Source organism: Ruminococcus sp. NK3A76 (assembly GCF_000686125.1).
Taxonomy (GTDB): domain Bacteria; phylum Bacillota; class Clostridia; order Oscillospirales; family Ruminococcaceae; genus NK3A76.
Map to the genome: position 1 here is coordinate 2710560 of NZ_JMMA01000002.1, position 57671 is coordinate 2768230.

The window sequence follows — 57671 nt, forward strand, 5'->3', positions numbered from 1 at the left end:
TGTCTCCTGACCCTGGATCTGACCACGTCTGGAGTTAAGGTCGCCGATAACTGTACCCATATAGTCATCAGGAGCGATAACTGTGACCTTCATGATAGGCTCGAGGATAACAGGGTCTGCCTTAGCCATAGCCTCCTTGAACGCCATAGAACCAGCGATCTTGAATGCCATTTCAGACGAGTCAACTTCATGGTAAGAACCGTCGTAGAGTGTTACCTTTACGTCAACAACAGGATATGCTGCGAGCACGCCTGCTTCCATAGCGCCCCTGATACCTGCATCAACAGCAGGGATATATTCCTTCGGGATAGCGCCGCCGACGATGTTATTAACAAACTCGTAGCCCTTGCCGCTCTCGTTAGGCTCAACAGTGATCTTAACGTGACCGTACTGACCCTTACCACCGGACTGCTTAGCATACTTGTGGTCAACGTCAGCCGACTTTCTGATAGTTTCCTTATAAGAAACCTGAGGAGCACCAACGTTTGCCTCGACCTTGAACTCACGCATGAGTCTGTCAACTATGATCTCGAGGTGGAGCTCGCCCATACCTGCGATGATCGTCTGACCGGTCTCTTCATCTGTCCATGTCTTGAAAGTAGGATCCTCCTCAGCGAGCTTGCTGAGTGCGATACCCATCTTTTCCTGACCTGCCTTTGTCTTAGGCTCGATAGCGAGCTGGATAACAGGCTCCGGGAATTCCATGGACTCGAGTATTACAGGGTGATCCTCGTCGCAGAGTGTATCACCTGTAGTTGTATTCTTAAGACCAACTGCAGCAGCGATATCGCCGGCATAAACCTCCTCGATATCCTTTCTGTGGTTGGAGTGCATCTGAAGGATACGTCCTATTCTCTCAGACTTGTCCTTAGAAGCGTTATAGACATTGCTGCCTGCCTTGAGCACGCCCGAATAAACTCTGAAGAAGCAGAGCTTACCAACGAACGGGTCAGTAGCGATCTTGAATGCAAGTGCTGCAAACGGCTCGCTGTCAGAGGAAGGTCTCTCGCACTCCTCGCCGGTCTCAGGGTTAACGCCCTTGATATGGTCGATATCTGTAGGAGCGGGCATATAGTCTATGATAGCGTCAAGGAGCTTCTGAACGCCCTTGTTTCTGTAGGAAGTACCGCAGCATACAGGTACGAAGGTATTAGCTATAGTACCCTTTCTGATGCACTTCTTCATTTCCTCGATAGTGAGCTCCTCACCCTCGAGATACTTCTCCATGATCTCCTCGTCCTGTTCTGCGACAGCATCAAGAAGAATGGATCTGTATTCCTCAGCCTTATCCTTCATATCATCAGGGATATCTGTGATCTGGATATCTGTGCCGAGGTCGTTAGTGTAGATATAAGCCTTCATCTCGAGAAGGTCGATAAGGCCCTTGAAGTCGTCCTCAGCGCCGATAGGGAGCTGTATAGCGACTGCATTACACTTAAGTCTCTCATGGAGCATATTCATAACGTTGTAGAAATCTGCGCCCATGATGTCCATTTTATTTACATATACCATTCTCGGTACTTTGTAATTATCAGCCTGTCTCCAGACTGTCTCAGTCTGGGGCTCAACACCGCCCTTAGCACAAAGAACTGTTACCGAGCCGTCGAGTACACGCAGAGATCTTTCAACCTCAACTGTAAAGTCAACGTGTCCGGGAGTATCTATTATGTTAAGTCTGTGCTTGTTCCAATAACAGGTCGTAGCAGCGGAGGTGATTGTGATACCTCTCTCCTTCTCCTGCTCCATCCAGTCCATCGTGGAAGCACCGTCGTGTGTCTCACCGATCTTGTGGTTGATACCGGTATAGAAAAGGATACGCTCGGTAGTAGTTGTCTTACCGGCATCGATATGTGCCATGATACCAATATTTCTGGTATCCTGTAAAGAGCATTCTCTTGCCATAAATCAAAATCCTTTCCTTTATTACCATCTGTAGTGAGCGAAAGCCTTGTTAGCCTCAGCCATTCTGTGTGTTTCGTCACGCTTCTTGCATGAACCGCCCACACCGTTGAGTGCGTCAAGTATTTCTGCTGCAAGTCTTTCCTTCATTGTTCTTTCGTTTCTCTCTCTGGAGAACTTGGTTATCCAGCGAAGACCGAGTGTCTGTCTTCTGTCAGGTCTAACCTCCATAGGCACCTGATAAGTAGCACCGCCGACACGGCGAGCCTTTACCTCGAGCTCAGGCATGATATTGTTCATAGCCTCCTCGAAAACCTCAAGTGCAGGGCGGCCTGTCTTCTCCTCTACGATCTCGAATGCGCCGTAGACGATCTTCTGTGCAACACCCTTCTTACCGTCGAGCATGATGTTATTTACAAGTCTTGTAACGAGCTTTGAATTGTATACAGGATCCTGCAAAACGTCTCTCTTTGCAACTCTGCCTCTTCTTGGCACTTTGATTCCCTCCTTCACAAATAAATGAATTCACAGGTACTCGCTCTGTAGCCTTATTCTACAGCCCCGTCAGTTCCAATGCAGAGTTTATATAGCATATATATAAATCACTCCACATATAAACTGTGGTCTCCGCACACCTTTATGTATGCGGCAATGAGTTTGTGTCTTTTGAGTTTTGAGCTAATTACTTGGCAGCTCCAGCCTTAGGTCTCTTTGCGCCGTACTTGGAACGAGCCTGCATTCTCTTTGCAACGCCCTGTGCATCGAGTGTACCTCTGATGATGTGGTAACGCACACCAGGGAGATCCTTAACTCTTCCGCCTCTGATAAGAACAACGCTGTGCTCCTGAAGATTATGGCCTATACCGGGGATGTAAGCAGTTACCTCGTTGCCGTTTGTCAGACGTACTCTGGCGATCTTTCTCATAGCTGAGTTAGGCTTCTTAGGTGTAGCTGTTCTTACAGCGGTGCAAACGCCTCTCTTCTGGGGGCAGCTCTGGTCAATAGCTATCTTCTTCTTAGAGTTATAACCCTTCTGAAGAGCAGGTGCTGTTGACTTTGTTTCGAGATCCTTTCTACCCTTTCTTACTAACTGGTTAAAGGTCGGCATATCAACACTCCTTTCTAAAAAACTACATATACCGATAATTATTCAGCATACTCAAATATTATACACTCATTTCCCTCATTTGTCAAGCATTTTCGGCGCATTACGCCCTTGTGGAATTAAACAAACTTTTCCCCTGCCCGATATCCATTATTGACCGATAGCTCAAAAATCGGCAGCTTTAACAGAAAGTTTACAACTTGGCCGGTAACGCTGCGCTCAGTGAATAGTGAATAGCCCCGGAGCGGCGCTTGGTCAGTTAACAGTTAACAGGTAACAGGTAACAGTTGTGGTGTCGGCTTACGCCGACGAGATGCCCATTCGGGCAATATGTGACCGAGGAAAGGTCAGTCCGAAGGGGGTGGCGCAGGCGCAGCCGAAGCAGGGGTGGCGCATGAGCTATCTGCGACAGCTCGAAAGCCCCCCTACCGTAGCGTAGGGATAGGGAAAGAGTTCCCTTGAAGCTATTCTGTGGGAGTTGCTTACCTTCAAGGCGGCTTTCTCGCTTCCAAGGGGTACACGAGGGGCTTTCCGGTCGCCCCTCGACCCTTCGGATGTGCGGCTTCGCCGCACCTTAACTATTCACTATTCACTATTCACTCTTCACTATTCACTGAAAAAGCCCCCAAAGGGGGGCTTTTTATTATCCTTGCTCGCAGAGCCGGTCGTAAGTCTCGCCGCCGTCGTCGGAGAAGACTATCACACTCGGGGAATAGCCGTAAGAACGGCCGTAGTTGATGTAATAACCCAGATATTTGCCGCTTGCGTCCTTAATGTGGAATATCCGCCCTGAGGCGGTGGTGTCGCCCTTTTCATCGTACATAACACAGAAGATATTCTCATTTAAGCCGAGATGGATAGCGAGCAGAGGCTGATCCTTGTCGCCTGTTTCGGCTACGGCCTTCTGGTGCTTTGCTATCTCCTCGTCCGCACCGGCAACGAATATGCCAAGAGTGCTGTAGCCGGTCTTCTTGTCTTTCTTCAGAAACTTATCATATTCATGGTCGTATTCGTCTTCAAACTTCCACAGCTTAATGTCCTCCGGTATATCGTACTCAAACACATAATGCAGCGAGCTTTCATCATGCTCCTCACCGTCAGCGTATATCACAGTCTTTACCGTGTGGCCGCCGAGAGCATATTCGGGCATGACGCCAATGCAAAACGGATAGCCCTCATATTTTGAAGGCTCTACGCTTTCCTCGCTGAGCAGTATGCCCTCGGGCATGAGGTATTGCCTGTATTTGAGGTGCCCGGCCTTGCCGTTTGCGTAAAACATCATATATGCAGAATATCCGTCGGTCAGATATCCCGGGCTTGTTATCTGTAAGCCGTCGGTATAGCCCTTGTCAGTACCCTCGGGGATATCATCGCCTGCGGAGTATACGCTCTGCTCCTCGCCGGGGGTGCCGGCTGCAAGCTGCGTTTTCACGTTGTCGTGGTAGTATTTGAGCGTGTAATACTGACCAGCTACATCGTTATCAGTGGCTTTCAGTATCGTGTCGAACGCATCGTCCTCGGAGGACACGTTTATCTCCTCCTCCGACGGCTCGACCTTTATATCCATATGATAAAGCCCGTAGCGCTCGTCGTTGGTGTTCTTTATATCGTCATCGTCCATAACGCCTAAGAACTCGTCGTCATAGAACTCGCCGACAGAGTATACATTGTAGAGGTGGATATCCGTTATCAGGTCATCAAATCCGCCCTCGGGCAGCCTGCCTGTAAGGCTTATATCTATCCTGACATACCATGCATCGCCGCCGTTTACAGCACTCATTTTTGAGCTTTTCGGCTTTATCTCGGTGCCGGTGTTCTTGTCGTATATGCAGGCGTGTACAGCGAAGTCCTCGTTTATATCCCATTTCGTACCGTACGCCAGGATATCAGAATCTTCCTCCATTCTCAGAAACGCCGTCAGCGTGCTGCCGGTAATTATATACCCCTCGCAGCTGCTTTTGTATCTGGAATATTCCTCCATGTAGTAAGGAATATCCTCTGTATGGGCGGCCAGTTCCTGCGAGCAGCTCTGTGCTATGCCGTTGTCTCTTGTGTATATAAGGCCGCAGCCGTTTTTCCTAAGCTCAGCTGCAAGCTCTTTGCACCTTTCCTCGGTCGCTCTCGGGTAGTAACAGGACATCTGCTTCACGAGCAGGCTGTTTTCCGTCTCATGAGCTTCCCTGCTGTCTGTCATGGTGGGAACAGTTATCTTCTCTTTATCTGCCTTGTCGCCCTTGTCTTCTCTGAGCAGCAGAAAGCCCTCGGCACCTATCACCAGCGCAAGTGCCGCAGCTATTGCCGCCTTCCACCAGCCGCCGGTCTTGACCTTGGCGTATATCCCCTTGCCCTGTGCTATCTTTTTAGCACGGTCTTTCCAATCGTCGGGGGTCTGTATCTTGTCTATCAGCTTCATGCTATCCTTCATAAGCCGGCTCTCCTTTCCCCTCGTATCCCTCATACGCTCCACGCAGTTTGTCTCTTGCTCTTTTGAGTGTCGAGCGAACGGTGTTCTCACGTTTGCCTGTTATCCTTGCTATCTCGGCGACCGTATAGCCCTCGTTGTAGTAAAGATACAGCATATTCCTGTAATTCTCCGGCAAAGTGAACAACAGCTCTACAAGCTCCAGCTCCTCCTGCTTTTTAAACGGCTCGGTCACGTCCGGCATACTCACCTGCCGGTGTCTGAGCATAGATCTGAGCACCGACTTACACTCATTATACGCCACCTTTGCGAGCCATTTCTTTATATCATCAGGCCGCCTGCCCTTTTTGAGCGTGATGAACAGCTTTTCAAATGCCGAGAGATAAGCGTCCTGCGCATCTATCATATTCCCGAGCATGAGCACGCATATCCTTGTCACCATATCGGAATATTCATCGACAGCACTGTCAAAAAGCTCATAGATATCATTTTCATTTTCGTCCACTTACACCACCACACTTTCCACACACAGTTTGAGAGGCAGCACACCGCAAAAGCTCTATTTTCAGACACGGCAAATTAATTTTGGATGGGCGGTGTCCTGCCTCTCTATAAATAAAGACGCCGCACCCCGGCGTTTTATTGCACCGGGGTTTGTAAACTTTATATGAACAGCCTTTTCAGGTAACAGGTTACAGGTAACAGGTAACAGTTGAGGTGCGCCTGACGGCGCTAATGGCCATTCGGCCGTTCCTTTCCGACAGCATAGCGTAGCGTAGGGCTTGCCATTCCGAAGGGTCGAGGGGCGACCGGAAAGCCCCTCGGTGTACCCCCTGAGGACGAGAGAGCCGCCTTGAAGGAAAGCTGACCCCACAATTTAGCTAAAGGGGTAGTCTCTCGCTATCCTTACGCTACAGGTAGGGGGGCTTTCCGGTCGCCCCCCTGCGTCAGCAAAGCTGCCGCCCACCCCCTTCGGGTGCATATCCTACGATTTAGCTGAAATCGTCCGACTAATAGGCCGAATGGCCATACGTCGGCGCAAGCCGACACCTCAACTCACTATTCACTATTCACTATTCACTCTTCACTATTCACTATTCACTGAGCGCAGCGTTACCGCCCGAATGGGCATTCGTCGGCGTAAGCCGACACCATACCTGTTACCTGTTACCTGTTACCTGTTACCTGACAAAAAGCAGCTCCCTCACATTCCGTGAGAGAGCTGCCTGATAATCAGATCATGTGATAAGGATTGAGCGGCTCGGAGCTGAGCGTGCTGCTGCTTGTCTCGTTCTTGATGACAGTTACATTGTTGTAAACGTCAAGACCTGTGCCGGCAGGTATCAGCTTACCAATGATAACATTTTCCTTAAGACCAACGAGCTTATCCGTCTTGCCCTTGATCGCGGCATCGGTAAGAGCCTTTGTTGTCTCCTGGAACGAAGCTGCCGACATGAACGAGTCGGAGTTCGAGGAAGCCTTTGTGATACCCTGTAATACAGGTACTGTCGAGATGAGCCTTGCGTCTTCAACGCCTGCATCTATCTCCTTCTGTATCTCTGCGTTTATTGCGGCTACTTCGCCCTTGTCGATAAGAGTGCCGGGCAGCTGGTAGCTGGAGCCTGCGTCGTCTATCTTGACCTTTCTCATCATCTGGCGAACGATGACCTCGATGTGCTTGTCGTTGATATCAACACCCTGTAAACGGTAAACCTTCTGAACTTCGGTGATGATGTAGTTCTCGACTACCTCGATACCGCTTACTTCAAGAATGTCAGCCGGGTAGATAGAGCCCTCTGTCAGAGGCTGGCCAGCTGTTACCTGGTCGCCCTCGTGTACCTTTATCTTGTAGCCGTAAGGAACTGTGTAGCGCTCCTCAGCAGGCTCTGATGTGTCCTCGGAGGTAACGACTATCTGCTTGTTCTTCTTTACTTCTTCTATCCTTACCCTGCCGGCAACTCTCGTAATGATAGCTGCACCCTTGGGCTTTCTGGACTCGAAGAGCTCTTCAACTCTCGGAAGACCCTGTGTGATATCACCTTCACCCTTTGTAACACCGCCGGTGTGGAAGGTTCTCATGGTAAGCTGTGTACCGGGCTCGCCGATAGACTGAGCAGCGATGATACCAACAGCCTCGCCTATTCTTACAGGGTTGGAGTTTGCAAGGTTTGCGCCGTAGCACTTAGCGCATACGCCGTGCTTAGCTTCGCAGGCAAGTACCGAGCGTATCTTTATCCTGTCCTTGCCCTCTGCTTCGAGCGCTGCGATTATACGCTCTGCATCGTGGCCTGTTATGAGCTTATTGTGAGAAACTATCATCTCGCCTGTCTTGGGATCCTTAAGATCTGCTGCGAGATATCTGCCTGTAAGTCTCTCCTTGAACGGCTCGATCATCTCGTTGCCGTTCTTTATCTCGAATACGTCGATACCGTTTGTTGTGCCGCAGTCTTCCTCTCTGATGATGACTTCCTGAGAAACATCAACGAGACGACGGGTCAGATAACCCGAGTCAGCGGTACGCAGAGCGGTATCAGCAAGACCCTTTCTCGCACCTCTCGAGGAGATGAAGTATTCCAGTACGTTAAGGCCTTCACGGTAGTTTGCCCTGATAGGCATTTCTATTGTCGAACCCGAGGTGTTGGCGATAAGGCCACGCATACCTGCGAGCTGTCTGATCTGCGAGTTAGAACCACGGGCACCGGAGTCTGCCATCATGTTGATGGGGTTGTAGGGGTCGATGTTTGCCAGAAGTGCATCGGAAACCTCATCAGTAGCCTTGTTCCAGATGTCGATGAAGCGTGAAGAACGCTCTTCTCTCGAGATATAGCCCCTCTTGTACTGGAGGTCTATCTTATCTACCTTCTTGTCGGCATTTGCAAGGATATCCTTCTTAGCCTCAGGAATGGTAGCATCACATACGGCAACTGTGATAGCTGCTTTTGTTGAATACTTATAGCCGAGCGCCTTGATATTGTCGAGCACCTCAGATGTAGCTGTTGTGCCGTGGCGCTGTATGCAGCGGTCGATTATATCGCCGAGCTGCTTCTTCTTGACAAGGAAGGATATCTCAAGGTCAAACTGTCTCTCGGAGTTTGTTCTGTCAACATAGCCGAGATCCTGCGGTATTTTCTCATTGAAGATAAGTCTGCCGACTGTTGCATCTATTATCTTGGATATCTTCTTGTCGCCTATTTCCTTGGTAATTCTTACTCTTATAGCTGCCTGGAGAGATACTATGCCTGCGTTGTAAGCCATTATAGCCTCGTCCACGTTCGAGAACACCTTGCCCTCGCCCTTTTCGCCGGGCTTCTGGAGGGTCAGGTAGTAAGAACCTAACAGCATATCCTGTGACGGAATAGCAACAGGGCGGCCGTCAGAGGGCTTTAAGAGGTTGTTAGCTGCGAGCATGAGGAATCTTGCCTCAGCCTGTGCCTCTACCGAGAGAGGGAGGTGAACTGCCATCTGGTCGCCGTCGAAGTCAGCGTTGAAGGCTGTACATACCAGCGGATGGAGCTTGATAGCTCTGCCCTCTACGAGTATCGGCTCGAATGCCTGGATACCGAGTCTGTGAAGTGTAGGCGCACGGTTGAGCATTACAGGATGACCCTGGATAACATTTTCGAGTGCGTCCCATACTCTCGGGTCTGTTCCACGCTCTACCATTTTTCTTGCGCTCTTGATGTTTACAGAGGGCGAATTTGTGTCAACGAGCCTCTTCATAACGAAGGGCTTGAAGAGCTCGAGTGCCATTTCCTTAGGAAGACCGCACTGATACATCTTAAGCTCAGGGCCTACGACGATAACCGAACGGCCGGAGTAGTCAACACGCTTACCGAGAAGGTTCTGACGGAAGCGTCCCTGCTTACCCTTAAGCATATCGGAGAGCGACTTGAAGGCTCTGTTGTTCGGGCCTGTAACAGGTCTGCCGTGACGGCCGTTGTCGATAAGTGCGTCAACTGCCTCCTGGAGCATTCTCTTTTCGTTTCTGACGATGATGTCGGGAGCTTCGAGCTCTAACATCTTCTTAAGTCTGTTGTTACGGTTTATAACACGTCTGTAGAGGTCGTTAAGGTCAGAAGTTGCATATCTGCCGCCGTCGAGAACGACCATAGGTCTCAGATCGGGCGGGATAACGGGGAGTGCTTCGAGTATCATCCACTCAGGTCTGTTGCCTGATGTTCTGAAAGCCTCTACTATCTGCAATCTCTTTAAGAGCTTTATTCTCTTCTGGCCGGCAGGAAGATCCTTAAGCTCAGCCTTTATCTCATCTGCGAGCTTGTCAAGGTCTATCTCCTCTAAGAGTTCCTTGATAGCCTCAGCGCCCATGCCTGCACGGAAGCCGTCTTCATACTTCTCTACCATTTCCTCATACTCACGCTCTGTGAGCAGCTGGCACTTAAGAAGGCCTGTGTCGCCGGGGTCTATTACGATATACTTTGTGAAATAGAGAACTTCTTCAAGTCTCTTCTGGGAAACTTCGAGCATCTGGCCTATCCTGGAAGGTGTGCCCTTGAAGTACCATATATGCGAAACAGGTGCTGCGAGCTCGATATGACCCATTCTTTCACGTCTCACCTTAGCTCTTGTTACCTCAACGCCGCAGCGCTCGCATATCTTGCCCTTGAAGCGTATCTTCTTATATTTTCCGCAGTGACATTCCCAGTCCTTTGTAGGCCCGAAGATCCTTTCGCAGAAAAGACCGTCTCTCTCGGGCTTCTGTGTACGGTAATTTATAGTTTCAGGTCTTTCAACAACGCCGTATGACCACTTGCGTATCTGATCGGGTGATGCAAGGCCTATTTTTATAGAGTCAAATACATTAAATTCCAATATAGTGTACCCTCTTCCTGTATTAAACGTTCAGGGCTGCCGCCCTTGTTCGGTTGTTTGTAAATGGCTGTTTATTCGTCGTCCGAGCCGAAGAAGTCGCCGTCATCAGCGAAATCGTCGTCATCATACGAATAATCATCATCCTCGTCCGAGTCGTCGTTGTAGTCATCGAGCGATGAGAGCTCGCCGTTCTCGTCCTCACCAACATAGCCGTCGCCGAAGCCGCTGTTTGTCATGGTGTAGTTATCCTCGTCATTGATCTGAGAGGAAGCAGGAACGAAGTCGTCATCATCATCGAAAGTCTGCTTAAGGTCGATCTCCTCGCCATCCTGATCGAGAACAGCAACATCAAGACCGAGCGACTGCATTTCCTTGAAGAGTACCCTGAATGCCTCAGGAACGCACGGCTTGGGAATATTCTGACCCTTGACGATAGCTTCATATGTCTTGACTCTGCCGACGGTATCGTCAGACTTGACAGTGAGTATCTCCTGGAGGGTATAAGCTGCGCCGTAAGCCTCGAGAGCCCAAACTTCCATCTCACCGAAACGCTGGCCGCCGAACTGTGCCTTACCGCCGAGAGGCTGCTGTGTTACGAGCGCATACGGGCCGACAGAACGTGCGTGTATCTTATCGTCAACGAGGTGGTGGAGCTTGAGGTAATACATATAGCCGACAGTAACCTTGTTATCGAACTTCTCACCTGTTCTGCCGTCGTATACGTCGAACTTACCGTCCTCGCTGTAGCTGAGTGCCTTTGTATTGATTATCTCGCCCATTGTCCTTATCTCGAACGGGTCGTCCTTATGCTCCTCGTGTATCTTCTGAGCCATTCTGAACGCCTCTCTGATATCGGCTTCGTGAGCGCCGTCGAATACAGGGGTCATTATCTTTATACCGAGCGCCTTGCAGGCCATACCGAGGTGTACCTCGAGAACCTGACCGATATTCATTCGGGAAGGAACGCCCAGAGGGTTGAGCACGATATCGAGCGGAGTACCGTCTTCAAGGAACGGCATATCCTCCTGAGGAAGTATTCTCGATACAACACCCTTATTACCGTGACGGCCCGCCATCTTATCGCCGACAGAGATCTTTCTCTTCTGAGCGATATAGCATCTTACCAGCTTGTTAACGCCGGGCGAGAGCTCGTCGCAGTTCTCTCTTGTAAATACCTTTACATCTATGATTATACCTGCTTCACCGTGAGGCACCTTAAGGGAGTTGTCCCTTACCTCTCTTGCCTTCTCACCGAAGATAGCACGAAGCAGTCTTTCTTCTGCCGTAAGCTCAGTCTCGCCCTTGGGCGTTACCTTACCTACAAGGATATCGCCTGAGCGTACCTCAGCACCTATCCTTATGATACCGTTCTCGTCGAGATCCTTAAGAGCGTCCTCACCGACGTTGGGGATATCTCTTGTTATCTCCTCAGGCCCGAGCTTGGTATCTCTTGCCTCTATCTCGTATTCCTCAATGTGGATAGAGGTATATCTGTCCTGCTTTACGAGGTTCTCGTTAAGGAGTACAGCGTCCTCGTAGTTATAGCCCTCCCAGGTCATGAAGCCGATAAGAGAGTTCTTACCGAGTGAGAGCTCGCCGTCGCAGGTAGCAGGGCCGTCACCGATTATCTGGTGCTCGGTTATCCTCTCGCCCTCAGAAACGATAGGTCTCTGGTTGGTGCAGGTGCCTGCATTCGAGCGCTTGAACTTTGTGAGCTGGTATGTGTGCTGCTCGCCGGTGTCTTCTCTTACGACTATCTTGTCAGCATCAACGCTCTCTACCACGCCGGGTGCGTCAGAAACGACTGCAACGCCCGAGTCGAGGCAGGCCTTGTACTCCATACCTGTGCCGACGATAGGGCTTTCAGTCTTAAGCAGCGGAACTGCCTGTCTCTGCATATTAGAGCCCATGAGCGCACGGTTAGCGTCGTCGTTTTCAAGGAACGGGATACAAGCTGTAGCGACTGATACCACCATCTTAGGTGATACGTCCATAAAGTCAATCTTGTTTGCTTCTATTTCGAGGATCTGGTCACGGTATCTGCCGTTGACCTTAGCTCTTGCGAACTTATGATCCTCGGTAAGGGGCTCGTTAGCCTGAGCCACCATGTAGTTATCCTCGACATCGGCAGTCATGTAAACGACCTCGTCAGTAACTACGCCGGTCTCCTTGTCTACCTTTCTGTAGGGAGCCTCGATAAAGCCGTATTCATTTATCCTTGCGAAAGATGCAAGGTAGGAGATAAGGCCGATGTTAGGACCTTCAGGGGTCTCGATCGGGCACATTCTTCCGTAGTGTGTATAGTGAACGTCACGAACCTCGAAGCTCGCACGGTCTCTTGAAAGACCGCCGGGGCCGAGGGCGGAAAGTCTTCTCTTGTGAGTAAGCTCTGCAAGGGGGTTATTCTGATCCATGAACTGCGAGAGCGGTGATGAACCGAAGAATTCCTTGATAGCTGCTGTTATAGGTCTTATATTGATAAGAGCTGTAGGAGTGATTACCTCCATATCCTGAGACTGAGTGTTCATTCTCTCACGGATAACTCTTTCCATTCTTGTAAAGCCGATCCTGAACTGGTTCTGTAAGAGCTCGCCGACAGATCTTATTCTTCTGTTGCCGAGGTGGTCGATATCGTCTATTGTGCCTACGCCGTCGCAGAGATTAAGGAAGTAGGAAACTGTAGCCACGATATCATCAATAGTGATATGCTTGGGGATAAGCTCATCTCTTCTTGCAGAGATGTTCTCTCTTATCTCCTCCTCGTCCTCAGATGTCTCAAGGATATCCTTAAGTACAGCGAAGGACACCTTCTCGTTGATGCCGAGAGGTGTGCAGTCAAAGTCAACATAGCCGTCGATATCTACCATGCCTGAGCCTATGATCTTGACTTCCTTATCCTCAAAGCGTGTGCCGCTCTCACCTGTAGGAGTGGTGTAGTATTCCTTTACCTCTACCTTTACATATACCTCGGAAACACCTGCCTGCTCGATCTCGAGAGCACGGTCAAAGCGGATAAGCTCGCCTTCCTCAGCCATTATCTCGCCTGTAAGGGGGTTAACGACAGGTCTTGAAAGCACATGGCCTGCAAGACGTGCGCCTATGCCGAGCTTCTTGTTATACTTATATCTGCCGAAGCGTGAGAGGTCATATCTTCTTGCGTCGAAGAAGAGGTTGTTGAGGTGAGTTACAGCGCTCTCTACCGTAGGCGGCTCGCCGGGGCGGAGCTTTTTGTATACTTCAAGGAGAGCTTCCTCTCTGTTAGCTGTCTGATCCTTCTGGAGAATAGTCTCATGTATCCTGAGATCGGGGCCGAAGACCTCCTCTATCTCCTCATTTGTGCCATAGCCTATAGCACGGATAAATATAGTGAGCGGTATCTTCCTGTTCTTGTCTATCCTTACATAGACAACATCATTGGAATCCATCTCATATTCGAGCCATGCACCTCTGTTCGGGATAACAGTAGCCCTGAAAAGGTCCTTACCGGTCTTGTCCTTGTCAACTGCGTAGTAAACGCCCGGTGAACGAACGAGCTGAGATACGATAACACGCTCAGCGCCGTTTATTACGAACGTACCCGAATCTGTCATCATCGGGAAATCGCCCATAAACACCTCAGACTCCTTTATCTCGCCTGTCTCGGTGTTATTGAGTCTTGCAGTGACTCTCAGGGGGGCTGCATAGGTAACGTCTCTGTCCTTGCACTCAGCGACAGTGTATTTGGGCTTTTCATCAATGCGGTAGTCAACGAAGTTGAGCTCCAGGTTACCGTTATAATCGGTGATGGTAGCTACATCTCTGAAAACCTCTCTCAAGCCCTCATCAAGAAACCACTTATACGAGTTCTTCTGCACCTCGATAAGGTTAGGCATCTCGAGGACCTCGTCTATCTTGGCAAAGCTCTTTCTCGTGTTTTTACCAAGCTTGACGTCCTTCACATTCAGCATAGGCTTTTATCACTCCTTCTTAAAGTTGTAAGAGGCGAAAAAATTTGCATTTTCAGTCACTTTTTCCGACCCTTAAGCGTATAAAAATCCATTATGATACAGTATAATATTATACGCCTCAAACAAGGCCTTGTCAAGCGTTTTTGCCTTACTATCCTCCCATAAAACACAAAAACGGCGATTTGCACAACAAACCGCCGCCTCAAAGTCAAAAAGTTCTACTATGACAGAACTGTTACCAAACAGTAAATTTTCATACCAAATATTATCGTGAAACTTATTTGTTCCCCGACCCCGGACGGGTGCTTACGTTCGACACAGCAGGGCGTGAGCTTACAGAAGACGATGCCGGGCGTGAGCTTGTGTTTGATACCGCCGGGCGGCTTGAAATACCCGAAGAAGCTCTTGCCGGCCGGCCTGCGCTCGGTGCAGGGGTGAATTTCACATAAGTGCTTACCACCCAGCCTTCCTTGCCCTCGAAGTCTATCCTGTACCAGAGCCTGGTGCTGTTTACCTCTTTTTTCGAGTCCACCACCGTTTTGGTTTCGTTTCTTTTAAGCGTGCCGAGCACACCCCAGCCCGTGCCTGCCCCACGTCTTACGTTGAGAAGGTCACAGGTGACCACGATAGTTCCGCCTGCGTGTTCACTTGCCATTTTACATTCCTCCTTGATATCATTATTAGGTTGCTATTATTATATCACATTCCTCAGGAATATTTGTGAACAATTAGTAAATCATTCACTTATCGGGAACAGTTGGTTAATAATTCAGGCAGCAAGCACTATAATAATGCATAATATAATGCATAATTAAGAATGCATAATGCATAATGAAGGTGCGGCGCTTGGTCAGTTAACAGGTAACAGGTAACAGGTAACAGTTGTGGTGTATTGTCTTTAAGCCAAAGGCTTAAAGGACGCAAGTTTCGCTTCGCATAACTTGGCTTACGCCGACGAGATGCCCATTCGGGCGTGCAGACCTGACGGTATTGTTAAAACCGTAGGGCGACATTCCGAAGGGTCGAGGGGCGACCGGAAAGCCCCTCGTGTACCCCCGGAGGACGAAAGAGCTGCCTTGAAGGCAAGTTGACCCCACTATTTAGCTAAAAGGGTAGTTTCTCGCTATCATTACGCTACAGGTAGGGGGGCTTTCGAGCTGTCGCAGACAGCTCATGCGCCACCCCTGCGTCAGCGAAGCTGCCGCCACCCCCTTCGGACTTGCCGTTCACTCAATTATTCACTATTCATTCTTCACTATTCACTATTCACTATTCACTAAGCGCAGCGTTTCCGCCCGATATGGGGCTCGTCTGCTTGCGCAGACAGCCAAGTTTCGCAAAGCGAAACTTGCAATAAGCAGCGCAGCCGCACCTCACCTGTTACCTGTTACCTGTGACCTGTTACCTGAAAAAAAGCCCCGACTAAGCGTCAGGGCTTTGAAATATCAATTATTTCTTTTTCTTGCCTGTGTAGCCTGCCTTCTTGGCGGCCTTGGACTTGTGATCCTGCCATGCTACCCAAAGGGTCGGAGCTATGCAGTTTGAAGAATATACACCGGCTATCATGCCGATTATCAGCGGGAATGCAAAGCTGATTATCGAGCTTACACCGTATACTGTGCAGACTATGCATACTGTTGCCATAGCCATAACTGTTGTAACGGTGGTGTTTATGGATCTGCCGAGAGTCTGTGTAATAGACATATTGACCATTTCGTCAAGCGAGTACTTGTTGCCGTAAAGCCTTCTGTTCTCACGGATACGGTCGTAGATGATGATAGTCGCATTGATAGAGTAACCGAGAATGGTGAGCAGAACTGCCATGAAGTTTGCGTTTATGTCGAAGCGGCATATAGCAAAGCAGCCGTAGACCATTATCATATCGTGAATAAGCGCTACTACCGAGAATACACCGGCAGAAAGACCGCCTATCTTTCTGAATCTGAATGCGATGTAGATTATCGTGATGACTGCCGCAGCCGCTACCGCAACAAGACACTTGAAGAAGAATTCCATACCGTTTGAAGCGGAAACGTCAGAGGATTCCAGAAGCTCTATCTCGTTGTCCGGGAACTTTTCCTTCAAAGCTGCTGCAAGGGTCGCCTGCTTGTCGTCGCTTATGCCTTCCTTTGATGAGAAGGAGAGCTTGATAGTTGTATCGTCAGACGAGAAGTTAGTACCCTTTGTTACTATAACGTCCTCGCTGATCGAATCCTTGACAGTCTTTTCAACGTCGCTCGTTTCAATGCTGCCAGTGTAGGTGTAGGATATGATAGTACCGCCCTTGAACTCGATAGCCACGCTAAGGCCGAACACTGCCGTAACTATGCCGAATGCCACGAAGAGTGCAACAGATGCAGCGTAGAACTTCTTCTTGTTGCCCACAACGTTGAGCCTCTTAGCCTTAGCAGCCTCGTACTTCTCCTTAGCTGTCTCATCATCGTCAGCAAAGCCGCCGTAGAGAGTTCTCTTCTTGAAGCACTTGAACTGTGCGAGCGAGGAGAGCATAAGGCGTGAGCAGAAGATACCGAACACGAAGTTTAATATGATACCCACAAGCAGCGTATAGCCGAGCGAGTAGATAGTACCTGCTGTAGCTGCGCCGAATGCGAAGAATATAGGCTTTAAGAATGTAGCGAAGATGCCGTCTGTCGGGCCGAATGCGCCCATGAGGATTATTGCTACGAATACGACTGTGATGTTACCGTCGAATACTGCGCTCCATGCTCTCTTGTAGCCGAGCTCTATAGCGCCGTTAAGCGTCTTGCCCGAGCGGAGCTCTTCCTTGATACGCTCTGCCGTGATAACATTGGCGTCAACGCCCATACCGATAGCAAGTATGATACCGGCGATACCCGGAATGGTGAGCGTGAAGCTCTCGATATTCCCGAAGAAGCCGGATATGCAGGCGATAGTGCCTACCACCTGGCCGAACAGTGCGAGCGAAGCCACAAAGCCCGGGAGCTTATAAACGAGAGTCATATAAAGAGCTATCATGATGAATGCGATAGCGCCTGCTATTATCATAGCTGTTCTTGCGCCCTCACCGAGGGTAGCAGAGATGATGTTCGTGCTCGTTGTTTCGAGCTTAAAAGGCAGTGAGCCTGCGTTTATCTTATCAGCAAGAGCCTTGGCGGAATCGTATGTGAAGTCGCCCTCTATCTGGCACTTGCCGTCTGTGATAGCTGAGTTTACCTTAGGAGCAGATATGCACTTATCGTCCATCCAGATAGATATCGGGCTGCCGATAAGCTCTGCCGTAGCCGAAGCGAATGCCTTTGAGCCGTCGGAATCGAATTCAAGGCTTACAACGTATGTTGTCTCGCCTGACTCCTTGTCCTGATAAGGAACAGCCTCGGCAGACTGTACGCTCGTACCTGTGAGTATCTCCTCACCTGTCGCCTCGCTGCCCTTTCTGAATGTCAGAAGTGCAGTCTCGCCGAGCTCTGATACAGCCTCCTCAGGGTCAAAGCTCTCCTCGCCTGCCTGCCACGGGAACGACACCATTACACGCTTTTTGTTGTAATCGGCATAAACGTCCGAGTCAGTGATATTGAGCGAGACAAGTCTCTGCTCGATAACGGCCTTTGCCGCATCTATCTCTTTCTCGCTCGCATCGTAATCATCTGCGGGCTCGAATGTGGCATTGACACCGCCCTGGATATCTATACCCCATCTTATCTCATCAACGCCCTTGATATAGGTCGTCTTGATATCGCCGTACTGAGTGCCTATACCTGCATATGTCAGATAAGCAAACGCAGCGATACAAAGCAGAACTATAAAAAAGACCGGCTTCTTACCTCGTTTCACTAAAAATCCTCCCTCATTCTATGAGTAAATATTATTTATATGTTAAAAAAACACATTCACCTATAAATTATACATTCATTTTCTTATTTTGTCAAGTACCGCCGAGAAATTTAGGCTATTTTTACTCAAAAAAGCCTTATAGTACAAAAAATCAGGCTGTTATCTCCTGTTTTATTGTTGATTTTCCCGTTGACAAACCAGCCCCGAGCGGGTATAATTATAATAATAGTATAATCGTTTACAGGCAGCGTTAAGAATGCATAATTGAGGTGTGCGGCTCACGCCGATTATTGCAAGTTTCGCTTTGCGAAACTTGGCTGTCTGCGCAAGCAGACGAGCGCCATATCGGCCGTTTCTGTCCGACAGTATAGCGTAGGGCGGCATTCCGAAGGGTCGAGGTGGCGCATGAGCCGACAAAGCCGGCTCGAAAGCCCCTCGGTCTACCCCCTGAGGACGAGAAAGCCACCTTGAAGGAAAGCGCTCCCACAAAATAGCTAAAAGGGTAGTCTCTCGCTATCCTTACGCTACGGATAGGGGGGCTTTCGAGCTGTCGCAGACAGCTCATGCGCCACCCCTGCGTCAGCGAAGCTGCCGCTCACCCCCTTCGGACTGACCTTTCCTCGGTCACATATTGCCCGAATGGGCATCTCGTCGGCGTAAGCCGACACCACAACTGTTACCTGTTACCTGTTAACTGTTAACTGACTAAACGACCAACGCAAAAAAGGAGTAATTTATGGACGACGTCTTGCGGCGATGTATTTCCGGGAGCTCGGCTCTCGTGCTTATAATGCTTTTGTTCCTGTTCACGGCGATAGAGAGCAGTATCCTCGATTGCAGCGAGAACAAGCTGCGCTCTCTCCTGTCCGAGAGCAAGAACAGACGGGCTGAAAGGCTGCTGCGCCTTAAGGACAGGCGGCAGGCAGTAAAGGTCACAGGCATCGTGGAAAGATGCCTGCTCACGGCGGCTGTGTGCTTTATGTGCGAGTGGGGCTTTTCATCTGAGCTGCGCTCGGTCATAACAGGTGCGCTCGGCGAGGCTGCAAGGGCAGTCGCTTATGTGATACTCCTGCTCATTCTTGTGTTGATAATACCAACTGCTATAAATACCCCCAGGCGGCTCTCGGGCTATGAGGTCATAGGCGAGCGGCTCGCACTCAGGTTCTGTGGGCTCTACAGCCTGCTGATGACGCTTTTTTGGCCTGTTACGGCGATAGTTGACGGCATAAGCGGCTTTGTGCTGCGCAGGTCGGGCGTTGAGGACACTACAGGCGACGAGCCGGTGAGCGAGGAGGATATCCTCATGCTCGTTGACGCTGTAAACGACTCGGGCGATATCGACGAGAACCAGGCCGAGATGATAACCAACATCTTCGAGTTCGACGACCTTGAAGCCAAGGACGTTATGACCCACAGGATAGACATAACAGGCATCGAGCGCTCCTCCCCGGCGAGCGAGGCGGCAGAGCTTGCGATAAACGAGGGCTTTTCAAGGCTGCCGGTCTACGACGGCACGATAGACAGCCTGTGCGGCGTTATCTATTCAAAAGACCTGCTGCGCATCTGCTATGAAAACAAGCTCGGCGACCTCACGGCAGGAGATATAGCCCGTGATATCAGCTTCGTGCCGGAAAACATCAAGTGCGGCGAGCTCTTTGAGCAGATGAGCGCTTCAAAGGCTCAGATAGCGGCGCTCGTTGACGAATACGGCGGCACGGCAGGCATCGTGACTATGGAAGACCTGATAGAAGCGATAGTCGGCAGCATAGAAGACGAATTCGACGAGGGCGAGCTTGCCGAGATAACCAGCCTTGACAACGGCTCTTTCGACGTGCTCGGCACAGCAAGGCCGCAGGACGTTATGGAAGCTCTCGGCACAGGCATAGAGATACCCGAGGAATTCGACACGATAGGCGGCTTTGTGATAGATAAGCTCGGATTTATCCCAAGCAGCACCCAGAAGCCGACCGTCAAGTGGAACGATATAAAATTCACAGTCCTCAGAGCTGACGAGACAAAGATAGAAAAGCTCAGGATAAAAAAGCTCTCCCCTGTTCCGAGCGGAACTTCGTGATATCATGATCGTGCATCGGATATGCCCGAATAAGAAAGAAACAGCTTCGGGAAATATAAACGTGTAAAAAATTTAAACTGGAGATATTCTATGAAAGGAAAAAGACACAAAAAATATGCACTCCGGCGCATTATACCCGTAAAAGCTGCGGCGCTGTCAATGCTTATGTGCGTGTGTGTTCTTTGCGGCTGCTCGAAGACAGGCAGCTCAGACAGCTCGTCTTTGCCGCAGGCAACTGCCCCGGCACAGCAGGAGACTGAAAGCCCCCCTGCCAAACCGTCCTCCGACACGTCGAAAGAAACGACCACGACATCAGCCGAGAGCAAAAAGACAGGCAAGACCTCAAAGGCTGCCACAAAAGCCTCTGACAAAAAGACAGAGAGCGGCACTACCACCACCAAAAAGACCACCCCGGCAGATACTTCCAGCCAGACGACCACGCCGCAGGTGACTTACAACTACACCGAGCAGCAAACGCAGCAGACTGAGCCTGCGAACGCTACCGTAACAAGCAGGATAACAACATCGTCATCGGCTAAGGACACCTCCGGCAAGCCGCAGACTGCTGCCAGGGAAAGGGACGAAAAGCCGCAGGCCGAATATCACATCTACGCCGACGGCTACGTCACCAAATACGATGAACTCAAGCTCAGAAACCTTACCAAAGACCAGCGCAGAGCCTACAACTCGCTGTCCGAGGGGATATGGAAGATGCAAAAGGATATCCCTATCCCGGAAAAGGTGATTAGACAGAGCGAAGCGGCGGACTTTCTGTACACGGTGCTCGGCACTATGCCCGAGGTAAACTATGTCACAGGAACTTTCAAGATGTCTGTCGGCGGAGGATATGTCACCAAGTATACGATAGACTACTCGCTCGATACCAAACAGGCGCAGGAGCAGCACAAGGCACTCCGTGCGGCGGCTTCAAGGATAATCGGCAGCCTGCCCTCAGGCATGACCGACAGCGAAAAGGTAAGATACTTCCACGACTATATAATAAAGAACTGCGAATACTCAAAAGAGGGCGGCAACTCAAGCTACACCGCTTACGGCTGCCTTGTCGAGGGCAAGGCCGTCTGCGAGGGCTATGCTATGGCGCTTGACTACCTCTGCGAAAAGGCAGGCATATACTCGCTGCTGATATCCGGCGAGAGCACCAGCTCCTCAGGGCAGAAGCTCACCCACATCTGGAACAAGATACAGCTTGACAACAAGTGGTACAACTTCGATGTGACCTGGGACGACCCTGTGTCGAGCTTCGGGTCTGACTACGTCAGATACGACTACTACGCCGTACCCGACAAGCAGCTTGAACGCACGCATACGACTGATAAAAACCGCTTCGGCTATTACCCCGAGGCGTGGGCATCTGATGAGAACTACTTCGTCAAGAACGGCCTGTACATCGACAGCACAGATGAAGCTGACGAGATGGTGACCGACGCTCTTGCGCTGTCACTCACAGAGGGGCAGGTATGCGCAAGTGTACGGTGCAGCAAAAGCACCTTTGACGATGTATACAAGCTCATAATGAGCTCGGACGAGCAGACGGGGCTGCACACTGTAAGCAGATATCTCGCTGCTGCCTGCGAAAAATCCGGCATTTACAAGGAATACGCAGGTTTTTACGCTGTAAAGAACGATGGCGCAGGTGTTATAGCCATCATACTTAAATAAAAGGAGGACACAACACATGGAAAAATACTCACAGAAAAGGTCATTCTGGGCAATTATGGGTGCTCTGCTGCTGGTGGTAGCTTCAACAGCACTCTTTGTCTACAGATATCTTGACGACAAGGCTCACTACGAGAAGTGGAAGGACTACGAGGAGTGCGGCATTTAAGCTGAAAATACTGTTACAGCCCCCGGTGTGTAAATATCACCGGGGGCTTTGCTTTTTCCATACGCTGGCAGAGCGATAACGTTTTCTGTTCACTTTGCACAAATTTTATATAGATTTTTTGACTTACCGGCTGCTACTTTAACAAAAAGCACGTCTTTGAATTGTTGACTTACACTTATGATTATGGTATAATGAATAATGATATTTATGCAATTGAAGCAGCGAAGAGTGAATAGTGAATAGTTTTATGAAGGGAGGGAACGAAGTTGAACGAACACAGCAGCAGTTTAGACATACTCAAAAATTACCTCAGGGCATCTGCCGATATCTCATCAGAGGAAGAGCTCTATGCGCTGGAGGGGGAATATAAAGACAAGCTGTCCGGCATGGCTGATGAGACTGAGCTGTTTGAGCTTATATCAGACCTGACGCACAGACTTGCAGCACTGAAAGCCGACACTCACGGGCTGCCCGTATGCGAGAAGGAGCTCTCGGAGGAGGAGCGTGAGGAGAACCGTCTTGTGCAGATGCTGCTTGACGACAACCTCTTTACCTACCACTTCCAGCCGATAGTAAGGGCTGAAAACGGCGAGGTCTACGCCTACGAAGCGCTTATGCGTGCCGATGGCATGGAGGGCATAACCCCCTACCACATCTTAAAATACGCAGAGCTCTCGGGCAGGCTCAGTGATGTCGAGCAGTACACCTTCATGAATATACTAAGGCTCGTAAACTCCGACAGGGATATGTTCCACGGCAAGCCTGTGTTTATAAACAGTATGCCGAACATACGCATACGCCCTGATGCTGCGAGTGAGATAGAGAAGATGTTCGCCGAGCGGCTCGGGAACGTCGTTGTAGAAATGGTCGAGCGGTCGGAATACAACGAGAGCGAGCTCAACCGCATCAAGGAAAAATACCAGACCCTCGGTATTCCGATAGCGATAGATGACTACGGCACGGGCTATTCAAACATCAGCAACCTGCTGCGCTATACGCCCAACTACGTCAAGATAGACAGAGCGCTTTTGAGCGGCATAGAGCACAGCCCCAACAAAAAGCATTTTGTGCGTGAGATAATAGATTTCTGCCACGCAAACAATATACTCGCACTCGCCGAGGGCGTTGAGAACACCGAGGAGCTGCGCACGGTTATCCTGCTCGGTGCTGACCTTATCCAGGGCTTCTACACCGCAAGGCCGTCGGCTGAGGTCATATCAGAGATACCCTACGAGTTAAAGTCCGAGATAAAAGCCCACAGGCAGGAGCTTGAAGACGGCAGGCGTTTAAAGATATACTCCGCCGAAAAGAACGAGCGTATACTCCTCGACAGGCTCTCAGGCGAGGGCTACAGCTGCATCAAGATAGGCCTTAGGTGCAGCGGCGGCGAGGTCATACTAAGCGGCTCGCCGCATCAGGATTCGGGCATACATATCATCATAGCAGACGGCTTCAATGGCAAGCTGGCGCTCAGAAACGTCAAGCTCTCAAACATCGTCGGCAGGCCGTGCATAGAAATGGGCAATGACTGCGAGCTCACCCTGTCGCTCGTCGGCAGCAATATGCTCTGCAACGGCGGCATCTGCGTGCCTGAGAGCTCTGTATTCAAAACAGAGGGCGACGGCAGCCTTGACATAAAGCTTGCCTACTGCGACTGGTACGGCATAGGCAACGACCTTAAATCACGCCACGGCAGGCTGCATTTCGAGCAGAACGGCACCATATCCGTCAAAGCCGAGAGCCACGCAGGCGTATGCATAGGCTCAGGCCTCGGCGGCGAGATAGAGATAGGCAGAGGGCGCTATTGTTTCAGCCTTGCAGGCAGCTCAAACATCGGCATAGGCGCATTCAGGGGCAGCACCAGCATCAGCATGGTCGGCTGCGACTTTGAGTGTGTATCGACCGGTGCATACAGCACGGGCATAGGCTCGACCGAGGGCGACATGAGCGCACACATAATGTTTTCAAGCGTCAAGGTCACGCTTGACAGCCAGCTTGCAGTCGGCATAGGCACGCTGCACGGCAACAAAGCATCTATCCACACCGAGAGCATGAGCGTTGTAATGGACATGAACGCCGATATGCTGACAGCCTTCGGCGCACTGATAGGCAACTCAGACATAATGATAGAGCGCACCTCTGTGACACTCACAGAGAACGGCTCAGAAGCCCTTGCCTTCGGCGGCAGAGGCGGTCAGACACTTATCTCGTTCACAGATGTTGACCTGAAAGGCAAGATACTGAACACCGCCAACGTCACCACCTACGCCGAGCCTGAGAACCAGTTCATCAAGGGCGGCAGCTACCAGCTTGCCCTGAACGGCAAGGTCCTCGAAGCGATCTGAGCAATGCTCAATACACAAAGCACATATCCCCTGAGAGATAAGAAAGATACTCATATAGAAGTTTTAAGCCATAGTATTTCTGATGCAAAGTCAGAAGTACTATGGCGTTTCTATTGACAGTGCAGAGATGATGTGCTATAATTGTTACTGACAAATCGGAATTTAGAACAGGAGGATTATATAATGAATGAATTATGTATGATAATAAAAGAAATGGCGAAACCGAATTTTCTGAATATCAGAACATCTATCCAGACTTATGACAGAGATGCGATATGCTGCGGCGCTCCGTGTTGGAGATGGGCGTATCATGCACTTCATTCAGCTGATAAATGGTTTATAAATCCTTGTGTATATGATGAACCGCCTTTTCATGAAGAAGGACTTGACAATCCTGACAAGCCTGCTTCTGTTATCTTATCTGATGAGCAGCTTCTTGATTATCTTGACAGTGTAGAGAAAAAAACATATGCATATCTTGATTCTCTTACAGATGAAATGCTGTATGAATGTCCTGAAAACTGTGAGCATACAAGAATGGAACTGGTACTGAGACAATTCCGTCATATTTCATTCCATACAGGAATGCTTAACGGACAGACTGCCGTAGCAACAGGAAAATTTCCAATGTGGGTATCTCAGGCTGACAAATATGTTGATGACGGTATTTTTTTCGGTAGATACAGAAAAGGACAAGTAACAAAATAAGTTATGATAATGCAAATTCTGATTTATCTTAGCAACCGTATAAAATAAAATGCCCCGAAGCGCTTTTGAACGCTTCGGGGCAAAACTTCTATATGGGTATTCGTCTTATTTCCCGGGGGATATTTGTTTGGTGTTTATGGAGCTGGCTTGGCTTCAAGGGAGCGCTCTCGCTTATCCTACGCTACGGTAGGGGGGCTCATGCGCCACCCCTGCGTCAGCGAAGCTGCCGCCACCCCCTTCGGACTTGCCTTTCCTCAGTCACATACCGCCCGAATGGGCATCCGTCGGCGTAAGCCGACACCACAACTATTCACTCTTCACTATTCACTATTCACTGAGCGCAGCGTTACCGCCCGAATGGGCATAAGCGGCGTAAGCCGCACCATAACTGTTACCTGTTACCTGTTAACTGTTACCTGAATAAACGCCCCTCCCTGCCGCATAGACTATAAAAAAAGGGGGCTTGTATCATGGGAATAGAAAGAGCGGCTGTAAAGGCGGCGGCGGTGCTTGTGGCGGCGGTCGGGGTGCCGGTGCTCGTGTGGGGCATGGGGCAGACTGCAAGGGATATAGGCAGCGGTGAGAACGGCGGCTGGATATCAAAGGCCGCCCTCGGCTCATACTCGCTGACACTCACAGATGCGCCAGAAGCAGACAGCACGCCCCGGCAGAGCCTTAATATAGCCGGCAGACTGAGTCCCTTTGCGGCAGGAACAGTCTCGGCACTCGATATATTCTGCGCCCCGGAGGAGTGTGAGACTCACACAGGCCGTGAGATACCCACTCCCCTGCCGAGCGACGAGGTGCTGAGCGCTATCCCCTACATAAACGACGAAACGGCTCAGGACGGGCTGATAACACGCTATACCTTCACAGACGGCGATACGGAGCAGTTCATAACGCTTGATAACGGCTCGCAGGTGAGAAACTGCACCGACTACGACAACGACTACCTGCTGAGTCTAAGCCGTGAGCGCCCGGATATACAGCCCTGCACTCCGGACGAGCCGCTCGTGCTCATCTACCACACACACGCCACCGAGAGCTTTGAAAAAACCGAGCGTGAGCACTACGACAGCGCATTTTCCTGCAAGACCACCGAGAGGGATATGAACATAGTCTCTGTAGGTGACGAGATATGCCGCAGCTTAGAGCAAAACGGCATAACCTGCCTGCATGACACGCTTGTACACGACTACCCGAGCTACGATGCGGCGTATGATTCGAGCAGGGCGACGGTGAGCGAGCTTCTCAGGCAATACCCGAGCATAAAGATAGTCCTTGACATCCACCGTGACGGCATAGAGCGTGACACCGGCGAGCGCCTTGCCCCCTGCTGCGAGATAGACGGCAAAAGTGCCGCCCAGATAATGATAATATCCTGCGCCGGCGACGAGAACGGCGATGTGCCAGACCACCTTGAAAACTTTAAGCTCGCCTGTGCCTTACAGGAGCAGTGCGAAAGCGACTATCCCGAGCTTTGCCGCCCCCTGCTTTTTGACTACCGCTTCTACAATCAGGATCTGTCCACCGGTGCGCTGCTGATAGAGATAGGCTCGCAGGCAAATTCTATAGATGAGGTGCGCTGCACGGGCAGGCTTCTCGGGGGAGAGATAGCCTCCTTATTAGTTAACAGTTAACAGGTAACAGGTAACAGTTGAGGTGCGCCTGCGGCGCTTATTTAAAATGCTCCGCTATGCATAAGTATACAAGCGGATACAATTGTATACAAGTCTATACAAATGTATACAAACAGGTACTATATAGATACAGATAAAGATATAGATAAAGACACAGACACAGGAACAGAAGAAGACATAGAAGAAGACACAGAAAAAGAAAAAGAAAGAGATAAAGACACGACAGACAGACAGAAGAAAAAGACAGTCTGTCGTCGTCTGTTTTCGTCGTCTTTTGTCGTCTTCTGTCGTTGTGTGTCAGGTCGTTTTCTTCTTGTTTCCTTTGTCGTTTTGTTGCATATTGCGAGAACAAATATTTATCTGTTTTGCCGGTTGATTTATGAGAAAAAATATGTTACCTTTAGCTTGGAAAAGAAAAAGCAGGGAACTCTGAGTGCTCCCTGCTGTGTATCATTTACATTAACATTAACATTTACATTAACATTTACATTATCATCAATTATTCCTTGTCTTCCTTGTAGACCGAGTCGATGCCGAAATATTCCTCCAGGCAAAGGCCGCTCGCTTCGACCTTCTTTGCAAGCTTGACACCTAAGTAGCGGATATGCCACGGCTCGTATTTAAAGCCGGTTATCGACTCCTTTTCCTTCTTGTATCTTATGATAAAGCCGTAGTTGGTGCAGTGCTCCTCAAGCCACTTGGCCTCGGGCGTGCCGATGAAGTCGTCAGATGCGTCGTTTATATCCATAGCAAAGCCTGTCTGGTGCTCCGAATGGCCGGGGCGTGCCGAGAAACGGTCGGTCTTCTTCTTGCCGTACTGGGAGACATAGCCGTTATAAAGCTCTGTCTGCATACTGTACGAGCGGTAGTCAGAGCAGATGAAAAGGCTTATCCCCTCGGCGTAAGCGTCAGCAGACATCTTGTCAAACGCTGCGGCTGCTTTCTCGTTAAGGCCGGGGTCATAGTCCTTCGGCAGCGAATAGCTCTTGTTTGCTATGATAACGCCGTCTATATACGTCCTGCCGTCTACGACTTCTATCTTGTGGCCGTTTGAGGTTTGGCCGTTTGAGTTTTTATCGTCAGCGTCCTTTTTTCCGCTGCCCTTCACAGCCGGGTCATCATCAGAGCTGTCGTCTGCGCCGACACTTGCTGTCGGGTCGCCCGCTGTCTGAGCTGCTATATTGTTTTCCGGAACACCTGTGCTTTGCGGAGCCGTAGCCGATGCGTTGCTCGTTCTCAGCCCATCCACCACCCTGACGCAGACCACAACGGCCAGTGCGAAAAGGGACATACAAAATACTGCCTTTATCCTCGTGAAAAGCACAAGCTCCTTGCGTGACACCTGTTTTTTATTTGACAAGGCTTTATTTCTTTTTCTGTTATCTGCCATATACAAAGAGCTCCTCCTTCCTTATCCTTTTTCCTGCACCGAAAACACAAAGCCTGCCAAAAAAGCTCCCTGTGCAGGTCTCTCCAATACAAGGTAACACCTTAAAATATCTATATATACATAAATTATACCACTTAATCCCCCGAAAATCAATAGTATATTCAATGAATATTTCGTGATATTCCGACAAATTGTCCGACTGTTTATACTTTTTCTTACATTTCTTATTTTAGAGGGATAAAATTTGTGCAATTTGACGCTTATAAACATTTGCATTTTTCTTAAAAATATAGTATAATAAATAGTGTGTTTATTTGTGTATACCAATATGGAAATATAGGAGGTAAAGCCCCTTTCATCAAGGGGAGATAAGAATTATGATCTATAAACTACTTGACGGATATGAGTCGCTGTTCTATACGATATTCTTAGGTGTCAGCTTCTTCGGCTCGATGTTTTCACTTGAAAAGCTCAGCCGCCTGCTGCCTAAGGACCAGGGCAGAGAGTTCGCTGTAAACGGCGCTCTCTCAGAGGGCAAGCCGAGAGGTGCAGGCATTATCATCATAACAGCCTTCGTGCTGCTCTGTGCGCTGTTTGTTCCCCTTAGCTTAGAGCTTATAATATACCTTGCGCTCATATACCTTGCAATGATAACAGGCTTTCTCGACGACGCTTCCGAAACTCCCTGGGGCGAGCTCAAAAAGGGCGTGCTCGACATGGTGATATCGGTAGGCATATCGTTTACCTACTACCACTACAACGGCAGCGAGATACATCTTTTAAGCTCGTCTTTCACTATGCCGGCGCCTGTGTTCATAATACTCGGCGTTATACTCGTCTGGGCATCTATCAATGTCACAAACTGCTCTGACGGTATCGACGGTCTGTGCGGCTCTATGTCGCTTGTCTCCATTCTCGGCGCTTTTGCTGTGATAAAGGCCGGCACTGACGATGACAGCTCCGCTATGATGCTGCTCACATCTGTAGTCGTTCTGCTTGCATACCTCTGGTACAACTGCAAGCCCTCAAAGATGCTCATGGGCGATGCAGGCTCAAGAGCGCTCGGCGTTATAATAGCTGTGGCTTACCTTAAGACAGGCCACCCCTTCCTGTTCCTGATAGGTTCGTTCATGCTTATCCTTGACGGCGGCGCAGGACTTGTAAAGCTCTCCTTTATCAGATACCTTAAGCTTAAAAACTTCATGAAGAACATAAGAACACCCATTCACGACCACATGAGAAAGAATCAGGGCTGGGAGGACAGCGAGGTAGTCTTCCGCTTTGCGATAGCACAGGCATTCCTTGTGCTTCTGGCAGTTTATTCGGTGAGATAAGGCAATACCGCATTGCCAACAAGAGGAGAGATTATTTGAAATTAAGCAAAAAAACGGTGACATACATTCTCGATATCGCCTTTATACTGTTCGCCGGTATCATGGTCTTTCGGATATTTTTCCACAACCGGGAGCTCGGCGACATAATCGAGGACGTAAAACGGGCTGACAACTGCTGGACTATACTCGGGCTGGTGACCATTGTGGCCTTTGTCTGCTGCGAATCCTGCATATTCCACTATATGCTCAGGATATACAAGATAAAGGTGAGCCTGCTCAGGTGCATACGCTATTCATTCATAGGCTTCTTTTTCTCCTGCATAACCCCCTCGGCCTCGGGCGGCCAGCCTATGCAGATAGTCTATATGAAGCGTGACGGCATAAAGATAGGCTACTCGACACTGATAACCTGGATAGTTACGATATGCTACAAGTCAGCGCTCGTTATCTTAGGAACTATCTTCCTGATATTCAAGCACGACTACTGCGAGGCAGCCCTCGGCGACTGGCGCTGGCTGCTGATACTCGGCTATGTGCTCAATGTGGGGCTGCTTGTGGGCATGATATTCGTGCTTGCCAAGCCGCTGTATGCAAGAAAGCTCGGCATACAGATAGTCAACCTGCTCACAGCGATAAAGCTGATAAAGAATCCCGAGAAATACATCATGAAGGTGTCACGCATCACCAAGAACTACGCTATAGGCGCTGAGTACGTCAAAAAGCACAAGAAAGTCATCTTGAACGTGATGCTCATATCCTTCTTCCAGAGGATACTGCTTTCAAGCATAACCTATATAGTCTACCGTGCCTTCGGGCTGTCGGGCGAGGGTTTCATACCGATAATCGCTGTTCAGACGGTAATAGGCATTATGGTAGAGATGATGCCGCTGCCCGGTGCAGCAGGTATCTCAGAGGCTTGCTTTGTCGTACTCTTTGAGGGCATATTCGGCTCGGAGCTCAATTCGGCTATGCTTCTTAGCCGTGGCATAAGCTTCTATGCGCTGATAATCATAAGCGGTCTTATAACCCTTGCCTGCCACATATTCGCAAAGCACCACCCGATAATCGAGGAGGACTTTGACGTAAAACAGGAGGAAAAGGCTCTGCCGGAAAGCGAAAAAGCAAACGCACCCGGCAAACAGCCTGACTAAGCAACGGATAATTTACAACTCAATTACTTATAATGATGGGGACTGATAGAAGATGATAGGATTTTACAATTACACGGTAATACTGACATACATAGGGCTTATGTCCTCTGTATTCGGCATAACACAGGTCTTTGAGGGGCATATGTCCATTGCTTTCCTCTGCCTGGTCGTTTCGGGAATATGCGACCTGTTTGACGGCAAGGTGGCAAGGAGCAAGAAGGACAGGACAGACCAGGAGAAGGTCTTCGGCATTCAGATAGACTCGCTCTGCGACCTGGTATGCTTCGGTGTACTGCCTGCCTGCATAGGCTACAGCTACGGCTTCAACTACGGCCTTGGCCTTGTATCGGCGCTGATGATAGTTTTAGGCGGCGTGATAAGGCTTGGCTACTTCAACGTAATGGAGGAGGAGCGTCAGCGCACAACAGCCGAAAACAGAAAGGAATACCAGGGTCTTCCGATAACAACTACATCTATCATACTGCCCCTTATCTACGTCGGCAGAATGAACATACCGTCTGCATGGTTCCCCTACGTTTTCCAGGGCTTCATGCTGCTCGTGGCAATACTTTTCGTACTCAACATCAGCATAAAGAAGCTCTCCAACAGAGGCATACTTATCCTCTTTACCCTCGGCGTGCTGATATTCTTAGGCTACATCTTCAGGGTAATGCGCAAGTGATGCTGAATGCGAATGCATTCAGCAAATGCATAATGCTTCGCAAATGCATAATTAAGAATGCATAATGCATAATTGAGGTGCGGCTTACGCCGCAGATGCCCATTCGGGCTGTCAGCCTGACGATCTCAGCTAAGCCGTATGATTTGCACCCCGAAGGGGGTGGCGAAGGCGCAGCCGGAGCAGGGGGGGCGACCGGAAAGCCCCCCTACTGTAGCGTGAGCAAAACGAGAGACTGCCCTCGAAGCTAAACCCTTCCCACCATAGCCCGAATGGGCATATCGTGCGCCTGCGGCGCACACATTAATTATGCATTATGCATTATGCATTCTGCATTGAAAAAGGAGTGGAAAAAATGAAATACAGAGACAGAATGGGAAATGAATTTGAAGACACTACATCGCAGGACAAGCTGCTCGATACTGTCTATTCGCATACAGCCACAAGAGCTGCCGTAAAGCTCATGGGTGCGCCGTTTGTGTCGAAGATAGGCAGAAAGTTCCTGGACAGCGATGTTTCTACCGTGTTTATCAGCGGCTTTGCCGATAAAAACGGCATCGACGTTTTCGACTACGAAGAAACTAAATACACATCATTCAACGATTTCTTCAAGCGCCGTATCAAGAGCTCACGCAGGCTCATAAACAAGGACGAGGACGTGCTCATAAGCCCCTCTGACGGCAAGGTGAGCGCTTACGAGATAACCAATTCGAGCACCTTTGTCATCAAGAACTCTGTATACACGGTAAGCTCTCTGCTGCGTGACCAGAAGCTCTCCGAGAGGTTCCAGGGCGGCAATGCCATAGTTATCCGCCTGACTCCTGATGATTACCACCGCTACGTTTACCCCTGCTCGGGTGTAAAGAGCCACAACAGAAAGATAAACGGCGTTTTGCAGACGGTAAACCCTGTTGCACTTCACCACTCGCCTGTATTCAAGGAAAACAGCCGTGAATACTGCATGATACGCTCCGAGAAGTTCGGCGATGTCATAGTAATGGAGGTAGGTGCGCTGTTTGTCGGCAAGATAACCAACCACAACACCGAGGGCAGGATATATGTCACAAAGGGCGAGGAAAAGGGCTACTTTGAGTTCGGCGGCTCGACTATCGTCCTGCTTACCCAGAAGGGCAAGGTCAGGGTCGATGACGACCTGCTGCAGAACACAAAGGAAGGCTTTGAGACAAAGCTGTTACAGGGAGCAAGGATAGGCAAAGCTGCGCTTTGAAGTAACAGGTTACAGGTAACAGGTAACAGGTAAGGTATCCTGCTTCGCAGGACGTGATGCCCATTCGGGCGGAAATGCTTCGCTCAGTGAAAAAGTGAATAGTGAATAATGAATAATTGAGGAAATGCAAATCCTACGGCTTAGGCTAAACCCTTCGGTTGCACGGCCGATATGGCGCTCGTCTGCTTACGCAGACAGCCAAGTTTCGCAAAGCGAAACTTGCAATAATCGGCGCAAGCCAAGTTATGCGAAGCAAAACTTGAGTCCTTTGAGCTGAAGGCGAAAAGGACATGACACCTCAATTATGCATTATGCATTCTTAATTATGCATTATAAAAAAAGAGGTCAGATAGTAAGAATGATAAAGATTACCGATTATGAGAAATTTGACAGAGAAAATGCCTATGACGGGGACGATCTGGGTGTCACGTTCCGTGACGGGAAGACTGTTTTCAAGACCTGGTCGCCGCTCGCAACGGGCGTTTATCTCAACCTCTACCTTGACGGTGAGGGAGACAATCTGATAGAAACGCTCCCCCTCGAAAGGCTCGATCGGGGCGTGTGGTACATCGAGTTCTGGCGTGAGATGGACGGTGTATTCTACACCTATTCGTATGAATTTGATCACATGAAGCGTGTTGAAACTATCGACATATATGCAAAAGCCGGCGGTGTAAACGGCAACAGGGGCGCTGTGATAGACCTGCGCTCGACCGACCCGGCAGGCTGGGAACGCACAGGCCGTGTGGAATGCCCGTCGGCGTGCGATGCTATAATCTACGAGTGCCATGTGAGGGATTTCTCGGCTGACGAGTCAAGCGGCGTTTCCGACTGGGAGAGAGGGCGTTTTCTTGCCTTTACCAAGTCGGGCACAAAGTGCGGAAATGTCTCCACCTGCCTTGACCACCTGATAGAGCTCGGCATAACCCACGTTCAGCTGCTGCCGATATTCGACTATGCGACGGTCGATGAGAGGATACCCTTCTCGTCGCAGTATAACTGGGGCTATGACCCGAAGAATTACAACTTCCCCGAGGGCTCATACTCAACAAACGCATCAGACTGCAAAAGGCGCATAAGAGAGCTCAAACAGCTTATCATGACGCTGCACGAGCACGGCATAGGCGTTATAATGGACGTTGTGTACAACCACACATACTTTACCGAGGAATCGGCCTTCCACAAGTCTTTCCCCTACTACTACCACAGGCTGACACACGACGGCAAGTTCTCAAACGGCTCGGGCTGCGGCAATGAGACAGCCTCGAACCACGCTATGATGCGCAAGTTTATGATAGATTCCCTTAAGTTCTGGGCGACCGAGTATAAGCTCGACGGCTTCCGCTTTGACCTTATGGGGCTTCACGATATCGAGACTGTCAACATCATAAGAGACGAGCTAAACAAGATATCCCCCCAGATCCTCATGTACGGCGAGGGCTGGACAGGCGGTGAATCACCCATGCCGTCAGACAAGCTGGCCTACAAGTGGAATTCCTACCAGTTCGGCAGAGTGGGGCTCTTTAACGACAACCTAAGAGACTCGATAAAGGGCGGCACCTTCAACCAGTACGACAAGGGCTATGTTTCGGGTAACTTCAATGCCACAGGCGTTTTAAAGCGTGGCATAGTAGGCTCTGTGCCCCACTGGCAGCTAAAGGACGTAAACGAAGCGTGCTGGGCTTTTGAGCCGACGCAGGCGATAAACTACTGCGAAGCGCACGACAACAACACCCTATGGGACAAGCTGTGCATCTGCTCAAAGCACGAGAGCCCGGTAGAGCGCAGAAAAATGGCAAAGCTCGCAGCGGCTATCACGATACTCTCGCAGGGCGTGCCTTTTATACAGCTCGGGCAGGATTTTCTCAGGAGCAAGCCGAGGATACTTGCCGAGGGCGAGCAGGCAAACGACATAAACATCTACGACCACAACTCATACAACTCCCCCGACTTCACCAACGCCATTCGCTGGAACAAGAAGGAGGAGAACATAGACGTATTCAACTACTACAAGGCGCTCATCAGGTGCAGGCGCAACAACCCGCTTTTCCGCCTCAGCGTAAAGGGCGATGTTGAGAGATACCTGAGATTTTACGACTCAGGCTACAACGACCTTATCATCTACTCGCTGCGTGACGACAACGACGAGCTGATAGTTTACATCAACCCCTACAACGAGGACAAGTATTTTGACATACCCTACGGGCAGTATTACATACGCCTCAATGAGAACGGCAAGATGAACAAGTTCCCGATAAATCAGAAGCTGAGGATACCGGCTATCAGCTGCATAGTCATCAAAAAGCTCAAACAGCACCCGTATATCAGGCACTGAGCGAGGAGGAGATATCATGCGCTGCTATAAGTGTGCAACTGAATATGATGACAGCCTGAGTGCCTGCCCCAATTGCGGTGCGGCAGCGGCTGTGCCTGTTATACCCGATATATCTGCCGGAAAGCCTTCGGGCAGGGCAGCATCGCCTGTTAAAGAGCCAAAGGCCGTATCTCCCGTGATATCGCAGCAGGCCGTATCTCCTGTCATAGAGCAGCAGCCGGAAGCGGCAGAAGAAACGCTCGCTGCAAGTCTTAAAAAGGCAAAGATGATAATAGCAGTGCTCTCGGCAGCACTTATCATAATGACGGCAGCCGTCGTGATGCTGCTTATCGACCGCAGCAGCATCAAGGCAGAGAGCAATCCGGAAAAGCACCGCAACAGCAGCGTGTCTCTGTCCGATTCAAGTGCATACAAGCCCGGGCACACGACCAAGGGCTCATATGAAAAGTCAAACATCGCTGCACATATGGTCTTCGCCGCAGCGAACCAGTACGCCACAGAGCGTGAGATGGCAGGCGACCCGATACCCTACGGCGTAGTGTTCTCAAGTGCAGACATAGGCGTTACGAGCCCGAACATAATCGATGAATACGGCACTGTCGAGAACCTGACCAACACCATTCGTGACAGCTTAGGCTACGAATACGGCAACTACGAGTGGGTCGTGACCTTCAACGGCGGTGTGCCGGTAGCTGTATACGCAGCCCCTGATATGTATTCCCTGAACATCGGCTCATACCCGACTGAGGCCTACAGTCAGAGCCTTATTTCCATGTCCGACGGCAAGGGCACAGTCTCCTACGAGTATGTTGACGAATACAAGTCGGCAAACGACATATACGGAAGCTGAGAGCGCCTGCTTTTAGCAGGCTAAAAGAATAAAGAATAAAGAAAAAAGAATAAATAATAATAGAGGTATCGCCTTCGGCGATGATTTAAAATGTCATCGGTCGGGCGATACCTTTTTTATCCTGCTGTGGGCTTTTACTTACTTATGCTTGATTTTTTATTGCATATATGCTATAATTTATTATGCAAGCATCGAAAATTTTATGCAATTGACATATGGGAGGTAAGGATAATGGTTGATGTTGTTATCATCGGCGCAGGGGCTGTCGGGTGTGCGGCGGCTATGGAGCTTTCAAGATACAGGCTCTCGGTGTGCGTTGTTGACAAGGAAAGCGATGTCTGCGAGGGCACTACCAAGGCAAATTCCGCAATAGTCCATGCAGGCTTTGATGCAAAGCCCGGCACTCTTAAGGCAAAACTCAACGTGCGTGGCAGCGAGATGATGGAGGAGCTGTCGAAGAAGCTGCAGTTTGCCTACATCAGAAATCAGGCAATGGTGCTCTGCTTTGACAAGAATGACCTGGGCGCTTTAGAGGAGCTAAAGGCCAAGGGCGAGAAAAACGGTGTCAGGGAGCTTAGCATAATAACAGGCGACGAGGCAAGAGCATTAGAGCCTAACCTTACTGACGAGGTGCAGGGCGCTCTGCTTGCAAAGACCTCGGCCATAGTCTGCCCGTTTGAGATGACGATAGCCTTTGCGGAGAATGCTTTGGCAAACGGTGTGGAGTTCAAGCTCTCGACCGCTGTCACCGGGATAGAGAAGACAGCGGAGGGTTTTGATATACAGACCACAAGGGGCAGCATTGAGGCAAAGACCGTGATAAATGCAGCAGGCGTATATGCTGACAGGATACACGGCATGGTGTGCAAGACACCGCTTAAGATAATACCAAGAAAGGGCGAATATATGCTCATGGACAAGGAGAATGTGCCTACCGTGAGCCGGACTATATTCCAGCTGCCGACGAAAATGGGCAAGGGCATACTCGTGACCCCGACAGTTCACGGAAATCTCCTTGCAGGGCCGACGGCGCAGGACATTGACGACAAGGAAAACACCGCCACCACAGGCGAAGGCCTTGCAGAGGTAAGGGCAAAGGGCTCATTATCTGTCAAGAACGTGCCGTGGGGCAAGGTGATAACGAGCTTTACCGGGCTTCGTGCAGTCGGCGAGAGCGGAGATTTTATGATCGGTGAGAGCGACACCGAGGGCTTTTTTGATGCAGCAGGCATTGAATCCCCGGGGCTTACAAGTGCGCCTGCTATCGGTGAATACCTCTGCGAGCTGATAGCAAAGAGGATACCGCTTGAGCGGAAAGAGAGCTTTATCGACACAAGGCAGGGGCTTATACACTTTGCCCAGCTTGACGACAAGGCAAGAGATGAGCTTATAAAGAAAGACCCTGCATACGGCAAAATAGTCTGCCGCTGCTGCACAGTCACCGAGGGCGAGATAAGAGATGCTATCGACCGTCCGCTCGGGGCGACGACGCTTGACGGCGTAAAAAGGCGCACAGGTGCAGGCATGGGCAGGTGTCAGGGAGGCTTCTGCTCGCCGACAAGCATGGCGCTTATTGCCGAAAAGCTCGGCATAAAGATAGAAGCTGTCAGGAAAAACGGCGTTTACGAAAGCGAGGTGCGCTGATATGAAGACGCAGTACAACATCATTATCATAGGCGGCGGCCCTGCCGGAATGGCAGCAGCTATAGGCGCTAAGGAAGCAGGAGAAGATGACATACTTATCCTTGAACGTGACAGCGTGCTCGGCGGCATACTAAATCAGTGCATACACAACGGCTTCGGCCTGCACACCTTCAACGAGGAGCTGACAGGCCCCGAATACGCCGAGAGGTTCGCAGTAAAGGTAAGTGAGCTTGGCATACCGTATGAGCTCAACACAATGGTGCTCGGTGTATCAGCGCTTGATGACGGCAGCAAGGCTGTATCGCTCATAAGCCCGACAAGGGGCGCTGTGACGCTCACAGCAAAGGCCGTGATACTCGCTATGGGCTGTCGTGAAAGGCCGAGGGGTGCATTAAACATACCCGGTTTCCGTCCGCAGGGGGTATACACCGCAGGCACGGCGCAGAAGCTCGTAAACTTAGAGGGCGCTCATGTCGGCAAGGAGGTAGTTATCTTAGGCTCGGGCGACATAGGGCTCATCATGGCAAGGCGCATGACATTGGAGGGGGCGCACGTTGCGGCCGTGGCAGAGCTTATGCCCTATTCGAGCGGCCTTAAGCGAAACATCGTACAGTGTCTTGATGACTACGGCATACCGCTGCTTTTAAGCCACACGGTAGTTGACATAAAGGGCAAGGAAAAGCTCGAAGGCGTATACATCGCCGAGGTAGACGAAAAGCGTGCGCCGATTCCCGGCAGCGAGGTATACTACCCCTGCGACACGCTGCTGCTTTCCTGCGGTCTGCTGCCAGAAAACGAGCTTTCTTTAGCCGCAGGCGTTGAGATAGACCCGAGGACGAACGGCGCATATGTAAACGACAGCCTGGAAACGAACATCGAGGGCATATTCTCCTGCGGAAACGTGCTGCACGTTCACGACCTTGTTGACTTTGTATCAGAGGAGAGCCGGCGTGCCGGAGAGAATGCCGCACGCTGCATCAGAGAAGGCCGCAAGGACTCAGCAAATGAGGTCAGCGTGACTGTCGGAAACGGTGTGAGATACACTGTTCCCTCAAAGATAAACATATCCTCGCTGCCCGAGCAGACGCACATCAGGTTCAGGGTGACGGGAGTCTACAAGAATGTGAGCATAGTGATAAAGTCCGGCGAGACAGAGCTTCTGCGCCGCAAGAGCATGATACTCGTACCGAGCGAGATGCTCGACATAATACTTAAGCGTGAAAAGCTCGAAAATGTCAGCGAGGAGATAAACGTATATCTTGAGGAGGTGGGGTCATGACCAAGGAGCTTATATGCATAAACTGCCCCATGGGCTGCGCTCTCACAGCCGAGGTAGAAAACAATGAAGTTATATCGGTAAAGGGCAACACCTGTCCGAGAGGTGAAAAATACGCAAAGACCGAGCTTATTGCCCCTGTACGCACAGTCACCACCACTATGATGACAGACAGCGGCAAGCCGATACCTGTAAAGACACAGTCACCTGTCCCGAAGGAGAAGATATTCGATGTCGTAGCTGCAATAAAGGCACAGACTGCCCGGCTGCCGGTCAGCATGGGCGATGTGGTACTCTCCGATGCAGCAGGCACCGGGGTGGACATAGTCTGCGGAAGGAGTATGCTTTAGGCAGGTGTAACGCTGCGCTCAGTGAATAGTGAATTGCGCCAAAGGCGTACACCCGAAGGGTCGAGGTGGCGCATGAGCCGACAAAGCCGGCTCGAAAGCCCCTCGGTGTACCCTATGGGAACGAGAGGGCTGCCTTGAAGGTAAGCACCCGGACGTTTCAGCTCAGGGCAAGGGCTTTGCCTATCCCTACGCTACGGTAGGGGGGCTTTCCGGTCGCCCCCCTGCGTCAGCGAAGCTGCCGCCACCCCCTTCGGGGATATCCCAACACTTACGACAAGGAAGAAGAAGACGAAGACAGCCCACTTCGGACTTGCCTTTCCTCAGTCACATACCGCCCGAATGGGCATCTCGTCGGCGTAAGCCGACACCACAACTGTTACCTGTTACCTGTTAACTGTTAACTGACCAAGCGGCGCAATGCATTATGCATTATGCATTCTTAATTAAAAAAGCCAGCCTTGCGGCTGGCTTTTGCTGTTATATCTGCTCGACCGTGTAGCCTTTTTTCTGAAGGAGGTCGATTATGCCGCCTTCGTTCAAAAAGTGGGCAAGGCCTACCATGAAGAAGGTGTTGTTGTGCTCTTTTAAGAGCTTTTCGGCAGCGTCTGCCATGCCAGTGTTTCGGTCGTAGAACATCTCTTTAGCGTATTTCTCAAACAGCTTTTTCTGCTCGTCATTTTCAAAGCCTTTGCTCTCGGCATCAAACTCGCCTGTGACAAGCTGTGTGACAGTTTCGATGTCGCCCGACTTCCACGCAGCGTACATCTCTCTGTTGTTCTCAACGACTGCCTCGTAGCTGTCGCCGTTGTATCCGCCAAGCAGCAGGTCATAAAGCTCGTCGGAGAAGTTCATCAGCATATCGAACTGGAAATCCGCCCCCTCGACCTCATATACCTCCTTGCCGTCTTCGTGCGCCTGAGTGCTCAGCGTGATGTCAAGCCCCTTGTACGGGTCGAGCCCGAGGGCTCTTACGACATACGTTTCGCAGACCGTCAGGAGCATCCACGGCTTGTATTTCTTGTACTTATCCATAGTGCCTGCACCGTCGGCTTTTTCTAAAAAGGCCGTCAGCCCGTCCACCGTCTCGGCAGAAAGGTGCTGCGCTATCGTCTCGCCGCTGTCGCTGTAGAGCGCCTGATTGGTAAGGTTCAGCTGCGTTGTAAGATCCTTGCTGAATGCGTAGAGGTCCATTTCGCAGGCCACCACCTCGGCGGCGTTATAGCGCTCCGTTATCCTGTCAGGCAGGGGGTAGCAGTCATCACTGAGTGCGTGCATAGTGCCTATGAGCGTCATCTCGTGGCCGTCGCTCGAAGTCACCTTCCACATAAGCGGCGTGATATCCTCATGCGTCTGCTCATCGGGCTGCGAGCTTGAGTCAGACACTGACGTATTATCCTGCGGCAGCGTCACGGTGGCACGGGTAGTGGTCGTGCTGCTGTCGTCTGACAAGCTGCTTTCAGATGATGACGAGCTGCTCCCTCCGCCTAAAGAGCAGGAGGTGAGCATCACGGCTGCCGTTATTAATGACAAAAACGCCTTTGTTTTTCTGAACATAATAGCATTCTCCTTAGAAGGCTTAGTCCTCGTTGCTTGCTTCCTTCTGCTTCTTCTTGCCGAAGGAGAGGGTCATGGTGAATATCCTGTCGCTTGTGAAGACCTTTACTGCAAAGCCCATGCACACTACGAGAAGCACTGCCTGATATGCAAATCCGCCCCAGAAAAGCGACATCTTGCCGAGCATTACGTTCTGTGTTGCCATGAATGTATGTGTGAAGGGTATTGCGTATACCACATATTTGAGTGCCGGGCTAAGAGTTGAGATATCAACGAACATCGACAGCATATAGGGTATCATTGCGAGTAAGGATATAGGCATTATGTAAGACTGTGCGCTCTTTGAATCCTTAACGAGCACGCCGAGCACGAGGGATACGGAAAGTGTGATAAGGATAGTCAGAAACATCTGTATGCCCACCAGCACATAGTCGCCTACCGACATGGTAAGGCCTAAGTTTTTGAGTATCTCGTCAAGATTATCGACAGACTCAGAGGTCATGTTTGACAGCGAGCTTGTCATCTTATTCATGCCGAACATATAAACTATCGCATTAAGGCCTGCAACAACGCCTGCTGCGAGCATCTTTGCAGAGAGCACCGAAAGTCTTGAAACAGGTGCAGAGAGCAGTGTTTCGAGGGTCTTGTCGAGCTTTTCGTTCGCAACTGCGTTGAGTATCATCTGAGAAGAATAGATAACGAGCACGAACACCATGATAGGCAAAAACATATTGCTCATCTGTGTTGCGCTGACAACGAGAGCTGCCGACACCTTCTCTGACTTATCGCCTACTATAGTTGTCTCCTCGACTGTAACAGGTGCTTCGAGCATTGTCACTTCCTTATCGAGAAGTGCGCCCGAGTTGACCTTTGATGAATAGAATGCGCTCTTTACAGCCGCATTGATAAGAGAAACTGCATTTGACGAGCCTGTTGAAACGTTAGACATAGTCGAGAGCGAGTTCATCTTTGTGATATACAAAAGAGTAGCCTGCTCATTGTTTTCGATAGACTTTGAAAAGCCCTCGGGGATTATCACCACGTTTTTGATATCGAGCCTGTCAAGCTCAGATGCGTAGTCATCGCCCTTTACATCGACGTATTTTACATCGTTCTTTTCGCCGCCGGCAGGGTTTTCAAGGAAGCTGAGCACTGCCTTGGTGAATTCCGTGTCATCGAGGTTGCAGATAGTTATCTCGCCGCTTGCCTCCTGCGCTTCTTCAACTGCGCCTGACATGGCACTGCCTGCCATCACCATTGCTACGACTGTGAATATCATGGTCATAAGTGTGGTGAGCGTGAGCATTTCCTTAAGCTCTTTTTTGAAAAGGATCATGAATTTCATCACAGCTTCACCACCCTTTCAAATACTTCTTCAAGGTTCTGCGCTTGGTATTTTTCTATGAGCTCCTTAGGCTCGCCGACCTCTAAGAGGTGACCCTTGGCTATTATGCCCACCCTGTCGGAGACATATTCTATCTCAAGCATATTATGCGACGAGAGCAGGAAGCTCATGCCCTCCTCGGAAGCGAGCTTTTTGAGCATACGCCTTACATCGAGTGCGTTTATGATATCAAGACCCGAGGTGGGCTCATCGAATATCGCAAGCGCCGGTGTCGGCATGATAGCACGGGCTATGAGCAGCTTTCTTGCCATACCTCTTGAATAGCCGCCTATCTTGTCCTTAAGCCTGTCGCCGAGGCCGCATATCTCCTTGGCACGCTCGACATACGCATCAGCCGATGCCTTGTCCTTAGCATAGATGCCTGCCATGAAGTTCAGGTAGTCGATGCCTTTCATATTTTTGTATGCACCGGCTTCGTCTGGCAGGTAGGTTATATTCTCCCTGACCTTTTCCGGCTCGGTGAGTATGCTGTGGCCTGCGACCAGTGCATCGCCCTCTGTTGCTTTGAGGAGCGTCGATATCATTCTGATAGTCGTGGTCTTGCCGGCACCGTTAGGGCCGATGAGTGCGAATATCTCGCCCTTGTGAACATCAAAGGTAACGCCCTGCGAAGCATAAACACCGGGTTTATACTGCTTGGAAAGCCCTTTGACTTCAAGAACCTTTTCCATTTTTCTTTCCCCTTTCATATACTGTGCGTCTTAAATATGCACTATACTATTTATAATACCATATACAGGCGGCATAGTCAATAATTTTTGGAAAAATATATGCATTATATAAATATACACGCTTTAGTTTTTTCGGCTTTTAGAATATCTTTATATGATTTGTCACAAAAAACAGTTGACAAGGGTGGGGTTTTTGGTGTAAAATAATAGTATCGACATTTTAAAAAAATAACGTTATGGAGGTCAATATTATGGCAGAGTTTTTTGCAAATATCCCGAAGATCAAGTACGAAGGCCCGCAGTCAACCAATCCGCTCGCTTTCAAATACTACAACCCCGACGAGGTAATAGGCGGCAAGACGATGAAGGAGCAGCTCAGGTTCGCTCTTTCCTGGTGGCACACAATGGGCGGCGACGGCACTGATATGTTCGGCTGCGGCACAACAGACAAGACATGGGGCGAGGCTTCCCCCGAGGCAAGAGCAAAGGCTAAGGTAGACGCTGCATTTGAGATAATGGACAAGCTCTCTATCGACTACTTCTGCTATCACGACAGAGACATATCTCCTGAGTACGGCTCTTTAAAGGAGACAAACGAGAAGTTTGACGAGCTTATAGACTACATCGCAGAGAAGATGAAGGCTGACCCTTCAAAGAAGCTGCTCTGGGGCACAGCCAAGTGCTTTGACCACCCGAGATATATGCACGGCGCAGGCACATCGCCCTCGGCTGATGTATTTGCATACGCAGCAGCTCAGATAAAGAAGGCTATCGACTCGACCATAAAGCTCGGCGGCAAGGGCTATGTTTTCTGGGGCGGCAGAGAGGGATACGAGACTCTGCTCAACACAAACATGGGTCTTGAGCTTGACAACATGGCAAGACTTATGAAGATGGCTGTTGAATACGCAAGAAGCAAGGGCTACGACGGCGACTTCTACATCGAGCCCAAGCCCAAGGAGCCCACAAAGCACCAGTACGACTTTGACACAGCTACAGTTATAGGCTTCTTAAGAAAGTACGGCCTTGACAAGGACTTCAAGATGAACATCGAGGCTAACCACGCAACACTTGCACAGCACACCTTCCAGCACGAGCTGAGAGTTGCAAGAGACAACGGCTTCTTCGGCTCAATCGATGCTAACCAGGGCGACCCGCTGCTCGGCTGGGACACTGACCAGTTCCCGACAAACGCATACGATGCAACACTTTGTATGTACGAAGTCATCAAGGCAGGCGGCTTCACAAACGGCGGTCTCAACTTCGACGCTAAGGCAAGGAGAGGCTCCTACACACTCGACGACATCTTCTACAGCTACATCGCAGGCATGGACACATTCGCACTTGGCTTAAGAGCTGCATACAAGCTCATCGAGGACGGCAGAGTTGACAAGTTCGTTGACGACAGATACGCTTCCTGGAACACAGGCATCGGCAAGGACATCATCGACGGCAAGGTAGGCTTTGAGGAGCTTGAGAAGTACGCACTTGAAAAGGGCGAAGTGACCGACTCCCTTACAAGCGGCAGGCAGGAATACTTAGAGAGCGTTCTCAATCAGATAATGTTTACGCTCTGATACAACAGCATAATTACAGGCCGTCTCCGGGATTTTTCCGGGGGCGGCCTTTTTAGTGAAGAGTGAATAGTGAAGAATGAATAGTGAATAGTTGTGGTGCGGCTTGCGCCGCTTATGCCCATTCGGGCAATATGAAGCTGAGGAAAGGCAAGTCCGAAGGGGGTGCAAATCCAACGGTTTAGCTGAAACCGCCCGACCAACAGGCCGATATGGCGCTCGTCTGCTTGCGCAGACAGCCAAGTTTCGCAAAGCGAAACTTGCAATAATCGGCGCAAGCAGGACACCTCAATTCTTCACTATTCATTCTTCACTATTCACTATTCACTAAGCGCAGCGTTACCGCCCGAATGGGCATAAGCGCCGTCAGGCGCACCATACCTGTTACCTGTTACCTGTTACCTGTTACCTGAAAAAAGGGGCAGCTTCTCATTTTGCATAAAATCATACAACATTCCGCCGGAACATTGACAAATGATATAATTTATATTATAATAGAAATAAGACGGATCGTCTTGAATATCTGATCGAAAGGCAGGGAATATCAATGGGAAAATTTGTTGTGAAGAAGACTAATACGGGCTTTACATGGTCGCTTAAGGCAGGCAACGGCGAGGTGGTCGCTATAGGCGGCGAGGTGTTCAATACTTTAGCATCAGCTAAGGGCGGCTGTGAGAGCGTGGCTAAAAATGCTCCGACAGCAAATCTTGAAGACCAGACGGCAGAGGGCTTTGAGACCGCTAAGTGCCCGAAGTTTGAAATATATACCGACAAAAAGGGTGAGACACGCTTCCGCCTTAAGGCAACTAACGGCCAGGTCATCGCAGCAAGCGAGGGCTATACCACAAAGGCTGCCTGCAAAAACGGCATTGAGAGTGTCCGCAAGAATGCAGCAGATGCTCCCATTGAGGAAATAAAGGACTGAGCTTTGACACACAGTCGCATATCCAAAAACGGGCGGCTTATACCGCCCGTTTGAGATATACGGCAAAGGCTCTCACAAGGGACAGATAACTAACATCATGGGTTTACTCAGCAGTATAGAAAACAAGACCATAGTTGACAGCTTCAGGGACGAGGAAACGGGCGCCCCTGTCAAGTTCGTGGTGGCGGATTACAAGCACCCGTTTTGCAAAAAGGACGATATAAGACGCATAGAGTTCCAAAACGGCGAGAGCTTTCTTTACTCATCGGTGTATCTGAGTGAAAAGCGTATCTTCCAGCCTATGTACCCCTGCGCACAGCGTATTGCCGACTGCTTCTTTAAAGAAGACCCGCCCGACAAGGCACTGGTGCTCGGAGCTGCCGGCTGCACGCTGCCGAGATTTCTGATACAGCGGTATGATGACTGCTTCGTTACAGGCGTTGAGTACTCACAGCAGCTTATTAAAATAGCCAAAAGGCACTTCATCACCGAAAAGATGAAAAGCCGCTTTGAGATAGTCAACGACGATGCATTCATGTTTGTCAAAGAAGCCCCGGATAAGGACTATGACGTGGTCTTCGTAGACCTTTTTGTGGCGGAAAAGATACATTCGAGCATATTCTCGCAGAGCTTTACTGACGACCTCTACAGGATATGCCGGAATGGTTCCGTGGTCGTATTCAACCTGTTCGGGACGGACGGGCTCAAAGCTCAGCGGTTTGCCGAGAGCATAGCCGCCCCCTTTGATAAGCGGTATGTTTTTGAAGATTACAGGAAATTCTTCCTCTGCCTTGCAAAGACGGGCGACGTTCTGCTGCTCTCCCGCTTTGAAAAGCGAATGACCCGCTACGCCGATTTGGTGTGCAAGGTTTAGACAGATATTGTCGCCGCAGGCGACACCATAATTATGCATTATGCATTATGCATTATGCATTATATAGGCGGTGAATGATTTGAAAAAACGAAACCTTATGCCTACAAGAAAAATAAAGGGCTTTGATGTGCGCCCGGGGTTTTACGACCTCAACGGAGCAACGGCGCTTGACAATGCCGTGAATTTCACGATACACTCGTCAAACGCTACGGCCTGCTCGGTGGCACTTTTCAGGCGCACCGAGACAAAGCCCTATGCCGTGATACCTATCCCCGATTCGTTCAGGATAGGCGACACATGGAGCATCATCATCTTCGGGCTCGATATATATGAATTTGAATACTGCTACAGGCTCGACGGCCCCTATGACCCGAAAAAGGGGCTTATCTTCGACAAGTCAAGAAACGTGCTCGACATATACGCAAAGGCGGTAACAGGCCAGAGCGTGTGGGGCGCAAAGCCCAAGGGCGACGGCAGCTACCACGCAAGAGTACACGCCGACCTCTTTGACTGGGGGGATTTCAAGCAGCCAAACGTTAAATTCCAGGATCTTGTGATATACGAGATGCACGTCCGTGGCTTTACAAACGACTGCTCGTCCGGTGTGCAGTCGCCGGGCACGTTTGCAGGGCTCATGGAGAAGATACCCTACCTCAAAAAGCTCGGCGTCAATGTAGTAGAGCTTATGCCGATATTCGAGTTTGATGAGCTTGAGGGTGCGAGAATGTACGAGGGGCAGCAGCTCTTAAATTACTGGGGCTACAGCCCGACCTGTTTCTTTGCGCCGAACACGAGCTACGCATCAGCCATAGAATACAACCGTGAGGGCGACGAGCTCAAAGCGCTGATAAAGGCGCTGCACGAAAACAACATCGGCGTGTTCCTTGACGTGGTGTTCAACCACACATCAGAGGGCGACGAGCGTGGCACGGCTTTCTCATTCAAGGGGCTCGACAACAGCGTCTACTATATGCTCACACCCGACGGCAAGTATTTCAACTTCTCGGGCTGCGGCAACACCTTTAACTGCAACCACCCTGTCGTGCGTGACTTTATACTCGACTGTCTGCGCTACTGGGTAGTGGAATACAGAGTTGACGGCTTCAGATTCGACCTTGCGGCCATTCTCGGGCGAAACGAGGACGGCTCGCCTATGACCGACCCTCCGCTGCTCGAAAGCCTGGCATACGACCCTATCTTAAGCAAGGTAAAGCTGATAGCCGAGGCGTGGGACGCAGGCGGGCTCTATCAGGTAGGCACTTTCCCGGCATTCGGCCGCTGGGCTGAGTGGAACGGGCGCTACCGTGACGACCTGCGGCGGTTCTTAAAGGGCGACAGCGGCCTTGCACAGGCGGCAGTAAACCGCATAACAGGCTCGGCCGACATATACGACACCGAAAAGAGAGGTGTCAACGCATCGGTAAACTTCCTCACCTGCCACGACGGGTTTACGCTTTATGACCTATACGCCTACAACGAAAAGCACAACGAAGCCAACGGCTGGAACAACACCGACGGCGCAGATGACAACTACAGCTGGAACTGCGGCGTCGAGGGCGAGACTGATGACCCCGACATAGAGAACTTGCGCATACGCATGGTCAAGAATGCATTCTGCACGCTGATGATGTCAAGGGGCGCTGTGATGTTTCTGGCAGGAGACGAGATGTGCAACACCCAGTACGGCAACAACAACCCCTACTGTCAGGACAACATTATCTCATGGCTCGACTGGTCAAGGCTAAACAAATACAGCGAGATGGCTTTCTTAGTCAAAGACCTTATAGCCATAAGAAAGAAGCACCGCTGCATAAGAAAGAACACCCAGCCGATATCGCTTGGCTACCCGAACATCACCTGCCACCACGGCAGGCCTTGGAACGACAAGCTCTCAGAGCACGACCACGTTATAGGCATAATGTATTCCGGCAAGAACAAGCAGGGCGCTGACGATGCGGTGTTCTTTGCGCTCAACACCTACTGGGAGAGCGTTAACATTGAAGTGCCCGAAATGACGGGATTCAGCTGGAAAGTGCGTGTATACACAGGCATTCGCTACAACAAGAACGCAGACTTTGCCGAGGCCATGAACTTCCGCGGCAACCGGCTCACCTTAGGCCCGAGGTCTGCGGTGATACTTATTTTGCAGCAGTAGCTGTAAAACAGGTAACAGGTAACAGGTAAGGTGTCATGCTTACGCAGGACGGAGCGAAAGAGCACCCATGAAGACAGATCCCGATCCATCATTAAACATTGATAAGGAGATATGACCCGGTATGACAAAGACTTCGGCTGTTGACAAGCGTGGAGGCAAGCGGTACACGCTCGGCGAGGAGATATTCAATTCTATAAGCCACGGTGTCGGCGGCGGTCTGTCTATCGCAGGCACTGTGGTGCTCATCGTGATAGCGGCGATACATTCCGATGCGTGGGGCGTTGTAAGCTCGGCGATATTCGGCGCATCACTCATTATCCTGTACACCATGTCCACCCTCTACCACGCCATAACCAACCCCACAGCAAAGAAGTTCTTCCGCATAATGGATCACAACACTATCTTCTTTCTGATAGCCGGCACATACACCCCGATAACGCTCGTGCCGCTGCGGGGTGCGCTGGGCTGGGTGATATTCGGCATCATCTGGGGCGTGACTGTCTTAGGCATAGTGTTTAATTCGGTAAACCTTGAAAAATTCAAGACCGCATCGCTTATCTGCTACATCGTCATGGGGCTTGCGATACTCACAGTCTTCAAGCCGATGATAGAAGCAGTGCCGCTTAGGAGCATCGTATATCTCTGCATAGGCGGCGGCTTTTACCTTGTGGGCGTGATATTCTACGTCAAGAAAAACATACGCTATTTCCACTCGATATGGCATCTTTTCACGATAGGCGGCAGCATATTCCACTACTTTTCTATCGTGCATATTATTATAGGCAAGTGAATAAAAGATAAGACCGTTCCCCATTTTTCGGGAAACGGTCTTTATTATATCATTCTGTCAGTGTACCTGAACATCTGTGAACGAGAGGCCTACCTGCTTGCCTTCGTATGTTGCATTGAAGGTGAACTTGGTGTCCTTGAAGGTCGCCTTGTCGCCGGAGATATCAAACACGCCGCCGAGGTTCTTTGTGATGTATATCTTCTGAACATCGCTCGGGTAGTTTGAATCGTATATCTGGAGAACATACTCGTTGTGGTTGTCCGAGTCCTGGATAAGGCCGATAGCGTTTACAGCGTGGCTGTTGTCTATCATTGTGACTACGGGTATGCCCTTGCTGAGCTGCTCCTGAAGCCTTTCAAAGCCTTCGCTGCCGCCTATGAGGTTGTATTCGTCCTTGCTGTCGTCCCACTGCATTGCGTTGTAGTGGTAGAGAGCCTTCAAAAACTCAACATCGTCCTTTGAATATGCGTCCTTTATCTTGTCTGCGCCGCCTGCGATATCAAGGGCTAAGAACTCGACCTTCGACCAGTCAAGACCCTCGGTGTCGTACTCTATAGCCTTCCAGCCGCTGTCCTCAGCCTCTGTCTTTACCGAGGGCTCTACCTGGAGCACCGAACCCTCGCTGTTATAGTCAAGATACTCGGAAACGTCTGCAAACTTGCTGCCGAGCGCTGAAACTGTGACCTTTGAGAGCGGGTCGTTGGAGTTGTACTTGGAAGCTGCTGCCGTGCCTGTAAGGTCGTAGCCGTCTGTGCTGACCTTGTCCTTGGCATCGTCCTTCGGGTCGATGCCGGGCATCGAAAGGCGGAGGTTGCCGAGATACCAGTCTCTTGCCATAAGAGCCATGCCGAAGTCCATATTTCTTGTTGTCGTAGTTCTGAAATTCTTGAATGTAAAGCCGTTTGCTGAGGGTGCGAAGTTGGTGTTATAGAGCGAATAGCCCCTCACGCTGTCGGTCGTGTCGTTGTAGTTTACGATATCGTAGTTGAGCGCTGTTACTATCTGATTATAAACTTCGTTGAGAGCGTTTGCGTCAGATGCTGTGAAGTATTTGCCGCCTGTCTCGCTTGCCATTTCCTGGAGCCATTCTCTGTCAACGTCCTTGCCGAGGCCGACTGTCAGGATAATGATATTCTTCTTCTTTGCAAGAGCTGCGAGCTGCTTTGCTGTCTTGGCATTTGTCTCGTCCGACTGGCCGTCTGTCAGCATTACGAGGATATTTCTGTAGTTGCCGTTTAAGCCCTGCGTGAACTCTGCCATACAGTTCTCAAGCGCTCTCTGGCTGTATGTGCCGTTGAAGTTCTTTTCTGCGAGCGTTTCGTTCTTTATCTTTTCAAGTGCGGAGGAAGCGCTCTTTTTATCTGTCGTGAAGGGAACGAGCCTTGTATACTGTGCGGTATACTTGCTTATCATTATCTCGACGTTATCCTCTATCATGCCGATAAGCGAGTTTGCAAAATCTATTCTCTTGAACTCCGTGTCGTTCTCAGGAGTTGTGAAGCCGTTCTGGACGAAGCTCTTTGAATACATCGAGCCGGAATCATCGACCAGGAACGCTATCCTTGTGGTAGCCTGCTGGTTGACAGTCTTCTCAACGCCGACAACGTATGTGGTGAACTTGTTTATATCGGCGGATATCGTGTTATCCTTCTTGTTATACCTGGAGCTTACCTTCTCATACTGGAGGGTAGAGGAATCAAAGCTGAGCACTGTAAGATCCTCGGGCTTATAGCCGAGGTTTCTTATCTTCTCGCTGTCGAGCTTGAAGGTCACGGTAGCGCTCTTGAAGGGATATTCGCCGTAAACGTCGTATGCCTTGCTGACGATAGAGCCGTTTACTGCGATTCCGAAAAGCTCCAGCTCCTCGACTGTGGTGTTGCAGATATTTGCATTGCCCCTCAGGTCAACGGTTATCTGGCCTTCCCTTCTCGTGGCAGTGACCTCTGTCTGCGAGTCGTTTTTGCCGTCGGTAGATGCGTTTCTGGGGTTTAAGCCTACCATTATCTCGTAGCCGTCGAGCAGGGTGTCGTTATCTGTATCCTCATTGAGAGGGTCTGTTCCGATAGCGAGCTCGTCGCCGTCTGAGATACCGTCGCCGTCAGTGTCCTCGCTCTGGATATTGGTCTTTTCAGAGACCTCGTTCTTGTTGGTGACACCGTCGCCGTCCCAGTCGCCCTCGTCGGGGAAGTCCGGCTCGCCGATAAGCATATTGGTGTCGAGCAGCAATACGGCGTTCTTTGCCTTTGCTATCCTGTCCCTCTCCCTGTTCTGCTTTACGGTGATGAACGAGGTTATAATGCCGCCCACAACAAGCACACCGAGCACAGACAGGATTATTTTCTTTTTCCTTGCCTTGGCCGCCATATTCTGGGTAAGCGTTTTACTCATTGGTATCTGGTTTTTTGCCATTTATGTGACCTCCAAAATTTTATATTAGCAGCTTATTTGTCAAGTGCCTGAGTTATTATCTCTCTCATCTGCTTTGCAGCCTCGGGTATCTCCATGCTGCCGTCAAACACTTTTCCTGAAAGCTCATCAAACCCTGAGATGAACTCAGCCGTCTCGGTATAAGGCGAGAGCAGCTTGATATTCGGGGTGTGTGTCTTGCGCATCTCGTCGGCTTCTATCTGTATGCCGTCTATCATATCGTTTGCTTCGAGCACCTCAAGCGAGCTCTTGCTGGCAGGAACGCCGTTTTCAAGGCCTCTGAGCTTGGCCATTTCCTGCGAGCTGAGAAGGAACTCGACGAGCTTTGCCGCCTCCTCGGGGTGCTTGGTATGGCCGCTTATACAGTAGAGCGAGGTAGGCTTTGCATACCAGCCGTAGACTGCTGCGCCCTCTATCACGGGGTAATCCGCAACAGCTATCTCATTGCCCTTATCCCGGCAGGGGGCAACGTAATACGCCGCATCAGATATCCACATGACCGTGCCTGCGGCTTTGCCGTCTTCAAAGTCCTTCCTGTCACGGTCATCTATTATCTTGGTAACGCCCTTATCGACAAGCTGCTTGTAGAAATCGAACATCACCTCGAAGTCCGCTTCATCAAAGCCGAGGCTGCCCTTTTCATCGAGCATACGCTTGCCTGTCTTCTGCTCTGTATAGGCTATGCAGAGGTAGGTGCCATGCCGAGCTTGGTGAGAGCCTGAGCACATATATGCCGTCCTTATTCATGATCTCGGCGGCCTTGAAGTAGTCGTCCCACGTTGTCGGCATGGGCAGCGAATACTTATCAAACAGCGTCTTGTTGACATAGACGGTCTGGGCGTTCATGGATATCGGGATACCGCAGAGCTTGCCGTCTATCATGCCGTATTCGAGCACGCTGCTGTCAAAGCTGAGAAGGTTTATCGTATCACAGAGCTTTCCGAGGTCATAGAACTCATAGCCCTTCTTGCTGTACTCATACAGCCAGCCGAAGTTTATCTGCATGACATCAGCCTCGCTGTGCGAGCTTATCTTTGAATCCATTCTGTCCTTGAAGCCTGCCCATTCTGCGTATCTGGGGTAGACAAGCACGTCCTCGTTCTGTTCTTCAAAGATCTCGATAGCTTCGGTGGTATATTCATGCCTTACGTCCTTGCCCCACCACGAGAAGGACAGCTTTATGCGGTCATTATGCTCAAAGTGCTGGTCGGCAGGGCTGCACGAGCACATGATGAGCATCACAGCGGCTGTTGCGGCTGCCGCTGCTCTTTTGATCCGGCGCTTCATCTGTCCTCACCGTCCTTTCTGGACTCGGTGCGTCTGTAAACAGTAAAGCAGCCGCCGCCCTTTTGCTTGGATACTCTCAGCGCCTCGTCGGCGTTTGCCACAAGCCCCTCATAGGTATCGCTCGAAAGAGGATAGAGCGCTGCACCGACGCTGACTGTTATCTTATAGTGCTTATTATCGTCAGCGAATGTGCTGTTAAGGCTCTCGCAGAGGTCTGCACACTTATGTTCAAGAGTGGAAAGGCACTTGAACAGGTCAAAATCCGTCACATCAGCGAGCGTTTCAAACTTATCGCCGCCAAGCCTGCCTATTACGGCGCTCTCACCGAACACCGACCTGATAAGGCTCGACACCTGGAGTATCGTATCATCGCCCTTTGTACGGCCGAGACTGTCGTTTATCTCCTTAAGGTTATCTATATCTATGAGCACAAGGCCGTAGCAGCTGCCCATAGGGCTCGATTCGAGAGTTTCTATTATCATATCCTCAGTGGAGAATTTATTTGTGAGCTTTGTGAGCCTGTCAACACCGTCAAGGCCTGATGCGTAGAGCTGTGCAAGAGCTGCCGCAGAGAGCTTTCTTGTGATGAAAAGCGATATAAGCGCACTGAGAAGGGCAGCGCTTATACCGATTATGAGCAGCGAGGTGAACTGCTGCTTGTTCTCCTGATTGAAGCGCTCCTTCGAGAAGACGCAGACTGTGCGCCAGTTGTCGTTGATATCATCAGTCGCCACATAGTAGTCTTCATCGGAGATAGTGGTATTATGCTCATCGGTTATCATCGAGAAAAGGCGGTTATCTATATGGTTGCCGGACATATCCTTTATCTCGGAATCGGCAGTGAAGATAATGTTGCCGTCCTTATCAATGATATTTGTCTTAGCATCGGCGATGCCTGTTACGTCCTTCATTCTGCGTTCGACCTCTTTGGTATAGAGCGAGACTGTCATTATCGCATGGTCATTGACCCTCTTGACAAAATAGAGCTTATCGAAATTGCCGCCGTAGCCTGTGCCCCAGTTCTGTATATTCTCGCCTTTCATAAAGCTGTTAAGAGCCGAATACACATCGCCGCTGAAAGCATCTCTCGTGCTGTCGGTTATGATACCTGCGGTGCTGCCGTCGTCATAGGCGATACCGTAGTCAGCGTAGTAATCCGACAGGCTCATCTCGAGCAGCTCGGCAGTTATCTCGTCCTGCTGCTTATGTATCTCTGTGATATCCATTTTGCTCTCGTCGGGGTAGAAGTTCTTATGCTCGCACCGGAAAAAGGCCTCGGTGCTTTTCTGTGTCGAATCCATAAAATCGACCATACGCTCTTTTAGCAGCGAGCTCGCAAATGAGGTCATGCTGCTGACGTTGCGGTCCTTAGACTCGGTCATTTTGGAATACATCATATAAAACGCCATAACAAGAACAGATATAAGGATAACGCAGTTTGATATTATCAGAAGATTTCTGGTATTCTTTATATGTGAAGACTGATTGTTTTTCATCATCAAACCACCTGTAATGCATAGTGAACGCACTGTCATACCTGTGCATTATAAAGTATAGCATATTATGATTAATAAAAATATTAAAATTAATGAATAAAGGACAATTATTAGTTAAATTTCCTATTACAGCCCGAAAACCGCTTTTCGGAGAGGGTGAGCCGCTAAAAAAACATTCCCCGAAGTCTGAAAACTCCGGGGAAATGCATTTTTTACAAAAGTGAAGAGTGAATAACGAATAATGAATAGTGAATAGTTGAGGTATCGACCTACGGTCGATGATTTTAAAATATGTGAGCGAAGCGAACACCAACACTCTTCACTATTCACTTTTCACTATTCACTATTCACTGTTTACCCTCTTATCTGGCCGCTGCCGTTGATAAGATACTTGACTGTGGTGAGCTCCTTAAGGCCCATAGGTCCACGGGTGTGGAGCTTCTGGGTGGATATGCCTATCTCAGCGCCGAGGCCGAACTCCTCACCGTCGGTAAAGCGTGTCGAGCAGTTTACATAAACGGCTGCTGCGTCGATGCGCTTCTGGAACTCATCAGCTGCGAAAAGGCTCTCTGTAACTATGCACTCAGAGTGGCCTGTCGAATACTTCTGGATATGCTCTATCGCCTCGCCTAAGCTGTCAACTACCCTTACTGCGAGTATATAGTCGCCGAACTCTGCGGCGTAGTCGTCCTCAGTCACAGGAACTACGCAGTCGCCGAGTATCATCTTTGTCATCTCGTCGCCCCTGAGCTCAACATTGTGCTCGTCGAGCTTTTTCTTCATCTTAGGCAGGAAGTCCTCTGCTATGTCACGGTGTATAAGCACAGTCTCGATAGCATTGCACACGCTCGGGCGCTGTGTCTTGCCGTTGTCAACTATATTCACAGCCATATCGAGCTCGGCAGTGGAGTCAACATAAACATGGCAGTTGCCTGCTCCTGTCTCGATGACCGGAACTGTAGCCTGCTTAACTACTGCCTGAATGAGCCTTGCGCCGCCTCTCGGGATAAGCACGTCGATATACTCGTTGCACTTCATCATAAGAACAGCCATCTCACGCTCGGTGTTCTCAACAAGCTGAATGCAGTCCTCAGGCAGGCCGGCAGTCTTTAATGCCTTTCTCATAAGAGCGCAGAGGGTGATGTTTGTGTTTATTGCTTCCTTGCCGCCACGGAGTATACAGCAGTTGCCGGATTTCAAGCAGAGAGCGCCTGCGTCTACCGTAACATTCGGGCGTGACTCGAAGATTATGCCTATAACGCCGAGCGGAACTCTTGTTTTGAGTATGCGCATACCCTTAGGCGAGAGGTGGCCGCCGTCAACAGCGCCTACCGGGTCTTCAAGTATGCACAGATGCTCGCAGGCATCAGCCATAGCGTCGATGCGCTTTTCGTTGAGCATGAGTCTGTCGAGCAGAGCGTCGGAAAGGCCACGTCTGCTGCCGTTTTCGAGGTCTATCTCGTTCTGTGCGATTATCTCACGCTTGTAGCGGCGCAACAGGTTGGCTATCTCCATGATAGCTGCGTTCTTCTCCTCTGTGGTGGCGCTTGCGAGCGTCACCTTGCACTGCTTTGCATTAAAGCCTAACTGTTCGATATAGTTGAGCATTTTCATTCTTCCTTTCAGTCGTTGCTTTTATTTGCCTTGAATATCGTACCCATTTCTCCTGTCTCAAAAAGCCAGTAGAGATTGTCGGGGTTCTTGCCGTTTATGATTATCATGTCTATGCCGGCTTCGTTGGCTATCTTTGCGGCGTTGAGCTTGGTTATCATGCCGCCTGTGCCGAGCTTTGTGCCCGAGCCGCCTGCGAGCTCTCTTATCTCGTCGGTTATCTCATCGACTACGGGGATAAGGCTTGCACCGTCGTCCTTTCTCGGGTCGCCGTCATAGAGACCGTCGATGTCTGACATGATGATGAGCAGGTCGGCATCTGCAAGCTCTGCAACTGTCGCTGCGAGCGAATCGTTCTCGCCCACTTCAAGCTCCAGCTCGTCTATAGCCACAGTGTCATTCTCGTTGATAACGGGGATAACGCCGTGTTCGATTATCTTTTCAAGAGCATTCTTGACGTTCTGCCGCCTGTCCTCAAGCAGCATGAATTTGGTAAGCAGCATCTGAGCCACATTCAGGCTGTATTCCGAAAAGAGCTTGTCGTAAAGATACATAAGCTCGCACTGGCCGACTGCGGCGCACGCCTGCTTTGAGGGGGTGTCCTTAGGCTTAGCGGCAAGCCCGAGCTTTGCAACGCCAAGCCCCACAGCGCCCGACGACACGAGGATTATCTCGTGCCCTGCGTTTTGCAGGTCGGCAAGGTTCTTAACAAGCCCCTCGACACGCCTGATGTTAAGTCTGCCCGTTCTGTGTGTAAGCGTAGATGTTCCGAGCTTGACTACTACTCTCTTTTTTTCCTTTAAGTATGACATTTTATTTACTCTCCTTATTAGTTCAGGTAACAGGTCACAGTTAACAGGTAACAGGTGAGGTGCGCCCTTCGGGCGCAGATGCCCATTCGGGCTGTTTGACTGTTAACTGCCGGCTGCCGTCCGGCGTTATTTATGCTTATAAAACCAGTCTCCGTACACCGCCTTGATGCGGTAGAAAAGGAAATCCAGAAACTCATCGGCATACGCCATGCGCTCTATCTCCCTCGGCCAGACGAGCTTAAAGTCGGTCGTCTCGCCCTCCTGCAAGGTGATGTCAGCTTCCGTGAAATCCCCCTCATAGAGATAGAAATTGTGTATGCAGCCTGAGCTTTCCCTGATTATCTGCCCCATGTAGCGCAGCTCACCGGGGTCGGCTTTAAGGCCTGTTTCTTCAAAAAGCTCTCTTGCAGCGCCGTCAACAGGCTGCTCGCCTGACAGCACCGAGCCGCCTGATATCTCCCAGTAGCCGCCGTGGTTCTTGCCCTCGTAGCGCCTGGTTATGAGCATCCTGCCCTGACGGTTCACGGACAGTATATTTGCGACAATATGAAACTCGCCCTTTGGCATCTGCTTACTGTCGTCACGCTCGTATTTTTTACCAAGCGGCCTTAGCTGTCTGTCATATAAGTCCCAGTATTCAGGCATAGCTTATTATTCTCCTTCCGCTGTTTCATCGGGCTCTTTTCGCCCTGCTATGTGCCTTATAAGTATCACAAGCGCCGACACTGTCGCTATGATAAGCACAGTGTATGCGAGCTTTACAGCACCGCCGAAGCGCTCAATGATACCCGAAAACGTGCCGCTGCCGAAAATGCGGAAGGTGAGCTTGCCGCCGTCCGCAACAATGGCATAGGGCTCGCTTTTGTCATACATCACCTCAAAGCTGTCGGTAACGCCCAGCACCTTGCCGTTTTGGTCTACATAAGCGGCCTTAAGGTCGCCGTATTTCTTGTGGATATCCGTCAGGTCGGGGGCTGTGCCGGCGTAGAGCTCGAGCTTCTGCTTCACCCGGTCAAAGTAACCTTCCTTGTCGTTGCCGCTTATCGTCATAGTGCGAAGATACCTGTAATGGCAGGTCATGCTGACATAGCCGCCGCTTTGGTATTTTGCTATCTCGCTCTCAGAGGTTATGTTCAGGCTCTCGTATTCGTAGACAGCCCTTTCCTCTTTGTCAATGGTACCCTTTGCTATCCTCCTCGGCGGTGCGTTGAATGACGTGTATGC

The 57671-nt window shown here is 50.2% G+C and carries 41 protein-coding genes (2 of these 41 cut by a window edge); 20 read left to right on the forward strand and 21 right to left on the reverse strand.

What is annotated here, in order from left to right; all coding sequences use genetic code 11:
* The 9 genes from fusA to secF form a co-directional block, all read right to left on the reverse strand.
* A protein-coding gene (gene fusA / locus CD05_RS0112640; RefSeq protein WP_028510794.1) for an elongation factor G crosses the window boundary here: on the reverse strand, nucleotides 1-1902 show its 5' portion. 177 nt of this gene lie to the left of the window's left edge; the window shows 1902 of its 2079 coding nt (coding positions 1-1902); the start codon lies at nucleotides 1900-1902; its stop codon lies off the left edge, out of view.
* Between the two features lie 21 nt (nucleotides 1903-1923).
* The gene (gene rpsG, locus CD05_RS0112645) at nucleotides 1924-2394 is read right to left on the reverse strand and encodes a 30S ribosomal protein S7 (protein WP_028510795.1); all 471 of its coding nucleotides are present in this window, start codon (nucleotides 2392-2394) and stop codon (nucleotides 1924-1926) included.
* Between the two features lie 187 nt (nucleotides 2395-2581).
* Nucleotides 2582-3007 (reverse strand): 30S ribosomal protein S12, encoded by a 426-nt coding sequence (gene rpsL / locus CD05_RS0112650; RefSeq protein WP_028510796.1) that lies wholly within the window; start codon nucleotides 3005-3007, stop codon nucleotides 2582-2584.
* A 640-nt stretch (nucleotides 3008-3647) separates the two neighbouring features.
* Nucleotides 3648-5429 (reverse strand): hypothetical protein, encoded by a 1782-nt coding sequence (locus tag CD05_RS0112655; protein WP_028510797.1) that lies wholly within the window; start codon nucleotides 5427-5429, stop codon nucleotides 3648-3650.
* Nucleotides 5419-5931 (reverse strand): sigma-70 family RNA polymerase sigma factor, encoded by a 513-nt coding sequence (locus tag CD05_RS0112660; protein WP_028510798.1) that lies wholly within the window; start codon nucleotides 5929-5931, stop codon nucleotides 5419-5421. The genes CD05_RS0112655 and CD05_RS0112660 overlap by 11 nt, the downstream gene beginning before the upstream one ends.
* A gap of 728 nt (nucleotides 5932-6659) precedes the next feature.
* Nucleotides 6660-10256 (reverse strand): DNA-directed RNA polymerase subunit beta', encoded by a 3597-nt coding sequence (rpoC, locus tag CD05_RS0112665; RefSeq protein WP_028510799.1) that lies wholly within the window; start codon nucleotides 10254-10256, stop codon nucleotides 6660-6662.
* A gap of 71 nt (nucleotides 10257-10327) precedes the next feature.
* Nucleotides 10328-14203 carry a DNA-directed RNA polymerase subunit beta gene (rpoB, locus tag CD05_RS0112670; RefSeq protein WP_028510800.1) on the reverse strand — a complete coding sequence of 1292 codons (3876 nt, stop codon included), beginning with the start codon at nucleotides 14201-14203 and terminating at the stop codon, nucleotides 10328-10330.
* 277 nt (nucleotides 14204-14480) lie between these two features.
* A complete protein-coding gene (locus tag CD05_RS0112675) occupies nucleotides 14481-14858 on the reverse strand; it encodes an SH3 domain-containing protein (protein ID WP_028510801.1) in 378 nt (125 codons plus the stop codon).
* A gap of 794 nt (nucleotides 14859-15652) precedes the next feature.
* Complete coding sequence (gene secF / locus CD05_RS20395; RefSeq protein ID WP_028510802.1) at nucleotides 15653-18016, reverse strand: protein translocase subunit SecF; 2364 nt, start codon at nucleotides 18014-18016, stop codon at nucleotides 15653-15655.
* 736 nt (nucleotides 18017-18752) lie between these two features.
* Between secF and CD05_RS0112685 the strand changes: the two genes are divergently transcribed.
* The 6 genes from CD05_RS0112685 (at nucleotide 18753) to CD05_RS18615 (ending at nucleotide 26629) form a co-directional block, all read left to right on the forward strand.
* The gene (locus tag CD05_RS0112685) at nucleotides 18753-20090 is read left to right on the forward strand and encodes a hemolysin family protein (RefSeq protein WP_028510803.1); all 1338 of its coding nucleotides are present in this window, start codon (nucleotides 18753-18755) and stop codon (nucleotides 20088-20090) included.
* A 90-nt stretch (nucleotides 20091-20180) separates the two neighbouring features.
* On the forward strand, nucleotides 20181-21770 hold the full coding sequence (locus tag CD05_RS19950) for a transglutaminase domain-containing protein (RefSeq protein ID WP_028510804.1): 1590 nt from the start codon (nucleotides 20181-20183) through the stop codon (nucleotides 21768-21770).
* Between the two features lie 16 nt (nucleotides 21771-21786).
* Entirely contained in the window at nucleotides 21787-21936 is a 150-nt protein-coding gene (locus CD05_RS20950; protein ID WP_198021596.1) for a hypothetical protein, read from the forward strand.
* A 266-nt stretch (nucleotides 21937-22202) separates the two neighbouring features.
* Nucleotides 22203-24281 (forward strand): EAL domain-containing protein, encoded by a 2079-nt coding sequence (locus CD05_RS18610; protein WP_051589002.1) that lies wholly within the window; start codon nucleotides 22203-22205, stop codon nucleotides 24279-24281.
* Between the two features lie 183 nt (nucleotides 24282-24464).
* On the forward strand, nucleotides 24465-24989 hold the full coding sequence (locus tag CD05_RS0112705) for a hypothetical protein (RefSeq protein WP_028510805.1): 525 nt from the start codon (nucleotides 24465-24467) through the stop codon (nucleotides 24987-24989).
* Nucleotides 24990-25459: 470 nt separating this feature from the next.
* The gene (locus CD05_RS18615) at nucleotides 25460-26629 is read left to right on the forward strand and encodes a stage II sporulation protein P (RefSeq protein ID WP_051589003.1); all 1170 of its coding nucleotides are present in this window, start codon (nucleotides 25460-25462) and stop codon (nucleotides 26627-26629) included.
* Between the two features lie 499 nt (nucleotides 26630-27128).
* On the opposite strand, the gene CD05_RS19955 is transcribed toward CD05_RS18615, so the two are convergent.
* The gene (locus CD05_RS19955) at nucleotides 27129-28019 is read right to left on the reverse strand and encodes a M15 family metallopeptidase (protein WP_242841266.1); all 891 of its coding nucleotides are present in this window, start codon (nucleotides 28017-28019) and stop codon (nucleotides 27129-27131) included.
* 377 nt (nucleotides 28020-28396) lie between these two features.
* Between CD05_RS19955 and CD05_RS0112720 the strand changes: the two genes are divergently transcribed.
* The 9 genes from CD05_RS0112720 (at nucleotide 28397) to CD05_RS0112760 (ending at nucleotide 38866) form a co-directional block, all read left to right on the forward strand.
* On the forward strand, nucleotides 28397-29353 hold the full coding sequence (locus tag CD05_RS0112720) for a hypothetical protein (protein WP_028510806.1): 957 nt from the start codon (nucleotides 28397-28399) through the stop codon (nucleotides 29351-29353).
* Nucleotides 29354-29388: 35 nt separating this feature from the next.
* On the forward strand, nucleotides 29389-30504 hold the full coding sequence (locus tag CD05_RS18625; RefSeq protein WP_051589005.1) for a lysylphosphatidylglycerol synthase transmembrane domain-containing protein: 1116 nt from the start codon (nucleotides 29389-29391) through the stop codon (nucleotides 30502-30504).
* Between the two features lie 52 nt (nucleotides 30505-30556).
* Nucleotides 30557-31186, forward strand: coding sequence for a CDP-alcohol phosphatidyltransferase family protein (locus CD05_RS0112730; RefSeq protein ID WP_028510807.1), 630 nt, complete (start codon nucleotides 30557-30559; stop codon nucleotides 31184-31186).
* A 352-nt stretch (nucleotides 31187-31538) separates the two neighbouring features.
* Complete coding sequence (gene asd, locus CD05_RS0112735) at nucleotides 31539-32411, forward strand: archaetidylserine decarboxylase (protein WP_028510808.1); 873 nt, start codon at nucleotides 31539-31541, stop codon at nucleotides 32409-32411.
* Between the two features lie 358 nt (nucleotides 32412-32769).
* A complete protein-coding gene (gene pulA, locus CD05_RS0112740; RefSeq protein WP_028510809.1) occupies nucleotides 32770-34746 on the forward strand; it encodes a type I pullulanase in 1977 nt (658 codons plus the stop codon).
* 16 nt (nucleotides 34747-34762) lie between these two features.
* Entirely contained in the window at nucleotides 34763-35596 is an 834-nt protein-coding gene (locus CD05_RS0112745; RefSeq protein ID WP_028510810.1) for a hypothetical protein, read from the forward strand.
* A gap of 231 nt (nucleotides 35597-35827) precedes the next feature.
* Complete coding sequence (locus CD05_RS0112750; protein ID WP_028510811.1) at nucleotides 35828-37240, forward strand: NAD(P)/FAD-dependent oxidoreductase; 1413 nt, start codon at nucleotides 35828-35830, stop codon at nucleotides 37238-37240.
* 1 nt (nucleotide 37241) lies between these two features.
* Complete coding sequence (locus tag CD05_RS0112755; RefSeq protein WP_028510812.1) at nucleotides 37242-38519, forward strand: FAD-dependent oxidoreductase; 1278 nt, start codon at nucleotides 37242-37244, stop codon at nucleotides 38517-38519.
* A complete protein-coding gene (locus CD05_RS0112760; RefSeq protein WP_028510813.1) occupies nucleotides 38516-38866 on the forward strand; it encodes a DUF1667 domain-containing protein in 351 nt (116 codons plus the stop codon). Before CD05_RS0112755 ends, CD05_RS0112760 begins: the two co-directional genes overlap by 4 nt.
* Before the next feature lie 477 nt (nucleotides 38867-39343).
* On the opposite strand, the gene CD05_RS0112765 is transcribed toward CD05_RS0112760, so the two are convergent.
* Genes CD05_RS0112765 through CD05_RS0112775 form a run of 3 tightly spaced genes read right to left on the reverse strand, consistent with a single transcriptional unit; the run spans nucleotide 39344 to nucleotide 42496 of the window.
* The gene (locus CD05_RS0112765; protein ID WP_028510814.1) at nucleotides 39344-40420 is read right to left on the reverse strand and encodes a TraB/GumN family protein; all 1077 of its coding nucleotides are present in this window, start codon (nucleotides 40418-40420) and stop codon (nucleotides 39344-39346) included.
* A gap of 22 nt (nucleotides 40421-40442) precedes the next feature.
* Entirely contained in the window at nucleotides 40443-41765 is a 1323-nt protein-coding gene (locus CD05_RS0112770; RefSeq protein WP_028510815.1) for an ABC transporter permease, read from the reverse strand.
* Complete coding sequence (locus tag CD05_RS0112775) at nucleotides 41765-42496, reverse strand: ABC transporter ATP-binding protein (RefSeq protein WP_028510816.1); 732 nt, start codon at nucleotides 42494-42496, stop codon at nucleotides 41765-41767. Before CD05_RS0112775 ends, CD05_RS0112770 begins: the two co-directional genes overlap by 1 nt.
* A 251-nt stretch (nucleotides 42497-42747) precedes the next feature.
* Here CD05_RS0112775 and xylA point away from each other — a divergent pair, with 251 nt between their 5' ends.
* From xylA to CD05_RS0112800, 5 genes are all read left to right on the forward strand, one after another.
* Nucleotides 42748-44073 carry a xylose isomerase gene (xylA, locus tag CD05_RS0112780; protein ID WP_028510817.1) on the forward strand — a complete coding sequence of 442 codons (1326 nt, stop codon included), beginning with the start codon at nucleotides 42748-42750 and terminating at the stop codon, nucleotides 44071-44073.
* Between the two features lie 544 nt (nucleotides 44074-44617).
* Nucleotides 44618-44995 carry a YegP family protein gene (locus CD05_RS0112785; RefSeq protein ID WP_028510818.1) on the forward strand — a complete coding sequence of 126 codons (378 nt, stop codon included), beginning with the start codon at nucleotides 44618-44620 and terminating at the stop codon, nucleotides 44993-44995.
* Between the two features lie 97 nt (nucleotides 44996-45092).
* Nucleotides 45093-45869 (forward strand): hypothetical protein, encoded by a 777-nt coding sequence (locus CD05_RS0112790; protein WP_028510819.1) that lies wholly within the window; start codon nucleotides 45093-45095, stop codon nucleotides 45867-45869.
* Nucleotides 45870-45966: 97 nt separating this feature from the next.
* Nucleotides 45967-48024 (forward strand): alpha-amylase family glycosyl hydrolase, encoded by a 2058-nt coding sequence (locus CD05_RS0112795; protein WP_037323773.1) that lies wholly within the window; start codon nucleotides 45967-45969, stop codon nucleotides 48022-48024.
* Between the two features lie 121 nt (nucleotides 48025-48145).
* Nucleotides 48146-48814, forward strand: a complete 669-nt coding sequence (locus CD05_RS0112800) for a hemolysin III family protein (protein WP_028510821.1) — start codon at nucleotides 48146-48148, stop codon at nucleotides 48812-48814.
* 57 nt (nucleotides 48815-48871) lie between these two features.
* Here the strand turns inward: CD05_RS0112800 and CD05_RS0112805 are convergent, their stop codons facing one another.
* From CD05_RS0112805 to CD05_RS0112835, 8 genes are all read right to left on the reverse strand, one after another.
* Nucleotides 48872-51223, reverse strand: coding sequence for a VWA domain-containing protein (locus CD05_RS0112805; RefSeq protein WP_028510822.1), 2352 nt, complete (start codon nucleotides 51221-51223; stop codon nucleotides 48872-48874).
* A gap of 32 nt (nucleotides 51224-51255) precedes the next feature.
* Complete coding sequence (locus tag CD05_RS21350) at nucleotides 51256-51969, reverse strand: ABC transporter substrate-binding protein (RefSeq protein WP_084262181.1); 714 nt, start codon at nucleotides 51967-51969, stop codon at nucleotides 51256-51258.
* Nucleotides 51881-52528 (reverse strand): ABC transporter substrate-binding protein, encoded by a 648-nt coding sequence (locus tag CD05_RS21355; RefSeq protein ID WP_051589007.1) that lies wholly within the window; start codon nucleotides 52526-52528, stop codon nucleotides 51881-51883. Before CD05_RS21355 ends, CD05_RS21350 begins: the two co-directional genes overlap by 89 nt.
* On the reverse strand, nucleotides 52525-54024 hold the full coding sequence (locus CD05_RS0112815; RefSeq protein WP_028510823.1) for a diguanylate cyclase: 1500 nt from the start codon (nucleotides 54022-54024) through the stop codon (nucleotides 52525-52527). The genes CD05_RS21355 and CD05_RS0112815 overlap by 4 nt, the downstream gene beginning before the upstream one ends.
* Before the next feature lie 354 nt (nucleotides 54025-54378).
* Nucleotides 54379-55632, reverse strand: a complete 1254-nt coding sequence (locus CD05_RS0112820; protein ID WP_037323008.1) for a glutamate-5-semialdehyde dehydrogenase — start codon at nucleotides 55630-55632, stop codon at nucleotides 54379-54381.
* Between the two features lie 14 nt (nucleotides 55633-55646).
* Nucleotides 55647-56447, reverse strand: coding sequence for a glutamate 5-kinase (gene proB / locus CD05_RS0112825; protein WP_028510825.1), 801 nt, complete (start codon nucleotides 56445-56447; stop codon nucleotides 55647-55649).
* A gap of 126 nt (nucleotides 56448-56573) precedes the next feature.
* Entirely contained in the window at nucleotides 56574-57092 is a 519-nt protein-coding gene (locus CD05_RS19970) for an NUDIX hydrolase (protein ID WP_051589008.1), read from the reverse strand.
* Nucleotides 57093-57098: 6 nt separating this feature from the next.
* Nucleotides 57099-57671, reverse strand: the 3' portion of a protein-coding gene (locus CD05_RS0112835; protein ID WP_028510826.1) for a hypothetical protein. 168 nt of this gene lie beyond the right edge of the window; 573 of the gene's 741 nt are visible here — the last part of the coding sequence; the start codon falls outside the window, past its right edge; the stop codon is at nucleotides 57099-57101.

What these genes read in the sequence shown, in the direction of transcription:
- xylA (WP_028510817.1), top strand. Translation starts at nt 42,748, where the DNA reads ATGGCAGAGTTTTTTGCAAATATCCCGAAGATCAAGTACGAAGGCCCG.
- rpsL (WP_028510796.1), bottom strand. Translation starts at nt 3,007, where the DNA reads ATGCCGACCTTTAACCAGTTAGTAAGAAAGGGTAGAAAGGATCTCGAA.
- CD05_RS0112785 (WP_028510818.1), top strand. Translation starts at nt 44,618, where the DNA reads ATGGGAAAATTTGTTGTGAAGAAGACTAATACGGGCTTTACATGGTCG.
- CD05_RS0112760 (WP_028510813.1), top strand. Translation starts at nt 38,516, where the DNA reads ATGACCAAGGAGCTTATATGCATAAACTGCCCCATGGGCTGCGCTCTC.
- CD05_RS0112765 (WP_028510814.1), bottom strand. Translation starts at nt 40,420, where the DNA reads ATGTTCAGAAAAACAAAGGCGTTTTTGTCATTAATAACGGCAGCCGTG.
- CD05_RS20950 (WP_198021596.1), top strand. Translation starts at nt 21,787, where the DNA reads ATGGAAAAATACTCACAGAAAAGGTCATTCTGGGCAATTATGGGTGCT.
- CD05_RS0112750 (WP_028510811.1), top strand. Translation starts at nt 35,828, where the DNA reads ATGGTTGATGTTGTTATCATCGGCGCAGGGGCTGTCGGGTGTGCGGCG.
- CD05_RS19950 (WP_028510804.1), top strand. Translation starts at nt 20,181, where the DNA reads ATGAAAGGAAAAAGACACAAAAAATATGCACTCCGGCGCATTATACCC.
- CD05_RS0112790 (WP_028510819.1), top strand. Translation starts at nt 45,093, where the DNA reads ATGGGTTTACTCAGCAGTATAGAAAACAAGACCATAGTTGACAGCTTC.
- CD05_RS21355 (WP_051589007.1), bottom strand. Translation starts at nt 52,528, where the DNA reads ATGAAGCGCCGGATCAAAAGAGCAGCGGCAGCCGCAACAGCCGCTGTG.
- CD05_RS0112745 (WP_028510810.1), top strand. Translation starts at nt 34,763, where the DNA reads ATGCGCTGCTATAAGTGTGCAACTGAATATGATGACAGCCTGAGTGCC.
- CD05_RS0112795 (WP_037323773.1), top strand. Translation starts at nt 45,967, where the DNA reads ATGCCTACAAGAAAAATAAAGGGCTTTGATGTGCGCCCGGGGTTTTAC.
- CD05_RS0112705 (WP_028510805.1), top strand. Translation starts at nt 24,465, where the DNA reads ATGAATGAATTATGTATGATAATAAAAGAAATGGCGAAACCGAATTTT.
- CD05_RS0112730 (WP_028510807.1), top strand. Translation starts at nt 30,557, where the DNA reads ATGATAGGATTTTACAATTACACGGTAATACTGACATACATAGGGCTT.
- CD05_RS19970 (WP_051589008.1), bottom strand. Translation starts at nt 57,092, where the DNA reads ATGCCTGAATACTGGGACTTATATGACAGACAGCTAAGGCCGCTTGGT.
- rpoB (WP_028510800.1), bottom strand. Translation starts at nt 14,203, where the DNA reads ATGCTGAATGTGAAGGACGTCAAGCTTGGTAAAAACACGAGAAAGAGC.
- proB (WP_028510825.1), bottom strand. Translation starts at nt 56,447, where the DNA reads ATGTCATACTTAAAGGAAAAAAAGAGAGTAGTAGTCAAGCTCGGAACA.
- pulA (WP_028510809.1), top strand. Translation starts at nt 32,770, where the DNA reads ATGATAAAGATTACCGATTATGAGAAATTTGACAGAGAAAATGCCTAT.
- CD05_RS0112770 (WP_028510815.1), bottom strand. Translation starts at nt 41,765, where the DNA reads ATGAAATTCATGATCCTTTTCAAAAAAGAGCTTAAGGAAATGCTCACG.
- CD05_RS21350 (WP_084262181.1), bottom strand. Translation starts at nt 51,969, where the DNA reads ATGTGCTCAGGCTCTCACCAAGCTCGGCATGGCACCTACCTCTGCATA.
- CD05_RS0112815 (WP_028510823.1), bottom strand. Translation starts at nt 54,024, where the DNA reads ATGAAAAACAATCAGTCTTCACATATAAAGAATACCAGAAATCTTCTG.
- CD05_RS19955 (WP_242841266.1), bottom strand. Translation starts at nt 28,019, where the DNA reads ATGGCAGATAACAGAAAAAGAAATAAAGCCTTGTCAAATAAAAAACAG.
- CD05_RS0112805 (WP_028510822.1), bottom strand. Translation starts at nt 51,223, where the DNA reads ATGGCAAAAAACCAGATACCAATGAGTAAAACGCTTACCCAGAATATG.
- CD05_RS0112655 (WP_028510797.1), bottom strand. Translation starts at nt 5,429, where the DNA reads ATGAAGGATAGCATGAAGCTGATAGACAAGATACAGACCCCCGACGAT.
- CD05_RS0112685 (WP_028510803.1), top strand. Translation starts at nt 18,753, where the DNA reads ATGGACGACGTCTTGCGGCGATGTATTTCCGGGAGCTCGGCTCTCGTG.
- CD05_RS0112755 (WP_028510812.1), top strand. Translation starts at nt 37,242, where the DNA reads ATGAAGACGCAGTACAACATCATTATCATAGGCGGCGGCCCTGCCGGA.
- CD05_RS0112820 (WP_037323008.1), bottom strand. Translation starts at nt 55,632, where the DNA reads ATGCTCAACTATATCGAACAGTTAGGCTTTAATGCAAAGCAGTGCAAG.
- asd (WP_028510808.1), top strand. Translation starts at nt 31,539, where the DNA reads ATGAAATACAGAGACAGAATGGGAAATGAATTTGAAGACACTACATCG.
- CD05_RS0112675 (WP_028510801.1), bottom strand. Translation starts at nt 14,858, where the DNA reads ATGGCAAGTGAACACGCAGGCGGAACTATCGTGGTCACCTGTGACCTT.
- CD05_RS0112775 (WP_028510816.1), bottom strand. Translation starts at nt 42,496, where the DNA reads ATGGAAAAGGTTCTTGAAGTCAAAGGGCTTTCCAAGCAGTATAAACCC.
- CD05_RS0112720 (WP_028510806.1), top strand. Translation starts at nt 28,397, where the DNA reads ATGATCTATAAACTACTTGACGGATATGAGTCGCTGTTCTATACGATA.
- CD05_RS18615 (WP_051589003.1), top strand. Translation starts at nt 25,460, where the DNA reads ATGGGAATAGAAAGAGCGGCTGTAAAGGCGGCGGCGGTGCTTGTGGCG.
- CD05_RS0112800 (WP_028510821.1), top strand. Translation starts at nt 48,146, where the DNA reads ATGACAAAGACTTCGGCTGTTGACAAGCGTGGAGGCAAGCGGTACACG.